The organism is Mycobacterium sp. DL99 (assembly GCF_004762045.1).
In the GTDB taxonomy this organism is placed as follows: domain Bacteria; phylum Actinomycetota; class Actinomycetes; order Mycobacteriales; family Mycobacteriaceae; genus Mycobacterium.
This window is the reverse complement of record NZ_SJOM01000007.1, coordinates 1196342-1251367: the sequence shown is the minus strand read 5'-3', so window position 1 is coordinate 1251367 and position 55026 is coordinate 1196342. Positions and strand designations below refer to the sequence as shown.

Annotated in this window: 63 protein-coding genes, 2 pseudogenes and 1 riboswitch (1 of these 66 running past the window's edge); of the genes and pseudogenes, 38 read left to right on the top strand and 27 right to left on the bottom strand. The window is 67.4% G+C overall.

The features are described 5' to 3' along the window. Positions 1-1134, top strand: partial view of a phytoene desaturase family protein gene (locus EYZ64_RS06325; RefSeq protein WP_210115628.1) — the 3' portion only. It extends 408 nt beyond the left edge of the window; 1134 of the gene's 1542 nt are visible here — the last part of the coding sequence; the start codon falls outside the window, past its left edge; the stop codon is at positions 1132-1134. Between the two features lie 10 nt (positions 1135-1144). On the opposite strand, the gene EYZ64_RS06320 is transcribed toward EYZ64_RS06325, so the two are convergent. Next, a complete protein-coding gene (locus EYZ64_RS06320) occupies positions 1145-1930 on the bottom strand; it encodes a TetR/AcrR family transcriptional regulator (protein ID WP_135452706.1) in 786 nt (261 codons plus the stop codon). 62 nt (positions 1931-1992) lie between these two features. Here EYZ64_RS06320 and EYZ64_RS06315 point away from each other — a divergent pair, with 62 nt between their 5' ends. After that, on the top strand, positions 1993-2400 hold the full coding sequence (locus EYZ64_RS06315) for a nuclear transport factor 2 family protein (RefSeq protein WP_135452705.1): 408 nt from the start codon (positions 1993-1995) through the stop codon (positions 2398-2400). Positions 2401-2415: 15 nt separating this feature from the next. Here EYZ64_RS06315 and EYZ64_RS06310 read toward each other — a convergent pair whose 3' ends face one another. Then, complete coding sequence (locus tag EYZ64_RS06310; RefSeq protein WP_135452704.1) at positions 2416-2844, bottom strand: MarR family winged helix-turn-helix transcriptional regulator; 429 nt, start codon at positions 2842-2844, stop codon at positions 2416-2418. Beyond that, a complete protein-coding gene (locus EYZ64_RS06305) occupies positions 2834-4288 on the bottom strand; it encodes an MFS transporter (protein ID WP_135452703.1) in 1455 nt (484 codons plus the stop codon). The genes EYZ64_RS06310 and EYZ64_RS06305 overlap by 11 nt, the downstream gene beginning before the upstream one ends. Positions 4289-4373: 85 nt before the next feature. On the opposite strand from EYZ64_RS06305, the gene EYZ64_RS06300 reads away from it, so the two are divergent. Together EYZ64_RS06300 and EYZ64_RS06295 are read left to right on the top strand one after the other, a co-directional pair. Beyond that, complete coding sequence (locus EYZ64_RS06300; protein WP_167857728.1) at positions 4374-5777, top strand: amidohydrolase; 1404 nt, start codon at positions 4374-4376, stop codon at positions 5775-5777. A gap of 39 nt (positions 5778-5816) precedes the next feature. Next, the gene (locus tag EYZ64_RS06295; protein WP_210115477.1) at positions 5817-6281 is read left to right on the top strand and encodes a YbaK/EbsC family protein; all 465 of its coding nucleotides are present in this window, start codon (positions 5817-5819) and stop codon (positions 6279-6281) included. Between the two features lie 80 nt (positions 6282-6361). On the opposite strand, the gene EYZ64_RS06290 is transcribed toward EYZ64_RS06295, so the two are convergent. From EYZ64_RS06290 to pdxH, 4 genes are all read right to left on the bottom strand, one after another. Continuing rightward, entirely contained in the window at positions 6362-7666 is a 1305-nt protein-coding gene (locus tag EYZ64_RS06290; protein WP_135452700.1) for a citrate synthase, read from the bottom strand. Positions 7667-7771: 105 nt separating this feature from the next. Continuing rightward, on the bottom strand, positions 7772-8428 hold the full coding sequence (locus EYZ64_RS06285; RefSeq protein ID WP_135452699.1) for a TetR family transcriptional regulator: 657 nt from the start codon (positions 8426-8428) through the stop codon (positions 7772-7774). An 81-nt stretch (positions 8429-8509) separates the two neighbouring features. Beyond that, positions 8510-9874, bottom strand: a complete 1365-nt coding sequence (locus tag EYZ64_RS06280; RefSeq protein ID WP_286174652.1) for an MFS transporter — start codon at positions 9872-9874, stop codon at positions 8510-8512. Next, on the bottom strand, positions 9874-10509 hold the full coding sequence (pdxH, locus tag EYZ64_RS06275) for a pyridoxamine 5'-phosphate oxidase (protein ID WP_135459844.1): 636 nt from the start codon (positions 10507-10509) through the stop codon (positions 9874-9876). The genes EYZ64_RS06280 and pdxH overlap by 1 nt, the downstream gene beginning before the upstream one ends. Positions 10510-10604: 95 nt before the next feature. On the opposite strand from pdxH, the gene EYZ64_RS06270 reads away from it, so the two are divergent. The 8 genes from EYZ64_RS06270 to EYZ64_RS06235 all read left to right on the top strand — a co-directional run bounded on the left by EYZ64_RS06270 (position 10605) and on the right by EYZ64_RS06235 (position 16985). Continuing rightward, positions 10605-11723 carry a citrate synthase 2 gene (locus EYZ64_RS06270; RefSeq protein ID WP_135452698.1) on the top strand — a complete coding sequence of 373 codons (1119 nt, stop codon included), beginning with the start codon at positions 10605-10607 and terminating at the stop codon, positions 11721-11723. After that, entirely contained in the window at positions 11699-12334 is a 636-nt protein-coding gene (locus tag EYZ64_RS06265) for a maleylpyruvate isomerase N-terminal domain-containing protein (RefSeq protein WP_502702938.1), read from the top strand. Before EYZ64_RS06270 ends, EYZ64_RS06265 begins: the two co-directional genes overlap by 25 nt. 175 nt (positions 12335-12509) lie before the next feature. After that, a complete protein-coding gene (locus tag EYZ64_RS06260; protein ID WP_135452697.1) occupies positions 12510-12962 on the top strand; it encodes a VOC family protein in 453 nt (150 codons plus the stop codon). Positions 12963-12986: 24 nt separating this feature from the next. Beyond that, on the top strand, positions 12987-13529 hold the full coding sequence (locus EYZ64_RS06255; protein ID WP_135452696.1) for a GNAT family N-acetyltransferase: 543 nt from the start codon (positions 12987-12989) through the stop codon (positions 13527-13529). 79 nt (positions 13530-13608) lie between these two features. Further along, a complete protein-coding gene (locus EYZ64_RS06250; protein ID WP_135452695.1) occupies positions 13609-14226 on the top strand; it encodes an ECF transporter S component in 618 nt (205 codons plus the stop codon). Continuing rightward, entirely contained in the window at positions 14223-15707 is a 1485-nt protein-coding gene (locus tag EYZ64_RS06245) for an ABC transporter ATP-binding protein (RefSeq protein ID WP_135452694.1), read from the top strand. The genes EYZ64_RS06250 and EYZ64_RS06245 overlap by 4 nt, the downstream gene beginning before the upstream one ends. Then, complete coding sequence (locus tag EYZ64_RS06240; protein WP_286174651.1) at positions 15704-16447, top strand: energy-coupling factor transporter transmembrane component T family protein; 744 nt, start codon at positions 15704-15706, stop codon at positions 16445-16447. Before EYZ64_RS06245 ends, EYZ64_RS06240 begins: the two co-directional genes overlap by 4 nt. Continuing rightward, positions 16434-16985 (top strand): nucleoside/nucleotide kinase family protein, encoded by a 552-nt coding sequence (locus tag EYZ64_RS06235; RefSeq protein WP_135452692.1) that lies wholly within the window; start codon positions 16434-16436, stop codon positions 16983-16985. Before EYZ64_RS06240 ends, EYZ64_RS06235 begins: the two co-directional genes overlap by 14 nt. Here the strand turns inward: EYZ64_RS06235 and EYZ64_RS06230 are convergent. Beyond that, the gene (locus EYZ64_RS06230) at positions 16982-18640 is read right to left on the bottom strand and encodes a 4Fe-4S binding protein (protein ID WP_135452691.1); all 1659 of its coding nucleotides are present in this window, start codon (positions 18638-18640) and stop codon (positions 16982-16984) included. The genes EYZ64_RS06235 and EYZ64_RS06230 overlap by 4 nt on opposite strands. 30 nt (positions 18641-18670) lie before the next feature. Next, complete coding sequence (locus EYZ64_RS06225; RefSeq protein WP_167857727.1) at positions 18671-19687, bottom strand: AurF N-oxygenase family protein; 1017 nt, start codon at positions 19685-19687, stop codon at positions 18671-18673. Positions 19688-19884: 197 nt separating this feature from the next. Between EYZ64_RS06225 and EYZ64_RS06220 the strand changes: the two genes are divergently transcribed. The 5 genes from EYZ64_RS06220 (at position 19885) to EYZ64_RS06200 (ending at position 23960) form a co-directional block, all read left to right on the top strand. Next, entirely contained in the window at positions 19885-20106 is a 222-nt protein-coding gene (locus EYZ64_RS06220) for a hypothetical protein (RefSeq protein ID WP_286174650.1), read from the top strand. A 22-nt stretch (positions 20107-20128) separates the two neighbouring features. Continuing rightward, the gene (gene serC, locus EYZ64_RS06215; protein ID WP_135452689.1) at positions 20129-21235 is read left to right on the top strand and encodes a phosphoserine transaminase; all 1107 of its coding nucleotides are present in this window, start codon (positions 20129-20131) and stop codon (positions 21233-21235) included. Between the two features lie 103 nt (positions 21236-21338). Beyond that, positions 21339-22154 (top strand): septation protein SepH, encoded by an 816-nt coding sequence (gene sepH, locus EYZ64_RS06210; RefSeq protein ID WP_135452688.1) that lies wholly within the window; start codon positions 21339-21341, stop codon positions 22152-22154. A 43-nt stretch (positions 22155-22197) separates the two neighbouring features. Further along, a complete protein-coding gene (locus EYZ64_RS06205) occupies positions 22198-23004 on the top strand; it encodes a TIGR03620 family F420-dependent LLM class oxidoreductase (RefSeq protein WP_135452687.1) in 807 nt (268 codons plus the stop codon). Between the two features lie 44 nt (positions 23005-23048). Further along, positions 23049-23960 (top strand): SAM-dependent methyltransferase, encoded by a 912-nt coding sequence (locus EYZ64_RS06200; protein WP_135452686.1) that lies wholly within the window; start codon positions 23049-23051, stop codon positions 23958-23960. 10 nt (positions 23961-23970) lie between these two features. Here the strand turns inward: EYZ64_RS06200 and EYZ64_RS06195 are convergent, their stop codons facing one another. Genes EYZ64_RS06195 through EYZ64_RS06185 form a run of 3 tightly spaced genes read right to left on the bottom strand, consistent with a single transcriptional unit; the run spans position 23971 to position 25516 of the window. Beyond that, complete coding sequence (locus EYZ64_RS06195) at positions 23971-24246, bottom strand: DUF2537 domain-containing protein (RefSeq protein ID WP_135452685.1); 276 nt, start codon at positions 24244-24246, stop codon at positions 23971-23973. Positions 24247-24266: 20 nt separating this feature from the next. Further along, positions 24267-25088 carry a TrmH family RNA methyltransferase gene (locus EYZ64_RS06190; protein WP_135452684.1) on the bottom strand — a complete coding sequence of 274 codons (822 nt, stop codon included), beginning with the start codon at positions 25086-25088 and terminating at the stop codon, positions 24267-24269. After that, positions 25085-25516: an Rv0880 family HTH-type transcriptional regulator gene (locus EYZ64_RS06185; RefSeq protein ID WP_135452683.1), complete on the bottom strand. Its 432-nt coding sequence runs from the start codon at positions 25514-25516 to the stop codon at positions 25085-25087. The genes EYZ64_RS06190 and EYZ64_RS06185 overlap by 4 nt, the downstream gene beginning before the upstream one ends. Positions 25517-25601: 85 nt before the next feature. Here EYZ64_RS06185 and EYZ64_RS06180 point away from each other — a divergent pair, with 85 nt between their 5' ends. Together EYZ64_RS06180 and EYZ64_RS06175 are read left to right on the top strand one after the other, a co-directional pair. Continuing rightward, positions 25602-25865, top strand: a complete 264-nt coding sequence (locus EYZ64_RS06180; protein WP_135452682.1) for a DUF2530 domain-containing protein — start codon at positions 25602-25604, stop codon at positions 25863-25865. Positions 25866-25874: 9 nt separating this feature from the next. After that, positions 25875-26327, top strand: coding sequence for an SRPBCC family protein (locus EYZ64_RS06175; protein WP_135452681.1), 453 nt, complete (start codon positions 25875-25877; stop codon positions 26325-26327). Between the two features lie 31 nt (positions 26328-26358). Here the strand turns inward: EYZ64_RS06175 and EYZ64_RS06170 are convergent, their stop codons facing one another. Next, positions 26359-27159, bottom strand: a complete 801-nt coding sequence (locus EYZ64_RS06170) for a DUF3027 domain-containing protein (protein WP_210115476.1) — start codon at positions 27157-27159, stop codon at positions 26359-26361. A 141-nt stretch (positions 27160-27300) separates the two neighbouring features. On the opposite strand from EYZ64_RS06170, the gene EYZ64_RS06165 reads away from it, so the two are divergent. Together EYZ64_RS06165 and EYZ64_RS06160 are read left to right on the top strand one after the other, a co-directional pair. After that, positions 27301-28914, top strand: coding sequence for an MFS transporter (locus EYZ64_RS06165; protein ID WP_286175260.1), 1614 nt, complete (start codon positions 27301-27303; stop codon positions 28912-28914). After that, positions 28911-29423: a DUF2771 domain-containing protein gene (locus tag EYZ64_RS06160; RefSeq protein ID WP_135452679.1), complete on the top strand. Its 513-nt coding sequence runs from the start codon at positions 28911-28913 to the stop codon at positions 29421-29423. Before EYZ64_RS06165 ends, EYZ64_RS06160 begins: the two co-directional genes overlap by 4 nt. On the opposite strand, the gene EYZ64_RS06155 is transcribed toward EYZ64_RS06160, so the two are convergent. Next, a complete protein-coding gene (locus tag EYZ64_RS06155) occupies positions 29420-30436 on the bottom strand; it encodes a glutathione S-transferase family protein (protein WP_135452678.1) in 1017 nt (338 codons plus the stop codon). The genes EYZ64_RS06160 and EYZ64_RS06155 overlap by 4 nt on opposite strands. 85 nt (positions 30437-30521) lie before the next feature. Then, positions 30522-30932 (bottom strand): cold-shock protein, encoded by a 411-nt coding sequence (locus EYZ64_RS06150; RefSeq protein WP_135452677.1) that lies wholly within the window; start codon positions 30930-30932, stop codon positions 30522-30524. 163 nt (positions 30933-31095) lie between these two features. On the opposite strand from EYZ64_RS06150, the gene EYZ64_RS06145 reads away from it, so the two are divergent. The 4 genes and pseudogenes from EYZ64_RS06145 to EYZ64_RS06130 all read left to right on the top strand — a co-directional run bounded on the left by EYZ64_RS06145 (position 31096) and on the right by EYZ64_RS06130 (position 34086). Continuing rightward, the gene (locus tag EYZ64_RS06145) at positions 31096-31488 is read left to right on the top strand and encodes a YccF domain-containing protein (protein ID WP_135452676.1); all 393 of its coding nucleotides are present in this window, start codon (positions 31096-31098) and stop codon (positions 31486-31488) included. Next, entirely contained in the window at positions 31485-32573 is a 1089-nt protein-coding gene (gene moaA, locus EYZ64_RS06140; protein ID WP_135452675.1) for a GTP 3',8-cyclase MoaA, read from the top strand. Before EYZ64_RS06145 ends, moaA begins: the two co-directional genes overlap by 4 nt. After that, entirely contained in the window at positions 32574-32837 is a 264-nt protein-coding gene (locus tag EYZ64_RS06135) for a MoaD/ThiS family protein (RefSeq protein WP_135452674.1), read from the top strand. A gap of 247 nt (positions 32838-33084) precedes the next feature. Continuing rightward, a riboswitch (cyclic di-AMP (ydaO/yuaA leader) is annotated at positions 33085-33269 on the top strand. A gap of 8 nt (positions 33270-33277) precedes the next feature. Next, a pseudogene (locus tag EYZ64_RS06130) lies at positions 33278-34086 on the top strand (transglycosylase family protein). Between the two features lie 477 nt (positions 34087-34563). Here EYZ64_RS06130 and EYZ64_RS06125 read toward each other — a convergent pair. Genes EYZ64_RS06125 through EYZ64_RS06110 form a run of 4 tightly spaced genes read right to left on the bottom strand, consistent with a single transcriptional unit; the run spans position 34564 to position 36170 of the window. After that, positions 34564-34992, bottom strand: coding sequence for a molybdenum cofactor biosynthesis protein MoaE (locus EYZ64_RS06125; protein WP_135452673.1), 429 nt, complete (start codon positions 34990-34992; stop codon positions 34564-34566). A 31-nt stretch (positions 34993-35023) separates the two neighbouring features. Further along, positions 35024-35500, bottom strand: a complete 477-nt coding sequence (locus tag EYZ64_RS06120) for a MogA/MoaB family molybdenum cofactor biosynthesis protein (RefSeq protein WP_167857725.1) — start codon at positions 35498-35500, stop codon at positions 35024-35026. After that, a complete protein-coding gene (moaC, locus tag EYZ64_RS06115; RefSeq protein ID WP_135452671.1) occupies positions 35497-35970 on the bottom strand; it encodes a cyclic pyranopterin monophosphate synthase MoaC in 474 nt (157 codons plus the stop codon). The genes EYZ64_RS06120 and moaC overlap by 4 nt, the downstream gene beginning before the upstream one ends. Positions 35971-35972: 2 nt before the next feature. Further along, positions 35973-36170 (bottom strand): hypothetical protein, encoded by a 198-nt coding sequence (locus tag EYZ64_RS06110; RefSeq protein WP_135452670.1) that lies wholly within the window; start codon positions 36168-36170, stop codon positions 35973-35975. 58 nt (positions 36171-36228) lie between these two features. Here EYZ64_RS06110 and EYZ64_RS06105 point away from each other — a divergent pair, with 58 nt between their 5' ends. The 3 genes from EYZ64_RS06105 to EYZ64_RS06095 all read left to right on the top strand — a co-directional run bounded on the left by EYZ64_RS06105 (position 36229) and on the right by EYZ64_RS06095 (position 40595). After that, a complete protein-coding gene (locus EYZ64_RS06105) occupies positions 36229-38487 on the top strand; it encodes a helicase-associated domain-containing protein (protein ID WP_135452669.1) in 2259 nt (752 codons plus the stop codon). Between the two features lie 114 nt (positions 38488-38601). Then, on the top strand, positions 38602-40251 hold the full coding sequence (locus EYZ64_RS06100) for a DNA repair helicase XPB (protein ID WP_135452668.1): 1650 nt from the start codon (positions 38602-38604) through the stop codon (positions 40249-40251). Next, positions 40248-40595: a VOC family protein gene (locus tag EYZ64_RS06095; protein ID WP_135452667.1), complete on the top strand. Its 348-nt coding sequence runs from the start codon at positions 40248-40250 to the stop codon at positions 40593-40595. The genes EYZ64_RS06100 and EYZ64_RS06095 overlap by 4 nt, the downstream gene beginning before the upstream one ends. A 15-nt stretch (positions 40596-40610) precedes the next feature. On the opposite strand, the gene EYZ64_RS06090 is transcribed toward EYZ64_RS06095, so the two are convergent. The 3 genes from EYZ64_RS06090 to EYZ64_RS06080 all read right to left on the bottom strand — a co-directional run bounded on the left by EYZ64_RS06090 (position 40611) and on the right by EYZ64_RS06080 (position 42830). Beyond that, positions 40611-40955 carry a cupin domain-containing protein gene (locus EYZ64_RS06090; RefSeq protein WP_135452666.1) on the bottom strand — a complete coding sequence of 115 codons (345 nt, stop codon included), beginning with the start codon at positions 40953-40955 and terminating at the stop codon, positions 40611-40613. A gap of 89 nt (positions 40956-41044) precedes the next feature. Further along, on the bottom strand, positions 41045-41767 hold the full coding sequence (locus tag EYZ64_RS06085; RefSeq protein ID WP_135452665.1) for a hypothetical protein: 723 nt from the start codon (positions 41765-41767) through the stop codon (positions 41045-41047). 256 nt (positions 41768-42023) lie between these two features. Further along, positions 42024-42830, bottom strand: a complete 807-nt coding sequence (locus tag EYZ64_RS06080; RefSeq protein WP_135452664.1) for a helix-turn-helix domain-containing protein — start codon at positions 42828-42830, stop codon at positions 42024-42026. 83 nt (positions 42831-42913) lie between these two features. On the opposite strand from EYZ64_RS06080, the gene EYZ64_RS06075 reads away from it, so the two are divergent. From EYZ64_RS06075 to EYZ64_RS06050, 6 genes are read left to right on the top strand one after another with little or no spacing between them, the layout of a single operon-like run. After that, positions 42914-43822 carry an alpha/beta hydrolase gene (locus EYZ64_RS06075; RefSeq protein ID WP_135452663.1) on the top strand — a complete coding sequence of 303 codons (909 nt, stop codon included), beginning with the start codon at positions 42914-42916 and terminating at the stop codon, positions 43820-43822. An 11-nt stretch (positions 43823-43833) separates the two neighbouring features. Then, positions 43834-44673 (top strand): MBL fold metallo-hydrolase, encoded by an 840-nt coding sequence (locus tag EYZ64_RS06070; RefSeq protein ID WP_210115475.1) that lies wholly within the window; start codon positions 43834-43836, stop codon positions 44671-44673. A 13-nt stretch (positions 44674-44686) separates the two neighbouring features. Continuing rightward, entirely contained in the window at positions 44687-45409 is a 723-nt protein-coding gene (locus tag EYZ64_RS06065; protein WP_135452662.1) for a flavin reductase family protein, read from the top strand. After that, complete coding sequence (locus EYZ64_RS32330) at positions 45406-46527, top strand: alpha/beta fold hydrolase (RefSeq protein WP_286174648.1); 1122 nt, start codon at positions 45406-45408, stop codon at positions 46525-46527. Before EYZ64_RS06065 ends, EYZ64_RS32330 begins: the two co-directional genes overlap by 4 nt. Continuing rightward, positions 46527-47378 carry an MBL fold metallo-hydrolase gene (locus tag EYZ64_RS06055; RefSeq protein WP_286174646.1) on the top strand — a complete coding sequence of 284 codons (852 nt, stop codon included), beginning with the start codon at positions 46527-46529 and terminating at the stop codon, positions 47376-47378. Before EYZ64_RS32330 ends, EYZ64_RS06055 begins: the two co-directional genes overlap by 1 nt. A gap of 11 nt (positions 47379-47389) precedes the next feature. Then, positions 47390-48109 (top strand): hypothetical protein, encoded by a 720-nt coding sequence (locus tag EYZ64_RS06050; protein WP_135452660.1) that lies wholly within the window; start codon positions 47390-47392, stop codon positions 48107-48109. Between the two features lie 3 nt (positions 48110-48112). Here EYZ64_RS06050 and EYZ64_RS06045 read toward each other — a convergent pair whose 3' ends face one another. The 3 genes from EYZ64_RS06045 to EYZ64_RS06035 all read right to left on the bottom strand — a co-directional run bounded on the left by EYZ64_RS06045 (position 48113) and on the right by EYZ64_RS06035 (position 50799). Beyond that, positions 48113-49024: an NAD(P)H-binding protein gene (locus EYZ64_RS06045; protein WP_135452659.1), complete on the bottom strand. Its 912-nt coding sequence runs from the start codon at positions 49022-49024 to the stop codon at positions 48113-48115. Positions 49025-49027: 3 nt separating this feature from the next. After that, complete coding sequence (locus tag EYZ64_RS06040) at positions 49028-49414, bottom strand: hypothetical protein (protein WP_135452658.1); 387 nt, start codon at positions 49412-49414, stop codon at positions 49028-49030. A gap of 146 nt (positions 49415-49560) precedes the next feature. Further along, on the bottom strand, positions 49561-50799 hold the full coding sequence (locus tag EYZ64_RS06035) for a thiolase family protein (protein WP_135452657.1): 1239 nt from the start codon (positions 50797-50799) through the stop codon (positions 49561-49563). Positions 50800-50933: 134 nt separating this feature from the next. Here EYZ64_RS06035 and EYZ64_RS06030 point away from each other — a divergent pair. Then, positions 50934-51968, top strand: a pseudogene (locus EYZ64_RS06030) (YbfB/YjiJ family MFS transporter); the annotation flags it as partial. Positions 51969-52010: 42 nt separating this feature from the next. Here the strand turns inward: EYZ64_RS06030 and EYZ64_RS32325 are convergent. After that, positions 52011-52943 (bottom strand): LysR family transcriptional regulator, encoded by a 933-nt coding sequence (locus EYZ64_RS32325; protein ID WP_135452656.1) that lies wholly within the window; start codon positions 52941-52943, stop codon positions 52011-52013. Between the two features lie 126 nt (positions 52944-53069). Here EYZ64_RS32325 and EYZ64_RS06020 point away from each other — a divergent pair, with 126 nt between their 5' ends. The 3 genes from EYZ64_RS06020 to EYZ64_RS06010 all read left to right on the top strand — a co-directional run bounded on the left by EYZ64_RS06020 (position 53070) and on the right by EYZ64_RS06010 (position 54541). Beyond that, positions 53070-53783, top strand: a complete 714-nt coding sequence (locus EYZ64_RS06020; protein WP_135452655.1) for an SDR family NAD(P)-dependent oxidoreductase — start codon at positions 53070-53072, stop codon at positions 53781-53783. After that, on the top strand, positions 53770-54144 hold the full coding sequence (locus EYZ64_RS06015) for a YybH family protein (RefSeq protein ID WP_135452654.1): 375 nt from the start codon (positions 53770-53772) through the stop codon (positions 54142-54144). The genes EYZ64_RS06020 and EYZ64_RS06015 overlap by 14 nt, the downstream gene beginning before the upstream one ends. 112 nt (positions 54145-54256) lie before the next feature. Continuing rightward, positions 54257-54541: a three-helix bundle dimerization domain-containing protein gene (locus EYZ64_RS06010; protein ID WP_210115474.1), complete on the top strand. Its 285-nt coding sequence runs from the start codon at positions 54257-54259 to the stop codon at positions 54539-54541. On the opposite strand, the gene EYZ64_RS06005 is transcribed toward EYZ64_RS06010, so the two are convergent. After that, on the bottom strand, positions 54538-54924 hold the full coding sequence (locus tag EYZ64_RS06005) for a hypothetical protein (protein WP_135452653.1): 387 nt from the start codon (positions 54922-54924) through the stop codon (positions 54538-54540). The two genes, EYZ64_RS06010 and EYZ64_RS06005, sit on opposite strands and share 4 nt — an antisense overlap. Positions 54925-55026: the final 102 nt, after the last annotated feature.

Below are 55026 nucleotides of genomic sequence, written 5' to 3'. Positions count from 1 at the left end.
CCGCTGCGCAGCCGGGCCGAGATGCGCCGGGGCCTGCTCACCGGACACGACACCGAAACCGCCGCGGCCTGGGAAGCGCTGATCGAACGGCCGATCGGCGAGGCGATCACCAACGCGGTGTCGAACGATCTGGTGCGCGGCGTGATGGCCACCGACGCCCTGATCGGCACGTTCGCCGACATCGATGATCCGTCGCTGATCCAGAACGCGTGCTTTCTCTACCACCTGATCGGCGGCGGCACCGGCGACTGGGACGTGCCGGTCGGCGGGATGGGTGCGGTGAGCGGGGCCCTGGCTGCCGCCGCAGCCGGCTTCGGTGCCGAAATCATCACCGGCGCAGATGTTTACGCGGTCAACCCAGAGGGTGAGGTGCGCTACCGGCAGGGCGGAACGGCGCGGCAAGTTTCTGCCGAGCGCGTGCTGGCCAATGTCACCCCGGCGGTGCTCGCCGGTCTACTCGGCGAACCGGCCCCCGAGACCGCCCCCGGCGCGCAGGTGAAGGTCAACCTGATGCTGCGTCGACTCCCCCGGCTTCGGGACGAACACGTCACGCCCCAGCAGGCATTCGGCGGTACCTTCCACATCAATGAGACCTTCAGCCAGCTGGCCGGAGCCTATGACGCCGCCGCCTCCGGGCGCGTCCCCGATCCGCTCCCGTGCGAAATCTACTGCCACTCCCTGACCGATCCCAGCATCCTGTCTGAGGACCTGCGCGGCTCGGGGGCCCAGACGCTCACCGTATTCGGTCTGCACACCCCGCACTCACTGGCCGCCGGCGATCCCGACCGGACGCGCGACCGGCTGACCTCGGCGGTGCTGAACTCGCTCAATTCGGTTCTGGCCGAACCGATCCAGGATGTCCTCATGGAGGACGGCGCCGGCCGGCTGTGTATCGAGTCCAAGACCACCGCCGACCTGGAACAGGCCCTCGGGATGACCGCGGGCAACATCTTCCACGGCGCGCTGCGGTGGCCGTTCGCTGAGGACGACGCTCCGTTGGAAACGCCGGCGCAGCGCTGGGGTGTGGCCACCGCGCATGACCGGATCCTGTTGTGCGGCTCGGGTTCGGTGCGCGGTGGCGCCGTCTCCGGCATCGGCGGGCACAACGCCGCGATGGCGGTACTCGAAGGCTGAGACGACAGGCTCAGGCGGCGTCGATGAGGTCGGCCAGCCCGTCCAACACACGCGCCAACCCGAACTCGTAGGCGTGCACGGCACTGTAGGCCGCGTCGAATGCCTGACCGGCCGCCGTCCCCACCCGTGAGGCCAACGGGTACCTGTCACCGTCGAGGACACGCTCCAGCAGCGGGCCGACGCGTTCCCACCACTGCCCGTCACTCTGGCCGCTGTCGGCTGCGGCCCGGCGCGAATCGATGGCAATCCGGGCCACCGAGTTGACGAAGCCCAACACATACGTCAGTGCCGAATCAATTTCGAGGTCAGTGAGTCCGAGTGAATCGAACGCGCTCAGCTCGTGGTCGTACTTCGCCATCATGCCCGGGCCCAGCGGCGGGCGGGTCGTGGGCAGGTAGGTGATCCAGGGGTGCCTCTCGAACATCGCGAGGTTGTCCTCGGCGATCATGGAAACCTTTTCCCGCCACGGCTTTCCGGCGAAGTCGCGGCGCGGCATCTGCCGGTACACGGTATCGACCATCAGGTCCAGCAGTTCGGCCTTGCCCGGCACATAGGTGTAGGTGGCCATCGGCGTCACGCCCAGTTGCACGGCGACCGCCCGCATCGTGAGCGCATCAAGGCCGTCCGCATCGGCGATCCGGATGGCGGCGTCAACCACCGCGTCCACCGTCGTGCGTTGCTTCGGGCCGCGTGTGCGAGCGCCCTGACCGGGCTCACGCCAGAGCAGTTCGAGCGTGCGCACCGGATCGCCGGCACTGCTGCGATTCCCACCTGCGCGTTCTGCCACGCCATCCATCCTCTCTGTACTATGTACAGTATATGCCGTACAGAGTAATTCTACCGCCGAGGAGCCCCTTGATGACCACGCCACAGGCCTGCGAATTCACCCCCACCACCGCCGATGTCGACTCGGTGCTGGCCTGGTTCGCCCGCTACGACGCACTGGCGCTGAACAAGGACGTCGAGGGCATGGCGGATCAGGCGATGTTTCCGCTCAACGAGGTGACCGACGGCAGCGCCGAGTCCGTCGACCGCGCCGGGTTCATCGCCCAGATGGCCGAACAGTTGGGCCAGAACACCGATTTCGCGATGGAGTCGACGCGCACGCCGCACTTCATCAACGAGAACCTGGTGTTCGTCATCACCGACGCGACGTTCACCGCCGACGGGTTCAGCCAGCAGGTGCGCTACGGCGATCTGCTGGTCAAGTGCGACGGCGACTGGAAGTTCCAGACCATGGTGCAGGGCGGGTGGGGCGAGAGCTGATCCCGATCGACACGGCTACGGCCCGGTGACCTTGCGCAGGATCACCCGCAGGGCTTCGAGGTCCCCGGCGTCGAGCGCTGCGAGCACTTCCGGCGCCGGGTCCTCGACCCGGTCGATGCGCGCCAGCAATGCGCGCCCGGCGTCGGTGAGCGAGACCAGCTTGCAGCGCCGGTTGGCCGGGTCGACCTCACGCACCACCAGCCCGCGCTCCTCAAGGTCGTTGACCGCGACCGTGGCCGCCGGGGCATCGACCGTCGCCGCGTAGGCCAGCTGCTTGACCGTCAGCGGTTCGCGCGCCAGCCGTTTCAGGATGCGGATACGGCTGAACGGCAGTCCGGTTCGCTCGATCACCGCACGCCGCCACCGGTCACGGTGGTCGAACACCAACGCGGTCAGGGCGCGCCACACCTCGTCGGCCAACTCGGCCTGCCCGTCACCGGACATGGGTCACCTCCGGGACATGGTGCTGACCGATCAGCGGCGCCAACTTCTGCGCGGAACGCAAAGCCCGCGGTGTAGTGGAGATGAGGCCCAGGACCAAGATCACCAAACCCAGTGCGGCACAGACGAACCACAGTGGCCGGGCGGCCGCGGCGAATTCCGCACCGGTTCCGGCCAATGCCGCCCCCGCCACCGAACCACACAGCGCCACACCGACACTCACGCCGACCTGACGGCTGGTGGAGGCCACCGCGGAGGCCGCACCGGCGCGATCGAGCGGCATACCGCTGACCGCCGTGGTGGTGATCGGCGCGTTGACCATCGAGAACCCGATGCCGAACACCGCGAACATGACCACCAGCTGCCACACCGGGGTGTCGCCGGTCAGCCGGGTCAGCAGAATGGCGGCCACGGTGATCGTCGCTCCCGACACCAGCAGCGAGGGCCGGCTGCCGTACCGGCCGACAAGACGGCCCGAAAGCGGCGAGAAAATCAGCGCGCCCACCGCGACCGGCAGGTAGATCAAGCCGGTGTGCATCGCGGAGTAGCCGCGCTCGGTCTGCAGGTACAGCGACATCATGAACAGGAAGGCCCCGTACGCGGCGAACGCACAGACGGCGATCAGGGTGGCCGAGGCGAACGGCACGCTGCGGAAGAACCGTAGGTCGATGAACGGGTCCCTGCGGCGCGATTCGTAGCGCAGGAACGCCACCAGGGCCACGAGCGCGACGACTGCGACGGCGAGGGTGCGCGGGTCCGTCCAACCGAACCCCGGGCCCTCGATGAGCACGAAGACGACGCCGAACAGGAATGCCACGCCCAGGACCTGGCCGATGGGGTCGAGATCGCGCATGGTCGCCGACTTCGATTCGGGGACGAAGATCGCGGTGAGCACGACGGCCAGGGCGCAGATGGGCAGGTTGATCCAGAACACCGCGCGCCAGTCCACGTACTGGATCAGCGCCCCGCCCACGATCGGGCCGAGTGCCATCGAGATGCCGACCACCCCGCCCCACACACCGATCGCGCGGGCGCGCTCCACCCGGCCGGTGAACACCTGGGTGATGATCGACATGGCCACCGGGTTGAGCATCGAACCGCCGATGGCCTGCAGGAAGCGGGCCGCGATGAGGGTTTCGATGTTGGGGGCCAGGCTGCACAGCAGCGAGGCCACCGCGAAGATCGTCAGCCCCAATTGGAATGTCCGCCTGCGACCGAACCGGTCGCCCGTCGCGCCGGCCAGCAACAACAGCGAAGCCAGCACCAGCGTGTAGACATCGATGATCCACTGCAGCTGCGACGGTGACGCACCCAGATCCTCACGGATGCTCGGAAGTGCGACGTTCACGATGGTGGCGTCCATCGACACGATCAGCAGGCTCAGACAGCACGAGACGAGGATGATCGCCTTGCGCCGTGCGCTGAGCGAGCCGACAGTTGTATTCACACAACTATTGTGAAACTACAACTATCGTGGAGGCAAGTCGAAACCCGCCGCCGCGGTTCGCCGGCCCAGCGCCATCACCCGCGGAGTGGACCTCCAGTTCGACACACGCGACGCCATCCTCGCGGCATTGCGCAACTATGCACCCACCGTCGCCGGAGGCGGCCCGGTACGCGGTTTCGGCTGGCGCTACGACGCATTCCCCGCGACCGGACCCAGACGCGAGGACCTCGACGCGATCTGGCCGGACCGGCCGGTGCTGCTGATCGCAATCGACGCCCACTCGGCATGGGTCAACACCAAGACCCTCGAGCTCGCCGGGATCACCAAGGACTCCGCCGATCCGGTTCCGGGCTTCAGTGTGTTCCAGCGCGATCCCGACGGCACGCCGACCGGGTATCTCGTCGAGGTGCCCGCCTACATGCAGGTGCTGAATTCAGTGGTGCCGATGGACGAGGCGTTCGTCGCCGAATCGCTGGCCCAATGGGCGCCCAGGGCATCGGAGGCCGGCATCACCTCGATGTTCGACGCCGGCGTCGAGATCATGCCGGAGGACAAGGCTTTCGGGCACTACCGCGACCTTGAGACCGCGGGCAAGTTGCCGTTCCGGGTCACCGGCAGCTACTACTACAACCAGCCGAACGTCGACCCGCTGCCCAAGATCCTGGCGCTGCGCGAAGGGCCACAAACTGAGCTGGTGCACGTCAACGTGCTGAAGATCGTGATGGACGGCGTGGACGCCGGACGCACCGCGGCGATGCTCGCGCCGTATGCGGACCAGCCCGGCACCAGCGGCCAGCCCATGTTCTCCGCCGAACAGGTCAACGACGTCGTCAAGCGCGCCGACGCGCAGGGAATCGACGTCCACGTGCACTGCATCGGCGACAGAGCGACCCGCATGACGCTCGACGCGATCGAGGCCGCCGCCAAGGCCAATCCGCAACGCGACCGGCGAAACGCCATCGCACATCTGCAATGTGTTGACCCACAGGATATTCCGCGGTTGGGCGAGCTTGGTGTCATCGCGCAGGTCTCGGCCCAGTGGGCCACACCGGACCCCTACTGGCGCAACGTGACAACCGTGCGCCTAGGGCCGGAGCGGGCCGATCGCATGTACCCGTTCAAGTCGCTGTCCGACGGCGGCGCCCGCTTGTCCTTCGGCTCCGACTGGCCGGCCGCGAGCTACTACAGCACCTTCCGTCCACTCGAAGCGATCGAGATCGCCGTCACCAGGCAGGAATTGGGCAAGCCTGACCAGACGCCGCTTCCTCGGCCCGAGGAACGGCTGACCCTGGACCGGGCGATCACCGCCCAAACCATGGGCCCGGCCTACCAACTGCGCCGTGAGAACGACCTCGGCTCCATCACAGTGGGCAAGCTGGCCGATCTGGTCGTGCTCGACAAGGACCTCACCGCGATCCCGCCGCACGAGATCCACCAGGCCGAGGTCAAGCTGACGATGATGAACGGTGTTGTCCGCCACGAGAAATAGTCTGAGCGCGATGCGCGCCGATCCGACAGAATCGTCACCGTGAACGAACGGAACTCCCTCGTCGCCGCGGCAGTGGCCGCCGCCGGCATCGAACCGGCCATCAAGATCCTCGACGCCGACGCCAAGACTGCAACGGCAGCCGCCGAACAGCTGGGCTGCGAGGTCGGAGCCATCGCCAACAGCCTGGTGTTCGAATGCGACGGCGAACCGCTGCTCGTGATGGCAAGCGGTGCCGGCCGGGTGGACACCGGCGTCGTCGCCGACCATCTCGGGGCCACTGCCATCCGCAAGGCCGACCCAAAACTCGTGCGCAGCGCGACCGGACAGGTCATCGGCGGCGTCGCGCCCACGGGCCATCCGGCACCGCTACGCACCGTCGTCGATCAGACCCTGGCGTCCTACCCGGTGATCTGGACGGCCGCGGGCACCGCCGATTCGGTCATGCCCCTGACCTACGCGCAGCTACTGGCGCTCACCGGCGGCGCCGCGATCGCGGTGCGCTGACAGATACTGCGCGAGCAGACACAAAACTGCCCCTTTTCGCGTGAAAAGGGGCAGTTTTGTGTCTGCTCGCGGAGAGAAACTCAGCGCTTGTTGATGTCTACGTAGCCGCGCTCGGTGTAGCCGGTGTAGATCTGGCGCGGGCGGCCGATCTTGTTGGGCTCCGAGTGCATCTCACGCCAGTGCGCGATCCAGCCCGGGAGCCGGCCCAGGGCGAACAGCACGGTGAACATGCGGGTCGGGAAGCCCATCGCCCGGTAGATCACGCCGGTGTAGTAATCGACGTTCGGGTAGAGCTTGCGCTCGATGAAGAAGTCGTCGGTCAACGCGATCTCTTCGAGCTGCTTGGCGATGTCGAGCAACTCATCGTCGCCACCCAGCTTGCCCAGGATCTTGTCGGCCTGCTCCTTGACGATGCGCGCCCGCGGGTCGTAGTTCTTGTACACCCGGTGACCGAAGCCCATCAGCTTCACACCGTCTTCGCGGTTCTTGACCTTCTTGACGAAGGTCTGCACGTCGTCGTCGCCGGTACGGATCTTCTCCAGCATCTCCAGCACGGCCTGGTTGGCGCCGCCGTGCAGCGGGCCCCACAGCGCGTTGATGCCACCGGAGATCGAGGTGAACAGGTTGGCCTGCGACGAGCCCACCAGACGCACCGTCGAGGTCGAACAGTTCTGCTCGTGATCGGCGTGCAAGATCAACAGCATGTCCAGCGCGCGGACGATCTCGGGATCCACCTCATACGGCTCGGCCGGGAAACCGAACGTCATCCGCAGGAAGTTCTCCACCAGCGTCAGCGAGTTGTCCGGGTACAGGAACGGCTGCCCCTCGGACTTCTTGTAGGCATACGCCGCGATCGTCGGCAGCTTCGCCAGCAACCGGATCGTCGACAGCTCGACCTGCTTCTTGTCCAGCGGATCCAGCGAATCCTGGTAGTACGCGCTCAGCGCGTTGACCGCACTGGACAGCACCGGCATCGGATGCGCATTGCGCGGGAAGCCGTCGAAGAACCGCTTGAGATCCTCGTGCAGCAGGGTGTGCCGCTGGATCTGGGTGGTGAACGACTCCAACTGCTCGGCCGTCGGCAGCTCACCGTAGATCAGCAGGTAGCTGACCTCGATGAACGTGGAATTCTCGGCCAGCTGCTCGATCGGGATACCGCGGTAACGCAGGATGCCGGCATCACCGTCGATGTAGGTGATCGCAGACTTGGTGGAAGCGGTGTTGACGAAGCCACCATCAAACGTGGTGTAGCCGGTCTTGGCCAGCAACGGACCAAGCGCGATGCCGTCACTGCCCTCGGTGGCATGGACGATATCGAGATCAATCTCGCCACCGGGGTACTTGAGAGTGGCAATCTCCTGCCCACTCGACGGGTTTTCGGCCACGGGAATCCCTTCATCGTCCTGGGAACCGACAACTGCTCTACAAAAGGTAGTCGCAATCGATCTGCGCTGCCCGCGGGGGGTTACTAACGGGTCACTGCAAACGGCTCAGCCTCGGTCGGGACGCTGCTCCACGCCCGCGACAACCTCCAGGAAATCGGCGTACGTCGATTCGATCCGCTCGACGATGTCATCCACGGTCACGGTGTCCCAATCCGCCCGAGATCCCAGCTCAGCGATGCCGGTCATGATGATCGACCCCCACACCACGGCCGTCAGTTTGAGCCGGCGATCGTCGCCGGGCACCCCCATCCGCCGTGCCAGCACCGCGTTTACCGCATCCGCCCGGAACTCCGAAGCCGACTGGATCAGCACCGGCGACGAGGTGATGATGCGCGCCGAGGCCAGCAGCCGATCCGATGTGAGTTGGGTGGGCGGCGCGGTCTTGGTCTTGAGGAACGCCTGCAGGTGGGCCCGGTACAGCGCCTCGATATCGCCGATTCCGGCCGGTTGCGCCTCGAGTTCGATCGCGACAATCTCGATCACCTCGTCGACGAACGCCAGCACGACGGCGTCCTTGGTAGCGAAGTAGCGGCTGAACGTGCGCGGGGACACATCCGCGACCGCGGCGATCTGCTCCACAGTGGTCTGCTCGAACCCCTGACGGTCACACAGATCGATGGCAGCCTCGATCAACATCGCCCGGGTGCGCTGTTTTTTACGCTCCCGCAAACCCGTCTCAGCCTGCCGCACAACGTCAACCACGAGATCGGATGTTATCGCTCAAAGGCCTGCTTTCCGGTCCATTTCGGCAACTATGTGGCGCTGAGTGCCATTCGCCGGTGGTCATACTTTGTCAGCCTCGGACTGAACCTGCGGCTCGCCGGCCCTGCTCACAGTGGCCATACCGCCCGCAGTGGCTGCATCACCCGCTCCGCTCGCAGTCACCCGGTAGCGCACGAACGCCGGCACCTCGAGCGCCGCGATCACCACGCCGACGACCACCAGTGCACCGCCACCGGCCGCGGCGACCGTCGTGCCCACCGCTGCTGCCGCCGCCCCGTGCAGGGTGTCGGCCAGCCGCGGGCCACCGGCGACCACGACCGTGAACACGCCCTGCAGCCGGCCGCGCAGTTCATCGGACGCGGCCTGTTGCAGGATCGTCGACCGGAACGCAGCAGACACCATGTCGGCGGCCCCGCCAATCGCCAAGAACGCCAACGCAATCCACAACACCAACCCGGCCTGTCCGTGCGCCATTCCGCCCGCGATACCGAACCCGACCATCGCCACGCCCCACACCACGATGGCCAGCACCACGGCCAGCCCCTGCCTGCGAATCCTCGGCAGCCAACCGGAGAACACTCCGCCGGCCACCGCGCCGGCCGACATCGCCGCCGCCAGCAAGGCCATCGCCGTGCCGCCCGAGACCGGGCCCCCGAAACTCTCGTGCGCCATCTGGGGGAACAGCGCGCGCGGCATCCCGAAGATCATCGCCACCAGGTCGACGACGAACGACATCAACACCACCCGGTTGCCGGCCAGGTACCGGAAGCCCTCCAAGACCGAGCGCACCGCGCCCAATCCCCACAGGGAGGCGCCTTCCTCGGTGCTCGCCGGCGGCATCGGCGCCAGCCGGAAAGTCGCCCAGATCGGCGCCAGGCAGGTCACGGCGTCGATCAGATACAGCGTCGACAGGTCCACCCAGTTCAGCAGGAACCCGGCCATCAGCGGGCCGACGATCGCGCCGAACTGCATGACCGTCATATTCAGCGAATTCGCCGCCGGCAACTGCTCGCCCGGCAGCATCCGCGGAATGGCCGCCGAGCGCGTCGGGCTGTTGACGGCGTAGAACGCCTGCTGCACACCCAGCAGGCACAGCACCACCCACACGTTGTTCAGTGCCAGCGCAGCCTGCAGCCACAGCAGCACCGAGGCCCCGGCCAATCCGATCGAGGCGATGATCAGCAGCAGCCTGCGGTCCATCGCGTCAGCCCAGGCGCCGCCCCACAGCCCGAAAACCACCAGCGGTACCAGCGCGAACAGACCGGCCAACCCCACGTAGGCCGAGTTCTCGGTGAGCACGTACAGCTGCACCGGCACCGCGAAGATGGTCAGGTTTGCGCCGATGACGGTCGGGATTCCGGTCAACCACAGCCGCCGGAAATCCCGTGTGCGCAGCGGCGTGGTGTCGGCGAAGAACCTACGCACTAGGGCTGGAGGCGTTCGGCGCGATCGCCGATCACACGAATTCGGTTGTGTACCCGGTTCTCCCGGCCCTGCCAGAACTCCACGCTCTCCGGAGCGATCAAATATCCACCCCAGTTCGGCGGCACCGGAACGGTTTCGAGGTCGGCGAACCGCTCGGTCACCTCGGCGAGCTGGGCCAGCAGTGCCTCACGCGATGCGATCGGACCGGACTGCTGCGACGCCCAGGCACCCAGCTGAGAACCGCGGGGGCGCTTGGACCAGTACGCCTCGGTGTCCGCACGGCTCACCTTGGTGACCGAACCGCGTACATGGACCTGACGGCCCAGCCGATACCAGGGGAACGTCGCCGACGCATAGGGATTCGCCGCCAGCTGTACACCCTTGTCAGAGTCATAGTTGGTGTAGAACGTGATGCCCGTCTCGTCCATGCTCTTGCACAACACCGTTCGGGTGACCGGTCTTCCCGCATCGTCGGTAGTGGCCACCACCATGGCATTTGCCTCGGCCACGCCGGCGCGGTACGCGTCGGCCAGCCAGGTCCGCAGCAGCCTCAGCCACCCGGTTACCGGGTCGTCGCCGAGCCAGTCGAGGTCCAGGTCGCCACAGCCGTCCTTCTCGACGTAGTCCACGCGCATGGCAGCCAGGTCATGGTCGTCGTGTCCAGGGGTTTGTCCAGGGGGTATGGGCACCGCGGTAACGCTACGCCTGGGGTTGGTGCAAGAATCTGGCCATGCCAGCTGTACCGGAAGACTTCGTTGCCGGCCTCGAAGGCGTCGTCGCCTTCACCACCGAAATCGCCGAACCGGACAAGGACGGCGGCGCGCTGCGCTACCGGGGCGTGAACATCGAGGAACTGGTGACCCGCCGGGTCACCTTCGGGGATGTCTGGGGACTTCTGGTCGACGGCAGCTTCGGCACGGGCCTGCCCCCGGCCGAGCCGTTCCCGCTGCCCATCCACAGTGGCGACGTGCGGGTCGACGTCCAGGCCGGGCTGGCCATGCTGGCACCGATCTGGGGCTACGCGCCGCTGCTGGACATCGACGACACCACCGCGCGTGACCAGTTGGCCCGGGCCTCGGTGATGGCACTGTCCTACGTCGCCCAATCCGCCCGCGGCATCTACCGGCCCGCCGTGTCCCAGCGCACGATCGACGAATGCGACACGGTCACAGCGCGTTTCATGACGCGCTGGCAGGGCGACCCCGACCCGAAGCACGTCGAGGCGATCGACGCCTACTGGGTGACCGCCGCCGAGCACGGGATGAACGCGTCGACGTTCACCGCCCGGGTGATCGCCTCCACCGGCGCCGACGTCGCGGCCTCTCTGTCGGGTGCGGTGGGCGCGATGAGCGGACCGCTGCACGGCGGTGCCCCGGCCCGGGTTCTCCCGATGATCGAAGAAGTCGAGAAGACCGGTGACGCCCGCGCGGTGGTCAAGGGCATCCTGGATCGCGGCGACAAGCTCATGGGCTTCGGGCACCGTGTGTACCGCGCCGAGGATCCGCGGGCGCGGGTGCTGCGGGCCACCGCCAAACGCCTTGAGGCACCCCGCTACGAGGTGGCCGCCGCATTGGAGCAGGCCGCACTGGCCGAGCTTCGTGAGCGCCGCCCGGACCGGGCCATCGAGACGAACGTCGAGTTCTGGGCCGCGGTGATCCTGGACTTCGCCCAGGTGCCCGCCTCGATGATGCCCGCGATGTTCACCTGCGGGCGGACCGCCGGATGGTGCGCGCACATCCTGGAACAGAAACGGCTCGGCAAACTCGTGCGTCCGGCCGCCATCTACATCGGCCCCGAACCGCGCAGCGTGGAGACGGTCGCCGGATGGGACAAGATCGCCACGACATGACCGGCGCCCGCGACGTATTCGCCTCGGCAGCACATGCTTTCGCCCGATTGGTGCAGGTGCTGCCAACGGACTCGTTCGCTCGCCCCGGCCTGGGCGAGTGGGATCTGCGCGCCCTGGTGGGCCACACCTCGCGCTCACTGATCACCGTCAGCACGTATCTGCAGACCCCTGCGTCGACGGCCGATCTGGCCGGTCCGGTGGAGTACTACGCGGCCATGCGCGGATTCATGTCCGACGCCGGCGCCGAAGCCATCATCGAGCGCGGCCGTCAGGCCGGGCACGACCTGGGCTCCGATCCCGCCGCGGCGGTGGACGCGCTGGCGAGCCGCGCCCTCGACGACATCGACGAGGCGGGCGATCCGTTGATCACCGTCATCGGCGGGTTCGGCATCCGGTTGAGCGGCTACCTGCCGACCCGCATCTTCGAGCTCGCTGTGCACAGCCTCGACATCGCCCGGGCCACAGGCCTTTCGGCGGACCTGCCGGCGGAGGTACTGGAGGCGGCCAGTGTGCTCGCCACGCAGATCGCGGTGGCGGCAGGCGAGGGCGAGACCGTGCTGATGGCGCTGACCGGACGCGCTGAGCTGCCGCGGACGTTCTCCGTCACCTGACTCGGCCCGCCGAAATCACGGTTTCTGACGAGATCAGGGCCATTTCCGTCACCGAGCGTAGGTTCGCGGTTCGTGCGCATGTCAGACCCCGGTGGTTGCATGGGACTTGTCCGGCGATGAGATCCGCCCGCCGCGCGGGTCTGCATTGAATCCGCTCACTATTCAGGAGAAGAACATGGCGATCGAAGTAACTCCCGCAGTCATTCCGCACCTGGTTGTCGACGACGCCGCAGCAGCAATCGATTTCTACGTCAAGGCGTTCGGCGCCACCGAGCTGGGCCGGGTGCCGGGGCCCGACGGCAAGCTGGTTCACGCCGCACTCACCATCAACGGGTCCACGGTCATGCTCAATGACGACTTTCCCGAGTACAACGACGGCAAGCCGTCGACACCCAAGGCCCTGGGCGGCAGCCCCGTGACGATTCACCTCACCGTGACCGACGTCGAGGCAATGTTCGCCAAGGCGGTCGACGCCGGCGCGGAGGTCGTCATGCCGCTGGAAGACCAGTTCTGGGGTGACCGCTACGGCGTCGTGCGCGATCCGTTCGGCCAGCTGTGGTCACTCGGTCAGCCGGTCCGCGAGGTCAGCCCCGAGGAGATCGCACAGGCCATGCAGTCGGGGCAGTAGCCCGCGGGGTGGCATCCTGAGCCAGTGATCGACGTTCTGATCGCGGAGCCCGGAGAACTGGGCCGCGACGTCCTGAGTTCGGCCGAGATGTTGGTCCGCTCGGCATTCGGTGACGGCTTCCGCCCGCATGACTGGCTGCATGGTGTCGACGGCGTGCATGTGTTGATCACCGAGGATCGCGAATTGCTGGCCCACTCGGCGGTGGTGACCCGCACGCTGCGCCACGCGGACGACACCTTCGACACCGGTTACGTCGAAGGTGTCGCCGTGCGCGGCGACCAGCAGGGGCGCGGTTTGGGCCGCCTGCTGATGGATCAGACAGAGGCCATCATCCGCACGCGACACGACCTCGGTGTACTCAACGCCATGGAGGACGCCGCCGGGTTCTATGCCGGCCGCGGCTGGCAACTGTGGGACGGCCCGACCCAGGCGGACACCCCCGATGGGGTGATCGACACCTCCGATCCAACCGACCTGATCTTCCTGTTCGCGACGGACAGCACGGCTCTCGGTTTCACGACGTCAGTGCCCCTGATCTGCGATTGGCGCGTCGGCGACCTCTGGTGACCGACGACACTGTGGCGTCATCCGGTCGGGTTCGCGCAGTCCATACTGGTCTCCTCGCGATACGCCACGAAGGAGCCCGATGAACACCCAGCCCACCGACGTCACGCCGGCCGCCCAGGCGCTGCGCTGGCGGGTCGTGGACATCGTCGTCGCCAGCGTCCTCGCGACGGCGGCCGGACTGGTGTTCGTCGTGTGGAACATCGCCTCCAACCCGATCAGCGCGCCGCTGACGGCGCTGCTTCCCGGCCTACAGGCATTGCTCGCCGGGGGCTGGCTGTTCGCCGGGGTGCTCACCGCCCTGGTGATCCGTAAACCGGGCGCTGCCCTGTACGGCGAGCTCGTCGCCGCCACGGTGTCGGCGTTGGTCGGCAACCAGTGGGGTGTACTCACCCTCGAATCCGGCCTGGTACAGGGCCTCGGCGCGGAACTGGTCTTCGCGGTGTTCCTGTACCGCCGTTGGGGATTGCCCGTCGCGCTGCTCGCCGGTGCCGTCGCCGGATTGGCCCTGGCCGTCAACGACCTCATCCTGTGGTACCCCGGTTCGGCGAACACCTTCGCGGCGATCTACACCGTCTCGGCGGTCGTCTCCGGTGCCCTCGTCGCCGGCCTGCTGTCCTGGTACGCGGTCAGGGGTCTGGCGAAGACCGGGGCGTTGAGCCGATTCGCCGCGGGCCGGATCGGCCCCCACGCTCGATGAGCCCACCGCACGGCGCCGGAACCACCGTCACGGCGCACAGCTGGGGTTGGTGCCATGCCGGACGCGCCAGCTGGGCCGTGCGGGACCTCGATCTGCGGATCGAACCCGGCGAGCGGGTACTGCTGCTCGGGCCGTCCGGGGCCGGGAAATCGACTCTGCTGCACGGCATTGCCGGCCTGCTCGGCGGAGCCGAGGAAGGTCACCAGACCGGCGAACTACTGGTCGACGGTGGCCCGCCAGGTGAGCAGCGCCACCGGATCGGGATGGTGCTGCAGGATCCCGACTCCCAGGTGATCCTGTCCCGGGTCGGCGACGACGTCGCCTTCGGCATGGAGAACTTCGGCGTGGAACGGGAACAGATCTGGCCCCGCGTCCGAGCCGCGCTCGATGCTGTCGGGCTGAATCTCGGCCTGTCCCAATCCACTTCGGAGCTGTCCGGCGGGCAGAAGCAGCGTCTGGCGCTGGCCGGGGTGATCGCCATGGATCCCGGTCTCATCCTGCTCGACGAACCCACGGCCAACCTCGACCCCGCCGGTGTCATCGAAGTGCGCGACGCCGTTGCCGAATCGGTTGCGCGCACCGGTGCGACGCTCATCGTCATCGAGCACCGCACCGAGGTGTGGCTGCCGGTCATCGACCGGGTCATCGTGCTCGGCGCCGACGGTGGGGTGATCGCCGACGGAACACCGGATCAGACCATCCGGCGCCACCACGACTATCTGGTGGGATCCGGGGTCTGGGTACCTGACACACCACTGCCCGAGATCACCCGCCACCGGTCTCCCGCGGCCGAATCATTGCTGCACGCAGTAGATCTCGCGCTGGCGCATCCTGGTGATCCCCCGATGCACGTCGGGTTGAATTTCGAGATCACACCCGGCCAGACCACGGTGATCACCGGCCCGAACGGGGCAGGCAAGTCGACGCTGGCGCTCACCATCGGCGGGTTGTTGCCCGTGCCCGGCGGCCACCTCGAGGCGCACGCCGACTTCGCCCCCTCCCCGTCGCGCCGCAAGCCGGTCAAGTGGCGGTCGAAAGAACTGCTCACCCGGATCGGCAGCGTGTTCCAGGATCCCGAGCACCAGTTCCTCACCGGCACGGTGCGCGACGAACTCGCGTTGGGCCCCAAGGCGATCAAGCTCGGCACCGCCGAGATCACCACCCGCACCGACGAGCTACTCGAACGGCTGCACCTGACCCACCTCGCCGCGGTGAACCCCTACACCCTCTCCGGAGGAGAGAAGCGCCGACTGTCGGTGGCCACGATGCTGGCCACCGCGCCCAGGGTGATCATCCTCGATGAGCCGACCTTCGGGCAGGACCGCCGCACCTGGGAGGAATTGACCCGGCTACTGGCCGAGATCGCCGATGCCGGAACGGCCGTCGTCGCGGCCACCCACGATCTCGACTTCGCCGCCCTGCTCGCCGATGCCCGCATCGAACTGCCGGACTGGGAGCCCACCGGGGAGGCGACGTCGTGATCAATCCGGTCGCGCGACTGCTCACTGCCCTGATCATCGCGGCCGCCCTGGTGCTTTCGGTGGACTGGGTTTCGGCCCTGACCGCACTCGTCGGTGAGATCGTGCTGTTCGCCGCGGTCGGGGTGCGGCTCCGCGCGGCGCTGACCCGCGGCGCCGTGGTCCTCGTCGCGGCCACCCTCACCGCCATCACCATCCTGCTCTACGGGCAGACCGGCGGAACCGTCTACTGGCATTTCTTCCTGGTCACGATCAGTGACGGGTCCATCGCCCTCGCGGTGGCAACGTTTCTTCGCGTGCTGGCGATCGCACTGCCGTCGGTCATCCTGTTCATCGACGTCGAATCGACCGAGCTGGCCGACGGTTTGGGGCAGGTGCTGCGGCTCCCGGCCCGGTTCGTGCTCGGTGCGCTGGCCGGCCTGCGCATGGTCGGGTTACTCGGGCAGGACTGGCAGTACCTCGGTTACGCCCGGCGCGCCCGCGGCGTGGCCGACCACGCCCGGGTACGGCGGATAGCGGGGCAGGCTTTCGCCCTGCTGGTGTTCGCCGTGCGGCGCGGATCGAAGCTTGCCACCGCGATGGAGGCGCGCGGGTTCGGTGCCTACCCGCAGCGGACCTGGGCGCGCCCGTCACCCTTCGCGGCACGCGAATTCGCCCTGATCGCAGCGGGATTCGTGATCGCGGGGGTCGCGATCACGGTGTCGGTGGCGTGCGGGACGTGGAACTTCATTGGCACTCGATGACATCCTGCGCCGCCTCGGTGCGGCCGCGACGACGGTCCTGATCGACGGGCGTTCCGGGTCGGGCAAGTCGACGCTGGCCGTCGAGCTGCACGACGACTGGGCCGGCAGCATCGTCGTCCGGCTCGACGATATCTACCCGGGCTGGGACGGACTGCTGTGGGCCGCAGAGCATTTACGACGATCGCTGCTCGAGCCGCGGGCCGCCGGGCACACCGGGCGCTGGAGGCATTGGGATTGGGTGACGGGCGCGCCCAGCGACTGGCACTCCGTCGAGCCGGGGCAACGCCTCATCGTCGAGGGCATCGGTGCGCTCACCCCGGAGACCCGGGCGTGCGCCGACCTGGGCATCTGGGTCGACGCCGACGATGCCGAGCGCAAGCGCCGGGCACTGGAGCGCGACGGCGATACCTACCGTCCGCACTGGGACCGGTGGGCCGCCCAGGAGGACGAGTTCATCACCCGGTTTCAGCCGAGAGCGTGCGCCGACCTGATCGCGGTGCCCACCGCACGTGGATTCGAATTCACCGCGCCGGACTAGCGCAGGCCCGACAGAACCTTCTGCCGCACCGTCGGTTTCGGCGCAGTCGCGGCGACCGCGACCATCTCGTCGACCGAGGTGAACTTGTCCCGCGGCCGGTCCTCGCCGCCCCGGGCGATCTCCGCGGCGTCGATCGCCTGCCACCCGGCGGCATCCACCATGGCGGGCTGACGCGTCCGCACCAGCTTCTCCAAGGCGGCCGACTTGTGCACCGGATCGGTCAGCGCACCGGCGTTGTAATCGTCGACGAGCCGGTGCACGGTCTGCGCCGCACACGACTTATTGGTGCCGATGAAGCCGGTGGGCCCGCGCTTGATCCAGCCGGCGACATAAGCGCCGGACGCGTCCCGGACGCGTCCGCCGTCGTTGGGCACGACGGCAGCGTCGTCGTCGAACGGGAGATCGGCAATAGCCTTGCCGCGGTAACCGATTGAGGTCAGCACCAGCCCGGTATCGAACGTGCGCACCTCTTCGGTGCCGGTGACACCGAATTCGATACCGCTCACCCGGTCCTCGCCGAGCACCCGCTGCGGGGTGAGGCGGTAGGCCAGCCGGATCCGCGGCCGGGTCTGCGGTGCGGAGGCATTGCCCAGCTTGGCCAGGATCTCCAGCTTGTTGCGCGTCAACGGATCGGTCTCACGAGCCAGGTCCGCCACCACCAGCTGGTGATCGGCCTCATCGAGAACGACGTCGCAGCTGGCGGTCAGACCGATCAGCTCGGGAAGCGTGAAGGCCGACTCCGCGGGGCCACGGCGGGCCGCGATCACCACCTCGGAAACCTTCGAGGTGCGCAGGGCCGCCAGCGCGTGATCGGAGATATCGGTACGGGCCAACAAATCCGGATCCGTGGTGAGGATCCGGGCCACGTCGAATGCGACGTTGCCGTTGCCCACGATGACCACCCGCTCATGGCTGAGGTCCACGGGCAGGCCGGTGAACTCGGGGTGCCCGTTGATCCAGGCCACCATCTCGGTGGCGGTCCCGGTGCCGGGCAGGCCCATGCCGTCGATCTCGAGGCGACGATCGTTGGGCGCACCCACCGCGTACAGCACGGCGTGGTGATGCTCCAACAAGTCGGCATGCGACAGGTGCTTGCCCACCTCGACGTTGAGGAAGAACTTGAATCCCGGCTGCCTGCCGATGACGTCGAACAGCCGCGTCACCTGCTTGGTGCTCTGATGGTCCGGCGCGACGCCGGCCCGTACCAGCCCGTAGGGCGTCGGCAGCTTCTCGAAGACATTGACCCGCACGCCCCGCTGCGTCAGCAGCTCGTCGGCCGCGTACATGGCCGCCGGACCGGAGCCCACAATCGCCACCGTCAACGGCCCACCGGAATGAGCGGTCACTCTCGGCGCCGCGATCACCGGCGCCAGCTTGGATGTCGGCGGCAACTTGCCTTGGCGCTTCGGGTAGAAGGCCGCGTTGAGCTCGATGAACGGCAGCTGCTTCTCGGTCAGCCGGGTATCGGCCGCGATCGCGCCGACCGGGCACGCACTCACGCACGCGCCGCAGTCCACACAGGCCTCGGGATCGATGTAGAGCATCTCGGCCGTGGCGAAGCCCGGCTCATCCGGTGACGGATGGATGCAGTTCACCGGACACGCGTAGACACAGGACCCGTCGCTACAACACGACTGGGTGATCACATGGGGCATAAAAAACCTTAGAACCCTCCGGGGCGAGCTTTAGGCGACCGAGACCAGGTGCTCGCGCTGTGGCTCGCTACGGTAGCGGCTCGGTGGCCCGTCGATCTTGCAGATCCGCCACATCAGCTTGGCGATCGGGTTCATCAGGCCGGTGTCGTGGCACAGCATGCGGACATCGCCGAACATATCCCGCAGCATCTTGCGCGACTCGGGGGCCCGGAAGAACAACTCCTTGCGCACCGAGCGCGGGATGTCGAATTCCTTCCAGAACGCGCGCGGCGGCACGATGATCGCCGAGCACAGGATGCGCATGGTCAGCGGCACGAACAGCGACAGGATCCAACGCTGCCGGCGGCGCAGGTTCGGCACCCGCTTGTGCAGGTACTGGTGCGCGAACGAGATGTGCCGAGCCTCCTCGGCGACGTGGATGGCCATGACCCGTTCCATGATCGGGTGCAGGGCCTTGCCCTCGCGCAGCACGTTCTTCTGCGTGTGGTCGATGGGCTCCTCACCGGCGAGGACGCCGAAGAAGAACGGGATCGGCAGCGGGCCTGCGGCCAGCGGGATGAGCGGCTGCACCCACTTGAGCAGCCGCGGCATGCCCGGTACATCCATGCCGATCCGGTTCACCATCTCCTGGAACATCAGGGTGTGGTTGCACTCCTCAACGGATTCGTGCAGGCAGTACCGGTACTCCGGCGAACCGTTGGGCACCCAGAACGAGTACTCCATCAGGCCACGGATGAGGATGTTCTCGAAGTGCAGGCCGACCTTGGCGACGTTGGCCTGGCGCCACATGCCGATCTGGATCTGCCGATCGACCGGCTGAGCCTGGTACCACGCGTGACCACCCATCGGGTCGGTGTCCGGCAGGATCCAGCGCGGATCGTTCGGGATCACCGCAAACTCCGGCGAATCCCACTCGATGTCCTTGTACGGATTGAAGTTGCGCCGCACCGAGCCCTCGGACAGCGTGGCGAGCATGTCGACGTACTGGGTGTCGTCGCTGACGTCCATGTTCTTGCGCCAACGCCTGACCATCTTGGTCCGTGCCATGTTGCAGACCTCTCTATACTCGTCTGAGGTTTACATCTACCCACTTGTTGTCCAAACGGTACCGCAGGTATCGAGTAAAAGTCCATGCCTGATTAGATGAGTTTGCCGACAAGTAGCCACCCGTGGCCGATGTGAAATCGAAACAGCAGGTAGAAGCGATGCCGGCGGCGGGCGCAGTAGTCGCCGAAACATTGCGAATGATCACCGAACCGGCCGTTGCCGGGCACACCACGGCCGATTTGGACCGGATCGCCGCCGAAATCCTGGCCGCATACGGCGCCGCGTCGCCGACCGCACCACCGGCTACGTCCACGACCCCGAACGGCTGGACGCTGCGAAGCGCCACCGGCGCCCGCGCCGCGCACAGTGAACACACCGTGGCCGTCACCGCCGACGGTGCCCGAATTTTGACGCTGTAACGGCCGACTTTAGGCTGGTCTCATGGCTGAACTGATCATCCCCGCCGACATCAAGCCCCGCGACGGCCGTTTCGGATGTGGCCCCTCCAAGGTCCGTCCCGAGCAACTGACCGCGCTGGCCGCTTCCGGGGATCTGTTCGGCACGTCCCATCGACAGGCGCCGATCAAGAATCTGGTGGGCCGGGTCCGCGACGGATTGCGGGAACTCTTCTCGGTTCCCGACGGCTACGAGGTGATCCTCGGCAACGGCGGTTCGACCGCATTCTGGGACGCCGCGGCCTTCGGCCTGATCGACAAGCGCTCGCTGCACCTGACCTATGGCGAGTTCAGTGCCAAGTTCGCCTCGTGCGTGGCCAAGAACCCCTTCATCGGCGACCCGATCATCGTCAAGACCGATCCCGGCACCGCGCCGCAGCCGCAATCCGACCCGTCGGTGGACGCCGTGGCCTGGGCCCACAACGAGACCTCGACCGGCGTCTCGATGCCGGTGCAGCGTCCGGCCGGTGATGCGCTGGTGCTGATCGACGCCACCTCGGCCGCCGGCGGCCTGCCCGTCGACATCGCCGACACCGACGCGTATTACTTTGCGCCGCAGAAGAACTTCGCCGGTGACGGTGGCCTGTGGCTGGCCATCGTCAGCCCCGCGGCACTGGCCCGCATCGAAGCGATCGGCGCATCAGGCCGCTGGGTGCCCGACTTCCTGTCGCTGCCCATCGCCGTGGAGAACAGCCTCAAGAACCAGACCTACAACACCCCGGCCATCGCCACGCTGATCCTGCTCGCCGAGCAGATCGACTGGCTCAACGGCAACGGCGGGCTGGACTGGGCCGTCAAGCGCACCGCGGATTCCTCGCAGCGCCTGTACTCGTGGGCCGAGGCAGCAAGCTTCGCCACGCCGTTCGTCACCGATCCGGCTCTGCGCTCGCAGGTGGTCGGCACGATCGACTTCATCGATTCGGTGGACGCCGCGGCGGTCGCCAAGGTGCTGCGGGCCAACGGGATCGTGGACACCGAGCCGTACCGCAAGCTGGGCCGTAATCAGTTGCGGATCGGCATGTTCCCGGCCGTGGAGCCCGATGACGTGAGCGCCCTGACCAGCTGCGTCGATTGGGTCGTCGAGAACCTCTGAGCGAACCTCTCCGTACGAACGCAGTCACTCCCTTTCCCGCCAGCGTGTCAGCCGGGTAACGGGCCGATAACGCAGTAGGGTTCGCGAAGGAGGTCAGGTCGGTATGCGAGAACTCAGAGTCGTTGGATTGAACGTAGACGGCAGACGCATCATCTGTGAATCCGACGACTCCGCCAAGGACATGTTCAGCTTGCGTGTCGACGACCGGCTCCGCGCTGCGATGCGCGGTGACAAGGTCACCTCGAATCAGCCCGAGATCGATGTAGAGGTGCAGAACGTGCTGCGACCCAAGGAGATTCAGGCGAGGATACGCGCCGGGGCGTCGGTCGAGCAGTTGGCCGAGGCAGCCGGGGTGCCTGTCGAGCGGGTCGAGCGGTTCGCTCATCCGGTGTTGCTGGAGCGTGCCCGCGCGGCCGAACTGGCCACCGCGGCACATCCGGTCCTGGCCGACGGACCCGCAGTGCTGACACTGCTGGAGATCGTCACGACGGCCCTGGTGGGCCGCGGACTCAACCCCGAATCCATCTCCTGGGACGCCTGGCGCAACGAGGACAGCCGCTGGACCGTGCAGCTGGCCTGGAAGGCCGGCCGGTCGGACAACGTCGCGCATTTCCGGTACACACCCGGAGCCCACGGCGGCACCGTCTCCGCATCGGACGATGCGGCCCGCCAGCTGATCAACCCCGATTTCGGCCGTCCGCTGCGCCCGGTCGCCGCGGTGCCCCACCTTTTCGATCACCACGAGACCCACGAGGTTGCCGAGACGCCGGCCGCGGCGCCCGAGCAGTTCAGCCGACCGGCCGAGCCCATTCCCGCACCTGCTCCCCCGGCGCCCAAGCGCAGCCGCAAGGCGCGTGCCACGGTTCCGGCCTGGGAGGACGTGCTGCTGGGCGTGCGGTCGTCGGGGACCCAGCCCTGATCGCTTGACCTGAAGCGTTCTTGAGGTCATAGCGTCGGCACGCATGACCTCCCTTGGCCCGATCGGGCTCGCCTGCAGCAATCCGTTCACGGACGATGCGGCGGTGGTGGCCGACGAGGCGCGCCATGCCGAGGATCTCGGGTTCTCCACGTTGTGGCGCTCAGGCAACCTTCCGATGCTCGCCGCAGCGGTTCGCGCGACGACCTCGATCCCCGTCGCCACCGGGATCATTCCGGTGGTGCGGGTGCCGGCCGCCGAGGTCATCGCCACCTACACCGAACTTCGGCGCGAGCACCCCGACCGGTTCCTCGTCGGCCTCGGCGGTGCGCACGGCCCTCGGCCGATGGCCACCCTCAACGCCTACTTGGACGAGCTCGACGCCGCGGACATCACCGCGGACCGGCGGGTGCTGGCCGCACTCGGCCCGAACATGCTGGCCCTGGCACGGGAACGGGCCGGCGGCGCATATCCCTATCTGGTGACGCCGTCGTATGTGACGGCCGCGCGGTCGGCACTGGGACCGGACAGGATGCTGACGGTCCTCCTGATGGTCATGCCCGTCACCGACCGCGAAACAGCGCGCCGCGCCGCCGCCGAGCCGCTGCGTTTCCTGACGTCGCAGGGCGGCTACCGCCGCAACCTGATCCGGCAGGGCTTCACCGCGACCGATATCGACACGGTCAGCGACCGCCTGCTCGACGGAATCGCCGCCTGGGGTTCTCCCGAAGTCGTCGCCGGCCGCATCGCCGAGTACCGGGAAGCCGGCGCCGATCAGGTGGTCCTGCGCATTCTGGGCGTCGACGACATCGCGGTGTGGCGCACGCGACTCGCCCACACCCTCCTAAGTTAGTTATAGTGTCTAATAACTAGCTTTGCTATACATCTGGAGGGGTCATGCCGCGCACCGAGAACGACACCTGGGATCTGGCCACCGGCGTCGGCGCCACCGCCACCGGCGTGGCCGCATCCCGAGCACTGGCCTCCAGCGTCCCCGACCCGCTGATCTCCGACCCGTACGCCCGGCCTCTGGTCGACGCCGTCGGAGTGGACTACTACGTGCGTCTGGCCCAGGGCGACCTGGTTGTCGACGGCGCCGCCGAGCCGCTCGATCCGCACGTGATCGCCGACGGCATGGCCATCCGGACCCGCTACTTCGACGACTTCTTCCTGAGCGCCGTCGGGGCGGGTATCCGTCAGGCGGTCATCCTGGCCTCCGGACTGGACGCCCGCGCCTACCGGTTGCCCTGGCCGGCCGGGATGACGGTGTTCGAACTGGACCAGCCGGCCGTCATCGAGTTCAAGGGCCGTGCACTTGCCGGCCTGGGCGCCGCCCCGGCCGCCGAACTGCACGCCATCGGTATCGACCTACGCCAGGACTGGCCCGCCGCTCTGCGCGCCCGCGGCTTCGACCCACAGGCTCCGACCGCGTGGATCGCCGAGGGACTGCTCGGGTACCTGCCGCCCGACGCCCAGGACCGGCTGTTCGACAACATCACCGCGCTCAGCGCACCGGGCAGCCGCATCGCCACCGACTGGATAAGCAAGCACTCCGAGCTGTCCGAGAGCCGGATACGGACACTGACCGACCACCAACGCGAGCAGGGCCTGGAGCTGGACGACCTGTCGGAGCTGATCTTCGCGGGCGACCGCAACGCCGTCTCGGACTACCTGATCGCAACCGGCTGGCAACCCGAAACCACCACGGCGGAACGGATGTTCGCGGTCCACGGCAGGAAATTTCGCCGCGACGAGGCCGTCGCCGGGCTGCTCGACGCCAACTTCACCGCGGCAGAACTGGTGGCCTGAGCGGTCCGGATCAGCTCTGGGTCAACGCGATCGCCAGGAGCGCGAGCCAGCCGCACGCCACACCGATGCCCGAACCCAGCACGAACCAGCGCCACACCGGCCGGTGCCGCCAGCCCCACACGGTGGGGGCCAGCCCGCCGACGGCCACCATGTTCAACCCGATCGCCAGCAGGGGGTGCACGCGCAACAGCCCCACCCCGAGCACCACAATCGCCGCGCCCAGCACCGCGGCCACGAATCCGGCCACCGTCAGGCCGGTACCCCACGGCGTGGAATCGTCGGTCACGGAGTCAATCTAACGCGATCTCAGCTCCCGAGCCGGGCGCGTTCGTAGAACGCGAGCGCTGCGGCGGTGGCGACGTTGAGCGAATCGGTGCCGCGCGACATCGGAATGCGCACCCGCACGTCGCTGGCCCGCATCGTGTGCTCGGTCAGCCCCGGACCCTCCGCGCCGACCAGGACCGCCACCCGGTCCCCGTCGAGCTGCGCCATCGCCTCGGACAGTGTCGCGGCAGCCGGGTCGGGCGTCATGGCCATGAGTCGAAAGCCATTGTCCCGCAAGAGCTCCAGATCACCGGGCCAGGAAGCCGCCCGGGCGAACGGAACCAGCAGGGCATGCCCCATCGACACCCGCACGGCCCGCCGGTACAGCGGATCGGCACATCCCGCGCCGAACACCACCGCATCGACGGCGAGCCCGGCGGCATTACGGAAGATCGACCCGAGATTCTCGTGGTCGTTGACGCCTTCGAGCACCGCCACGGTGCGCGCCCCGGAAATCACCTCGGCCACAGACAACTCGGGCGCCCGCGACGCCGAGGCCAGCACGCCACGGTTGAGGTGGAAACCGACCACGGCCGCCATGACGTCCGCACTGGTCCGGTAGAACGGCACATCCACGCCGTCGAGCTCGGCGGCCAGTTCGGCCAGACGCCGGTCGGTACCCAGCAGCGCGCGGGGGACGAACCGAGAGGCAAGCAGGCGCTGCGCCACCAGCACACCCTCGGCGATCACCAGACCCTTGCCACTGGGCAGATCGGGCCGGCGGTCCACGCTGTTGAGATCGCGGAAATCGTCCAACCGGGTATCGGCCGGATCCTCGATATCGATTACCTGCAGCAGACTCACGCGCCTTCGAGAACTATCGCCGACATCAGATCGGTCGCGTCGACCAGAGTCTGGCGGTCATCCGGATCCAGCCGCGACAGCTGAGCCTTGAGCCACTCCTGGCTGGCCTTGCGCTCGGCCTCGACAAGGGTCATCCCGGCCGGCGAGGCGGACACCACGATCTGACGTCCGTCCACCGGATGGGCGGCACGGGCCACCAGACCCTGCTCGGCCAGTGACGCGATCACCCGGGTCATCGACGGAGGGCGCACGCGTTCACGCAACGCCAAGGCGCCCGGCGTCATCGCGCCTTCCTTGGCCAAGGTGGCCAGCGCCGAGAACTGGGTCAGCGAAACCGGGGATTCCGCACGCCGCGTACGTAATTGACGCGCGAGACGAACTACCGCCAGAGCGAGATCATTCGCGAGCCGTGCCTCCGGATCTTTCACATCGGAAATAGTACTGAGCTTGAGGGAGAAAAGGGCTAGAACCAAGACCAATGAATCCCCACCCCATCGGATACGTTGGTCACCGATGACCGAGGACGCCAACGACGCACCGGAGCCGCAGCCGCCGGCCCTGCCCGCCGCGCTACTGGAACCGTGGCCCGTGATCGTGGTGATCGCCACGGGATGGCTGATCGCCACCGTCGTGGCCTTCACGGTCAGCGGTCTGCAACACTGGCGGCCGTTCACGCTCGCCGGACTGGCGATCGGCGTTCTCGGCACGACCATCTTTCTGATCCAGCGCCGTGCCGTGCGCCGCGGATCCCGCGGTGCGCAAAGCGGATTGACCTGAGGAGACACCATGGCCGCACCACTTCTGCAAGCCAGCATCGACATCGACGCACCCGTCGACAAGGTGTGGGGGCTGATCTCGGACCTGACCCGGATGCCGCAGTGGAGCCCGCAATGCCGGTTGATGAAGCCCCTCGGCCCGCTGCGCCCCGGAACCCGCACGTTCAATCTCAACCGGCGCAAGTTCGTGTTCTGGCCCACCACGTCACGCATCACCGAAGTGGTCGACAACAAGCGGCTCGCGTTCCTGGTGGAGGGCAACAACACCATCTGGAGCTATGAACTGGAACCGACCGACGCCGGCACCCGGGTGACCGAATCCCGGCACGCCGAGAACGGCACCACGGCCGTGTCCAACGCTCTGGTCGGCGCGTTGTTCGGCGGAGTTCCGAGCTTCGAGGACGAACTGGTCGACGGGATGAAGGCCTCGCTGGCGCGGATCAAGGCCGCCGCCGAGAACTGAGCCCGCCTCAGTACCGGATTCTGAGCAGAGCTCACTCGACCACGTCGAGCACACCGTCGTCGTACGGCTCGAACATCGGCGACCCGGTGCCGGGCGGTTGCGGGGTGTCCGAATGGGCCCCGCAGCCGTACTCGGCCTCCACCACATGACCGTCGGCCGACAGGTCATTGGCGCACACACCGAACATCAGCCCCAGCGCGCCGCCGAGCGGCAGATAGAAACCACAGTCGCGACAGACCCGGCGCGTCGAGCGGGCCATCGCCGAACCCGGCCCGTAATCGCCGTCGTGCCACCGCTGCGCCGCCTGTCCCCGGCCCCACTCACTGAGCACCTGACGCCGGCCGAGGCCGAGCTCGAGGTCGAGAGGGACGTCGTCGATCAGCGGATCCCCGGTGGCCACGTATCCCGGAACCAGACGCGGATCATTCGGAGGCGGGGCCAGCAGGTCGCCCGGCCCGAGATCACCCGGACGGATCCGGTCCTGCCACGGCACCCAGTGCGGCGCCAGCAGCGCCGTCGGGCCCGGAATCAGCACCAACTCGCTGATCGTCGTGTGATCGGCGCCCGGGTAGGCCGCCACCACGACAGCCCACTGCCACCCGCGGTAACCGGGCAGGTCAGCCAGGAATCGGTGCGTGGCCGACGCGGCATCTTCGATGCTCACACCGAGGTATTCGCCCACGGCGCTCTCGTCGCTGAACTCGATCAGCGCCGCGCGAGCTTGCTCGGCGGCACCCGAAAGCAAGGCCTCCTGTTCCGGCGACGGTGCCGCCGAGCCGGTTTCCCGGTCGGATTCATAGGCCTGCTCAGCTGGTTCGGTCACGCTTTCCATCGCCTCCATAGTGCCTGATCGGGGCAACCATGGGCCACACCGGTCGCCTGTCGGCCCCCTGCGCGCCGGATAAGAGAGAATCGGGGGGTGACCTACTACCCGCCGCGGCCACCGGCCGATCCCGGCGCGGAACATCCCGGAATGGCCAACTACCCCAGCGATGAGACGCCGCGCCGGCCACGCAGGCAATCGGTGCCCAGCTCCAACCGCTGGCTGCCGCCGCTCGATGAGCAGCACACCGCGGCGCACCCCAGGCAGGACGACCCGCAACCCTCCCGCGGGGTCGGGTCAGCCGCCGGTGAGAAGGTCACCGTCACCCGGGCCGCCGCGGCACGCAGCCGCGAAATGGGCACGCGGATGTACGGTTTCGTGCACCGCGCCGCCACCGCCGACGGCGCCGACAAGTCCGGGTTGACCGCACTGACCTGGCCGGTGGTGGCGAACTTCGCCGTCGACGCCGCGATGGCCGTCGCACTGGCCAACACGCTGTTCTTCGCCGCGGCCAGCGGTGAGTCCAAGAGCAAGGTCGCGCTCTACCTGCTGATCACCATCGCCCCGTTCGCGGTGATCGCCCCGCTGATCGGGCCCGCACTCGATCGCCTGCAGCACGGCCGCCGGATGGCGCTGGCCGCGTCGTTCGCATTGCGCACCGGATTGATCGTGGTGCTGATCGCCAACTACGACGGCGCCACCGGAAGCTATCCGTCCTGGGTGCTCTACCCGTGCGCGCTCGGAATGATGGTGCTGTCCAAATCCTTCTCGGTACTGCGCAGCGCGGTCACCCCGCGCGTGCTGCCCCCGTCGATCGACCTGGTCCGGGTGAACTCCCGATTGACCACCTTCGGCTTGCTCGGCGGCACCATCGTCGGCGGCGGCATCGCCGCAGGCGCCGAGTACCTGTTCAACGTCGCGCAGCTGCCCGGGGCGTTGTACGTGGTGGTCGCGGTCAGCGTCGCCGGCGCGGTGCTGTCCATGCGGATCCCGAAATGGGTCGAGGTCACCGAGGGCGAGGTGCCCACGACGCTGAGTTACCACGGTCAATCGGGCGGCGGAACCGGCGAGATGCGCCGCCACCCGGGCAAGCCGAAGGCCGAACGTCAGCCGTTGGGCCGCAACACCATCACCGCATTGTGGGGCAACTGCACCATCAAGGTGATGGTCGGATTCCTGTTCCTCTACCCCGCATTCGTCGCCAAATCCCACGACGCCAGCGGCTGGGAACAGCTGCTGATCCTCGGACTGATCGGAGCCGCGGCCGGGATCGGCAACTTCGGCGGCAACATCGCCGCCGCGCGGCTCAAACTCGGCCACCCCGCACAACTCGTGGTGCGGGCCGCCATCGCCGTCACCGTCGTCGCCCTGGTGACCGCATTGACCGGAAACCTCTTGGTGGCTGCCGGGGCGACACTCGTCACCTCGGCGGCCAGCGCCATCGCCAAGGCCTCACTGGACGCGTCCCTGCAGGACGACCTGCCCGAGGCCTCTCGGGCCTCGGCATTCGGCCGGTCGGAATCAGCGCTACAGCTAGCCTGGGTGGCCGGCGGCGCCACCGGGGTCCTGATCTATACAGACCTCACAGTCGGGTTCACTACGATCACGGCCGTGCTGATACTGGGCCTGGCGCAGACCATCGTGAGCTACCGCGGCGAATCACTGATTCCCGGCCTGGGCGGTAACCGCCCGGTCCACGCCGCACGAGAAGGCGGCAACCGTCCCGCCGAAGCCCCGACGACAGCACAGTGGGAGTCCCGATGAAACGCGCTCTGGCAGTCCTGGCGGCCGTGGTCGTGCTGGCGATCGCCGGCACCACGGTCGGGGTCTGGCGGCTGCACAGTTCACACGGCGACCGGCTGCCGGAGATCAGTGCGTACTCGCACGGACACTCGGTGCGGGTCGGGCCGTTCCAGTACTGCGAGGTGCTCAACCTCGACGACTGCGAGGAATCGCGCGAAACCGGCGAGCTGCGCGTCACCGAGGAGAATCCGGTCCAGCTCTCGGTACCCAGCTCGGTCGCCCGGGCCCCGTGGCGGCTGCTGCGCGTGTACGAGAACCCGGTCGACACGACGGTCACGTACTACGCACCCAAGACGACGCTGGCCGTCACCATCCCCACGGTCGATCCCAACCGGGGCCGGCTCACCGGCCTGGCGGTCCAGATGCTGATCCTGGTCCAGGATCAGGACGGCGCGGAGTTCGCGCTGCCGCACGCCGAGTGGTCGGTCAGCACGGTCTGGCCGGACCGCGACGGGGCGGACGCGCGCTAACCCGCTGAGTGCCCGGCCGGTACCCGCTCGCCCTCAGGCGTCGGCCCCGGCGGAGTGCCGTCGCCGAAAGGCCTGCCGCCCAAGGATTCCCGGCCATGAGGCGTGAGCCAGTTGGTCAGGTCCGGGCCCTTGGGGACGATCTGCGTCGGATTGATGTCCGAATGCACGATGTAGTAGTGCTGCTTGATCTGGACGAAGTCGATGGTGTCACCGAAGCCCGGTGTCTGGAAGAGATCCCGCGCGTACGCCCACAGCACGTCCATCTCGGCGAGCTTGGACCGGTTGCACTTGAAATGGCCGTGATAGACCGGGTCGAACCGGGCCAGCGTGGTGAACAGTCTGACGTCGGCCTCGGTGATGGTGTCCCCCACCAGATAACGCTGGGTACTCAGCCGGTCGGTCAGCCAGTCCAACGCCGTGAACAGCCGGTCGTAGGCGGCCTCGTAGGCCTGTTGTGAACCGGCGAACCCACACCGGTACACGCCGTTGTTGACCTCGGTGTAGATCCGCTTGGCCACCGTATCGATCTCCTCGCGCAACGGCTCGGGATACAGCTGTGGGGCTCCCTCGCGGTGATACGCAGTCCACTCGGTGGAGAAGTCCAGCGTCATCTGGGCGAAGTCGTTGGTCACCACCGCGCCCGTGGCGACCTCGACGATCGCGGGCACGGTGATGCCCTTCGGGTACTCGGGGTCACGCTTGAAGTACGCGTCCTGCAGCCGTGGGATCTTGAGCACCGGGTCGAGCCCGCCGGGGTCGAGGTCGAACGTCCAGCTGCGCGCATCGTGCGTGGGGCCGCAAAAGCCAATGGACAGAACACTTTCCAGGCCCAGCAGGCGTCGCACGATGATCGTGCGGTTGGCCCAGGGGCAGGCCCGCGCGACGATCAGCCGATAACGGCCCGGCTCGACCGGGTAACCGTCACGACCATCGCGCGTGATCCGGGTGGTGATGTAGTTCGTGTCGCGGTTGAACTCACCGCTGCCGGTCGCGACGTAAGAGCCCTGGGTCATAGCCCCAGTCTCCACGTCGAGAGCCGGCCTGCACGCGAGAAATCAGCGGATCCTCGAACACAAGCCGACGTTCGGCGCGCGAGTACTAGGCGTCGAGCTCCTGCGCGACGGCCTTGACCACCTCGGACACCCGGCGCGCGACCTTACGGTCGGGGTAGCGCCCCTTGCGCAGCTCGGGCTGCACGATGTCCTCGAGGAGCGTGATCATGTCCGAAACCATGCCGTGCAGCTCATCGGGAGTGTGCTTGTGCTCGGGACGCTCGGCCTCGCGGCGGGTCCGGCTCAGGCTCGGCGGCGGGTCGATGAGCTTGACGCTCAACGCCTGCGGGCCACGGCGGCCGGCGGCCACGCCGAACTCGACGCGTTGACCGGCCTTGAGGCCTTCGACACCCGCGGGCAACGCCGAGGACCGCACATAGACGTCCTCACCGTCCTCCTGGGACACAAAGCCGAAGCCCTTTTCGGCGTCGTACCACTTCACCTTGCCGGTCGGCACTGCTACTCACCCGCTCGTCTTGTCATAACTACGTACACACATAAAGTTCGCGTCCCGTCAGCGCCGGGACGCGATGGAGAGATCTTACTCGGCCCTGGCTGGGTGCTTCACCCCTATTACTCGGTAGGCTTGCAAGCACCTCTGGAAGAGAGATGCGCCGGTAATGCGAGTGATACTGAACATCATCTGGTTGATCTTCGGCGGCCTGTGGTTGGCGCTGGGATACCTGCTGGCAGCGCTCATCTGTTTCGTCCTGATCATCACGATCCCGTTCGGGTTCGCCTCGCTTCGTATCGCCTCCTACGCCCTGTGGCCGTTCGGCCGCACGATCGTGGACAAGCCCGGTACCAGGCCCGGCGCCCTGGTCGGCAACATCATCTGGATCGTCTTGTTCGGCTGGTGGCTGGCGTTGGGCCACCTGGTGAGCGCGGTGGCCATGGCGGTCACCATCATCGGAATCCCGTTGGCGCTGGCCGATCTCAAGATGATCCCGGTCTCGCTGGTTCCCTTGGGCAAGGAGATCGTCCCGGTCGACTCGCTGAAGGCCGCGGCATGACGCTGACTCCACTCGGGTTGCCCACGGTGCATCGATCCGGCGGACCGGCCATCGGCGCATCGCTCGATCCGGCCCCGACAAGTGGCCCGCTGATCGACACCTACGGCCGCGTCGCCACCGACCTTCGGGTGTCACTGACCGACAAGTGCAATCTGCGATGTACCTACTGCATGCCCGCCGAGGGTCTGGACTGGCTGCCCGGCGAGGCGCTGCTGAGCGCCGACGAACTGAGCCGTTTGTTGCGCATCGCCGTCACCCGGCTCGGCATCACCAGCGTGCGGTTCACCGGCGGCGAGCCGTTGGTCACGCGCCACCTAGAGGATGTGGTGGCCGCCGCAGCGGCACTGCACCCGCGCCCGGAGATCACCCTGACCACCAACGGCATCGGGCTGGCCCGGCGTGCCGCGGGACTCAAACAGGCCGGGCTGGACCGGATCAACGTGTCACTGGACAGCGTCGACGCCACCCACTTCGCCCGGATCACGCGCCGGGACCGGCTGGCCGACGTGCTCGACGGCCTGGCGGCCGCCAAGGCGGCCGGGCTGGAGCCGGTGAAGGTCAACGCGGTGCTCGACCCGGTTTCGGGTCTTGACGACGTGGTGGACCTGTTGGGCTACTGCCTGGATCACGGATACCAGCTGCGGATCATCGAGCAGATGCCGCTGGACGCCGGACACACCTGGCAGCGCGGCACGGTGATCGACGCCGAGGCCATCCTGGGCACCCTGGGCCGCCATTTCGACCTGCGGCCCGATCCGAGACCCCGCGGCTCGGCGCCGGCCGAGCTCTGGCAGGTCGGCGCGAGCGCTGATCATCCAGCGGGCACCGTCGGAGTGATCGCCTCGGTGTCCCACGCGTTCTGTTCAGACTGCGACCGCAGCAGGCTGACGGCCGACGGCCAGATCCGCAGCTGCCTGTTCTCCACCGAGGAGAGCGACCTGCGCACGCTGCTGCGCGGCGGCGCCGACGACGCCGCCATCGAAGCGGTCTGGCGGACGGCGATGTGGGCAAAGCCCGCGGGACACGGGATCAACGACCCGGATTTCGTGCAGCCCGTACGGCCGATGAGCGCGATCGGCGGCTAGATGACGGAGCACACCGTGGCCGTGACGGTCCGTTATTTCGCCGCTGCCGCCGCCGCGGCCGGAGTTGATACGGAAACGTTAGATTTGGCAAAAGATTCCACGATCGCGACGCTCGTCGAGCACCTCAGCGGTCGCGACGCGGAGCTTGCGCGCGTACTAAAGCGCTGCTCATACCTGTCGGACGGGATGGCCGTCCGCGACATGGACAAGCCGGTATCAACGCCTCAGACCATCGATGTGTTACCCCCCTTCGCCGGCGGCTAACGTGATTTGCATCACATAACGAAATGGTCACGAGCTGGCTACGGCACGGTGGAGCGCCACGCCCACCTGCGAAAACGCAAAAATAACCTGCGCCTTTAAACAACTTTTAGAGTTTGCCCAGAGCCAAAACGCCCGAGGCCGCTAAAGGTGACGGGATAGCGGGCAGCAGTTACCGTTCATTCCCAAGTCAACCGACCCTAATCAGTTGACCCACCCCCATACCGACGCGCCGAGCTCCATCCATCGGGCAGGGGTTACGACGAACAACAAGGATGGAGGCGGGGGACCCAACCGGTCCACCGATTTATTTCAGGACCAGGAGCCGCTTGCGGCCCCTTGGGGTGAAGCCGTCAGAGTTTCGACGACGACGGCCGGGTGACCTCTCATACCCGAACCCGACAGCTGACCTCGTGGGCGCATACGAGAGGACCTTCACGCTTATGAGTGGACGGCATCGCAAGCCCGCTTCCTCGTCTTCAGCAAAGAATGTCGCCAAGATCGCCTTCACCGGAGCTGTGCTCGGTGGTAGCGGCCTCGCACTGGCCGGACAGGCCATGGCCGCCACCGACGGCGAGTGGGACCAGGTAGCCCGCTGCGAGTCCGGCGGCAACTGGGCGATCAACACCGGCAACGGCTACCACGGTGGCCTCCAGTTCTCCCCCAGCACGTGGTCCTCCCACGGCGGCGGCGAGTACGCACCCAACGCCTTCCTGGCCACCAAGGAACAGCAGATCGCCGTCGCCGAGCGCGTTCTGGCCAGCCAGGGCAAGGGCGCCTGGCCCACCTGCGGCCGTGGCCTCTCGGGCGCCAGCCCGCGCAACGTGGTCGCCGAGCCCGCTCGGTCCTGCCCCCGGCTCCCGCTCCGGCACCTGCCGCGCCCGCGGTCGCCGCACCGGATCCGCTGGCCCCGCTCAACAACGTCGACGTGGCCAACCAGGTGGTCACCAACGGTGCGCCCGCCGAGGGTGTCCCGCACCTGGCCAGCCCGCAGAACCTACCGCCGGGCACCACCACCGACAGCCCGTCGCAGATCCCGGGCCAGGGCCCGAACGCGACCTACCTGCGGGAGATCTGGCACGCGATCCAGACCCAGGACATCAGCGGTAAGGATGCCCTGCTGGCGCTGACCCAGCGTCCGCTGTCCACCCCGGATTCCCCGGGTGGTCAGGCTCCGAACCTTCCGGTCGCACCGATGGACCCGGCCGCTCCGGCTCCCGCCGACGCCGCCGTTCCTGTCCCATCCGCCTGACTCTGACTCTGACTCAGCCGCGAACCGTGCCGTTAGTGCCGCGGTTCGCGGCTGCTGTCTGTCGCCGGTCGGCGGTCATGAGTCACATCCGCCTCAGCGGTACCGGCTGAAGAATGCCTAGCCGATCTGCCCGCCTGTTAGCGACTTTTCAGCGACAATCGCCACTTCCGCACCAGCGACCTCGGTAGTCACGCTGAGACTGATCACATGTGACACTTCCGGGCTCTGGGGTCTCAACAGCCGCATCAGTCCAGTGCCCGGCTGTCAGCGACTCTGTCGCTCATAGCCGGGCAACCGAAATTGTGTTGCAGATGAGGCTGAAACAGCCTGAAGTGATGCCAGTAGTGACTGGCTCTGCGACCAATGGTGCCCACGGTAAGTGTGTGGCGTTTGTCGCTGAAAAGTCGCTAACAGCCGGGCACAACGACACTCGCTCACCCAGCCGTGACTAGTGGGATTTGTGAGGTTCCAACCGGCTCAGGCCGAACCGACCCATTCGTCGGTGCCATCGGAGAAGTACTGGTGCTTCCACACCGGTAACCGCTCTTTGACGGTGTCGACGAGACGGGCACAGGTTTCGAACGCCGCCCTGCGATGGTCCGCCGCCACAGCGGCCACCAGGGCGGCGTCTCCTATGTGCAGGGTTCCGATGCGGTGGCTGACCGCGATCGCCCGCACCCCGGCCGCCTGCGCGGCCACCTCGGCGGCAACCTCTTGCAAGGTCAGCAGGGCATTGGGGTGTGCGGAGTAGTCGAGCCGGGTGACCGAACGGCCCCCGTCGTGATCACGCACGACCCCGGAGAACCCGACCACCGCTCCGGCCGCCTCATGGGCAACCAGCGCCTCGTACTCGGTCAGCGAGATCGGTGTGTCGGTCAGCTCGACGCGTATGACGGTTGCGCTCACCGGCGGGTCCTTCTCCTCTTCGCGCAGGCGCTCATCGGTGGTCCTTGCCGCTCAGTTGGTCCAGGGCATGTTCCAGCACGCCGGCCAGCACGCCCAGCCCATCTTTGACCCCGCCCGGCGAGCCGGGCAGGTTGATGATCAGGGTGCGTCCGGCGACGCCGCAGATGCCGCGCGACAGGACCGCGGTGGGCACCTTGTGCACACCGGCCCGCCGGATGGCATCGGCCAGCCCGGGGATCTGATAGTCGAGCACCGCCGCGGTGGATTCCGGCGTCGCGTCGGTCGGTGAGATACCGGTACCGCCAGAGGTGATGATCAGGTCGACGCGCTCGGCCAGGGCGGCCCGCAATGCGTCGCCGACGGCGTGACCGTCCGCGACCACCATCTGCTCGGTGACGTCATAGCCTCGATCGGAAAGCCAGCCGACGATGAGAGGGCCGGTCCGGTCGTCGTACACACCTGCCGCGGCACGGGTGGAGGCGATGATGACCCGGGCCGAACGCGTCACTGAGTACTTCTTTCCCACAATCCCGTTTTACCGCCTTCTTTGCGCATCACCTTGATGTCGTCGATGCGGGCGGCAGGGTCGACAGCTTTGATCATGTCGTACAGCGTCAGTGCGGCGACGCTCACCGCGGTCAGTGCTTCCATCTCGACCCCGGTGCGGTCGGTGGTGCGCACGGTGGCGGTGATGGCCACCGCGGCGTCGCGCACGTCGAAGTCCACGTCGACGCCGGTCAGCGCCAACTGATGGCACAGCGGTATCAGGTCGGGGGTCCGCTTGGCGGCCAGAATTCCGGCCACCCGCGCGGTCGCCAGGGCGTCACCCTTGGGCAGGCCGCCCGAGGCGATGAGCGCCACCACATCCGCTCGGGTGTGCACGATGCCCTCGGCTATCGCGGTGCGTTTGGTGACACCCTTCGCCGCGACGTCGACCATGTGTGCCGCGCCGGACTCGTCGAGGTGCGACAGTCCCACGATTATCTGTTGACGACAGTTGCTGACTGGATGAAGGGCAGCTCGTCGGCCGGCAATGGAAAGGTCACATCGCCGAACGGCGACAGTGCGCCGGTGCGGTCGGTGGCGAGCTCACTCACGGCGTGATCATCGCCGTCGGAGAGCACCGGCCAGCCGTTGTCGACGTATTGGTTCTTCTTGTTGTCAGCCACGCCCCACATTGTGGCAGGCTCCTCATCCGGTGGCGAGACCGGCGGGCTGCTTTACGCTGGTCAGGATATGACCGCCGCACAGACTCCCGGATTCCCGCTGGGTGCCTGGCTGTCCGACCTCGACGACAAGGGCCTCATCCGCCTGCTGGAATTGCGGCCCGACCTGAGCCAGCCGCCACCGGGAACGATTGCCGCGCTTGCCGCGCGCGCCACCTCACGTCAGTCGGTCAAGGCTGCCACCGATTCCCTGGACTTCCTGCGGCTGGCCGTCCTGGATGCACTACTGGTCCTGCACGCCGACACCCACCCGGTCCCGGTGTCCGAGGTGAGCGAACTGTTGGGTGAGCGCGTCGGCTCCGGCGACGTGGCCGCCGCGCTGGAAGACCTGCGCGAGCGGGCCCTGGTGTGGGGCGAGGCCGCCGTCCGGGTGGCGCCCGAGGTGGCGTCGGGCCTGCCCTGGTTCGTCGGCCAGGCCGCCGTGGAGACCTCCGAGCGCAGCGCCGACGAGATCGCCGAACTGCTCGGCGGGCTCGACGAGGCCCAGAGCGATCTGCTGGCCCGGCTGCTGGAGGGGTCGCCCATGGGCCGCACCCGCGACGCGGCACCCGACACCCCGCCCGACCGGCCGGTGCCGCGGCTCGTGGAGGCCGGACTGTTGCGCCGGATCGACGACGAGACGGTGATCCTGCCCCGGGTCGTCGGCCAGGTGATGCGCGGCGAGGCACCCGGCCCGGTGGAGTTGACCACGCCGGCACTCCAGACGACGTCGACGACGCCTGCCGATGTGGACGCGGTGGCCGCCGGTGCGGCCATCGACCTGCTGCGTGAGATCGACCTGATCATCGAAACCCTGGGCAGCACACCGGTTCCCGAGTTGCGCAACGGCGGGCTCGGGGTGCGTGACGTCAAGCGGTTGGCCAAGACCACCGGCGTCGAGGAACCGCGCCTCGGCCTTCTCCTGGAACTGGCGGCGGGCGGGGGGCTGATCGCGGCGGGGATGCCCGATCCGGATCCGGGTGACGGGACCGGGCCCTACTGGGCACCGACGGTGGCCGCGGACCGGTTCATCGAATCCCCCACTGCCGTGCGCTGGCACCTGCTGGCCGCGACATGGCTGGACCTGCCGGCCCGGCCCGCCCTGATCGGCAGCCGCGGCCCGGACAACAAACCCTTTGCCGCACTGTCGGATTCGCTGTACTCGACCGCGGCTCCGCTGGACCGCCGGCTGATGCTGAGCGTGCTGGCCGAACTGGCTCCGGGCACCGGAGTCGACGGCGCCGAGGCCGCCCGGGCGATGGGCTGGCGACGGCCCCGCTGGGCCGCGCGTCTGCAGCCGGCCACCGTCAGCGGGCTGCTCGCCGAGGCTCATTCGCTGGGCATGGTGGGCCGCGGCGCGATCAGCACGCCCGCCCGCGGTCTGCTGGCCGGCGACCCCGACGAGGACGTGCTGGCCGCGATGGCCAAGGTGCTGCCCAAACCGCTCGACCATTTCCTGCTGCAGGCCGATCTCACGGTGATCGTGCCCGGCCCGCTGGAGCGGGATCTGGCCGAGCACCTGGCCGAGGTCGCCACCGTCGAATCGGCGGGCGCGGCGATGGTCTACCGGATCAGCGAACCGTCCATCCGGCGCGCACTCGATGCCGGCCGGACCGCCAGCGAGTTGCACGCCCTGTTCGAGAAACACTCGAAAACCCCGGTGCCGCAAGGGTTGACGTATCTCATCGACGACGTAGCGCGCCGCCACGGCCAGCTGCGCGTCGGGATGGCCACGTCGTTCCTGCGGTGCGAAGATCCCGCGCTGCTGACCCAGGCGATCGCCTCGCCGGGCACCGACCGCCTCGAGCTGCGACTGCTGGCCCCGACGGTGGCGGTGTCGCAGGCACCGATCGCCGACGTGCTCACCGTGCTGCGTGAGGCCGGGTTCGCACCCGCTGCCGAGGACTCCACGGGCACCGTCGTCGACATCAGGGCCCGTGGCGCGCGCGTCGTCGCACCGACCCGGCGCCGCATCTACCGCCCGCCCACCCCGCCGACCGCCCAGACCCTCGGCGCGATCGTCGCGGTGCTGCGCAAGGTGGCCTCTGGACCGTTCGCCAGCGTGCGCCTGGACCCGGCGATGGCCATCACCCAATTGCAGGACGCCGCGATCAACCAGACCTCTGTGCTGATCGGCTACGTCGACCCCGCCGGGGTGGCAACCCAGCGGGTGGTCTCCCCCATCAACGTGCGCGGCGGCCAGCTGACCGCGTTCGATCCGGCCGCCGGACGCGTCCGCGAGTTCGCCATTCATCGCGTCACGTCCGTGGTCTCGGCGGACTCCGATTAGCAGGTATCGAGACTGCTCTCAGGGACATGATCACCACCGATCTTGTCCCTCACTTCAGTCTCGGCGGGCTGCGCGGCGCGCGGCCGGGCCGAGCCATTCGGAATAATGGACGAAATGACTGACGGCCCGCTGATTGTGCAGTCCGACAAAACGGTGCTGCTCGAGGTCGACCACGAGCAGGCCGGGGCGGCCCGCGCCGCCATCGCGCCGTTCGCCGAACTCGAACGCGCCCCCGAGCACGTGCACACCTACCGCATCACCCCACTGGCGCTGTGGAACGCCCGCGCGGCCGGACACGACGCCGAGCAGGTGGTCGATGCCCTGGTCAGCTTCTCGCGTTACCCGGTGCCGCAGCCGCTGCTGGTCGACATCGTCGACACCATGGGCCGCTACGGACGCCTGCAGCTGGTGAAGAGTCCTGTGCACGGCCTGATCCTGGTGAGCCTGGATCGCGCGGTGCTCACGGAGGTGCTGCGACACAAGAAGATCGCCCCCATGCTGGGCGCGCGCATCGACGACGACACCGTGATCGTGCACAACAGCGAGCGCGGCCACATCAAGCAGATGCTGCTCAAGATCGGCTGGCCGGCCGAGGACCTCGCCGGCTACGTCGACGGTGAGGCCCATCCGATCGAACTGGCCCAGGACGGCTGGGAACTGCGCGACTACCAGCAGATGGCAACCGACTCGTTCTGGGCCGGGGGCTCCGGCGTGGTGGTGCTGCCCTGCGGCGCCGGTAAAACCCTGGTCGGCGCGGCCGCGATGGCCAAGGCCGGCGCGACGACGCTGATCCTGGTCACCAACACCGTGGCCGGACGGCAGTGGAAGCGCGAACTGGTGGCCCGTACCTCCCTGACCGAGGACGAGATCGGCGAGTACTCGGGCGAGAAGAAGGAGATCCGGCCGGTCACCATCGCGACGTACCAGGTGATCACCCGCCGGACCAAGGGCGAGTACAAGCATCTGGAGCTGTTCGACAGCCGCGACTGGGGGCTGATCATCTACGACGAGGTTCATCTGCTGCCGGCCCCGGTGTTCCGGATGACCGCCGATCTGCAGTCCCGGCGGCGGCTGGGGCTGACGGCGACGCTGATCCGCGAGGACGGCCGCGAGGGTGACGTGTTCTCACTGATCGGGCCCAAGCGCTACGACGCGCCCTGGAAGGACATCGAGGCCCAGGGCTGGATCGCCCCCGCGGAATGCGTCGAGGTGCGGGTGACGATGACCGACAACGAGCGAATGCTCTACGCCACCGCCGAGCCCGAGGAACGCTACAAGCTGTGCTCGACAGTGCACACCAAGATCGCGGTGGTGCGCTCGATCCTGGAACGCCACCCCGGCGAGCCGACGCTGGTGATCGGCGCCTACCTGGATCAGCTGGAGGAGCTGGGCCAGGAACTGGACGCCCCGGTGATCCAGGGGTCGACGAAGAACGCCGAACGCGAGGCCCTGTTCGACGCGTTCCGCCGCGGCGAGATCTCCACGCTGGTGGTCAGCAAGGTGGCGAACTTCTCCATCGACCTGCCGGAAGCGTCTGTCGCCGTTCAGGTTTCAGGCACCTTCGGCTCCCGCCAGGAAGAGGCGCAGCGTTTGGGCCGGCTGTTGCGACCCAAGGCCAGCGGCGGCGGTGCGGTGTTCTACTCCGTGGTCTCGCGCGATTCGTTGGACGCCGAGTACGCCGCCCACCGGCAACGCTTCCTGGCCGAGCAGGGCTACGGCTACGTCATCAAGGACGCCGACGACCTGTTGGGCCCCGCGATATGACAGTGCGGCGGGTGATGCCCGTGCTCACGGTGTCCGACGCCGAGGCGACCGCCGCCGTGTACACCCGGACGCTCGGGTTGGCCGAGGTGATGAACCACGGCTGGATCATCACCCTGGCCGATGCGGAGCACCGCCATCAGCTGAGTCTGATGACGAAGGACGCCACCGCACCGGTGAATCCGTCGGTTTCGATCGAAGTCGACGATGTCGACGCCACGTATGCGGCCGTGGTCGAGGCGGGGCTGGAGATCGTGCATCCCCTGAGCGACGAGGAGTGGGGTGTCCGGCGGTTCTTCTTCGCCGACGGGGCGGGCAACGTGGTCAATGTGCTGAGCCATCGCTGACACGCAGCACCAGTCTCAGGTGTGCGGCCCCATGGCCTTGACGACGGTCAGCAGCACCACCGAATCCTCGAGTGCATGCAGGCTGTGCCGGGTCCGCGGGATAACGATGTGATCGCCGGGCGAACCTTCCCAGCTGGCCTCGGAGTTGGCCAGCTTCACCCTGCCCTCGATCACCTGCAGCGTGGCTTCGCCCGGGCTCTCATGCTCGTCGAGTCCGTTTCCCTCGGTCAGCGCGATCAGGGTCTGGCGCAGCTGGTGTTCATGGCCGCCGTAGACCGTGTGCGCACTCCGTCCGCTGCTGGCCGTGCGGGCTGAGGCCAACTGCTGACGTGCAATCGCGGTGAGCGAGATCTTCTCCATACCCTCAGATCGTGCCACCTCCGGCGGCCGCTCACGGCGAATCCACGGCGGCCCCGGAGGAAGCCCGAGTGAATCAGGCGCAGTGAATCTCAGGTGACCGTGACGTCATTGATGTCGATTGTCACGGTGACCATGTCGCGCAGCGGTTGCCCGGCATCGTCGCGGACATAGACGATGCGGTTCATCGGCAACACGATGCCGTCGACCATCAGATGGTTACGGGAGTAGTGCGCGGCCGGTGAATCGCCGGCGATATCCACGTCGTAGTCGCGGCGGCGGATCAGTCCGTCCGAATCGACATAGAGGGTTTGATCGGAGCTGTGCGTGGCGATGCTGTCGGGATAACGCACACCCAGTCGGCGCCAGGTCTCCCCGTCCTCGCGCCATTCGCCGAGTTCCTCGGTGTGGACACCTGGGAACGTCAGAGAGTACGGCTCGGACAGGTAGGTCCACATCGCATAGCCGGCGAAATAGGCCAGTTGAAGGTGCGTCCACGGTGTCTCGAGTGTGTGCCCGGCGAAAGATTCGCGAGGCGACGTCAGGGTCTCTACGACCCTCGGCGACTCCTCCTCGGTTTCGATCAGCACCTGCTGTGGGCTGTACGACGAGCGGAAACCCGGGCGTGGCAGCGGGCTGTGCCAGGCATGTTGCTCTTTGGGGCGGATCTCGACGATCGAGTCGTCGAGGATGCCGTCGACACCCTTGAGCTTCCACAGGCCGCCTCCGATGATCTGGTGAATGCGGATGGAGTCGATCTCCTTCCAGCGATCCAATCCCCCGTGGGCGGCGATGACTTCGTCGAGCAGTTTCATTTCTGGTCAGCTCCTTTGATGGTCGGGCGGGGTGAGTTTCGGTTACGCCGCATCGAGGAAGGCGGCGGTGCCGGCAGCGAACTCCTCGTGGTGCTGGAACAGGAAATCCGTGTGCCGAATCCGGGTAGATCCCAAAGTGGTTCCCATGTCGGTTCCTCCGTTGCGCCGGTTCGATGGACTTCTCCACCGTGGCGCGACCGTGAACCGGCTGGGGACACCCCGCCAATCCTGGGAGCGGCAGGGGCAGGTTGAGCGACTATCCCGAGCGGAGCTCGTCGAGTGCCCGCGCCGAGTCGCTCCCGGGGTCCGCCCGGAAGATGATCAGGTGCTGCCCACCTGAGTGCGGCACATGCAGGCGATTGCGGTGCAGGTATAGCTCACCCACCCGCGGATGACGCACATGGGTGATCCCCGGCCGGTACCCGACATCGGCGCGCGCCCACAGCTCACGGAATCGCTCACTGACAGATGACAGTTCGTCGATCATCTGACGCAGCCGCGGGTCGTCGGGATAGCTGCCCGCGACCTCGCGTAACCCACTGACCGCGATGTCGGTTGCCTCATCCCAATCCACGAAGAAGTCGCGCGCAGCCGGCTCGAGCAGCCGCCATCTCAAGAAATTCTCTCCGGGCCGGAACGCCGGCGCGAGGGCTCTGGCAACCGGATTTGCCGCCAGTACATCCTGATACCTGTTCGCGACGATCGCCGGCATCGGGAACTGATCGATCAGCTCGTCTAGCCCGTCGACGGCTTTCTCCAGATCACCTTGCTCCCAATGAGTTCCGGTCTGCCCGGCGAGCTGGTGGAGATACTCGGTGCCCTTGATGTCCAATTGCAGCGCCCGCGCGAGCGCTTCGAGCACCTGCGCGGACGGATTCTTGTCACGGCCCTGCTCGAGCCGCAGGTAGTAGTCGGAACTGATACCGGCCACCAAGGCCAACTCCTCACGGCGCAGCCCGGCGACCCGCCGGCGCGCACCGCCGAGCAGGCCGACGTCCTCTGGACGGATCTGCTCGCGCCGCGACCGAAGGTAATCGCCGAGGGCATTGTTCTTCGCCGCCACCTGTCGAGCGTAAGCCTGTCCCCGCCGATACCAGGATCAACGTGGCGTTCCCACCCGGTCTCCGTCGGTCGCAGGGTGGACCCATGGCTGAACGACACGACATCGAGTTCGCCGGCGAAGGCGCTGTAACGCTGCGCGGATGGCTGTTCCAGCCGGATGGACCGGGCCCGTATCCGGGCATCACCATGGCGCACGGATTCGCCGGGGTGAAGGAGCACGGCCTGGAGCGGTTCGCCCGCTTCTTCGCCGAGGCGGGGTTCGTGGTGCTGGTGCATGACCACCGAGGTTTCGGCGCCAGCGACGGTGCGCCCCGCTTCGACGTCGACCCTTGGGCGCAGATCGCGGACTGGCGGCGAGCCATCTCCTTCCTGGAGAGCCGGCCGGACGTCGACCCGGAACGGATCGGACTGTGGGGCACGAGCTACGCGGGCGGGCACGCCATCGTGCTCGGTGCAACCGATCGCAGATTGCGGGCAGTCGTCGCGCAGGTGCCCACCATCAGCGGCTACCAGCAGAGCCTGCGCCGCGTGCCGCCCGATCAGGTCGCAAATCTGCAAGCCGGGTTCATCGAGGACGACCGGGCCCAATTCCGCGGCGAGCCGCCGGCGCTGCAGGCGGTGGTGGGTAGCGATCCCGCGATCCCGGCCGCCTACCGATCCGCCGATGCCATTGCGTTCTACACCCAGCCGACGACGCCGGAGAACGCATGGCACAACAGCATGACGGTCCGCTCGTCACGCGCAGCGCGGATGTATGAGCCGGGCACCTGGATCGACCGGGTATCCCCCACGCCACTGCTGATGATCGTCGGCCTGCAGGACACCATCACCGTCACCGACCTGGCGCTGGCCGCCTGCGAGCGGGCACTGGAGCCGAAGAAACTCGTGACCATTCCCGGCGGGCACTTCGACCCCTACCTCGGCAAGTTCGACCAGGCCGCGGGTGCGGCCCGGGACTGGTTCACCAAATACCTCACCAAATCCGAATTGTGAAGGGAAACATCATGACCGCACTGCGCTATGAGGTAATGGTCCACGACGGCCTGCCTCGCCATCGCGAACAGCGACTGCCCGACGGCAGCCCCATCGTGTCCTCGCCGGTGGCCTCCACCCTCGTCATGGGTGAGCACGATGCCGTGCTCGTAGACCCGCCATTTACTCACGATCAGATACGTCGTACCGCCGAGTGGGTCGAGAAATCCGGCAGGACACTGAAATACGTCTACGCCACCCACGGTCATGGCGATCACTGGTTCGGCACCGACGTGCTCCTGCGGCAGTTCCCGGACGCGGTCGCCTACGCCACCGAGGGCACCATCGCGAAGATGCACGAGCAGGCCGTCGAAGGCCGTGCCCAGATGTGGGACGTCGACTTCCCTGGCCAGATCCCGCCAAGCCCGGTTGTCTACCAACCTGTTCCGAACGACGGGCTGTTGTTGGAGGGCGAGCACCTGGTGCCCATCGAGGTCGGACACACCGACACCGACGACACCACGGTGCTGTACGTGCCCTCGATCGGGCTGGTGGTGGCCGGCGACGTCGCCTACAACGGCGTGCACCAGTACCTGCTGGAAAGTGACCACGGCGGGATCAAGTCCTGGCTGCAGGCGCTCAACACGATCTCGGCATTACAGCCTCGCGCCGTGGTGGCCGGGCACAAGAACAAGGATCTCCCCGATGATCCGGCAATCCTCGCCGAGACCCGCGACTATCTGCTCGACGCTCAGCGGCTGATCGCCGGAAAGCCCGGTCCTCACGAATTTTTCGACTACATGACCCGGCTCTACCCGGACCGGCTCAATGTCGGCCCGGTCTGGTACAGCGCCGTAGCCCTGCTGTCCTGAAAGGAATCCTGAAATGATCATCGATGCGGACGACCTCGATCCCACATCCAGCTACAAGCTTCTCATCGGCAGCATCCTGCCCCGTGCGATCGCCTGGGTCAGCACCAGTTCGGCCGAGGGCGTGGGCAACATCGCGCCGGTCTCGTTCTTCACCGTCGTCGGCCGGATGCCCCCGATCCTGTCCATCTCGCTGCAGCCGCGCTCTGATGGCGTCACGCTCAAGGACACCTTCGTCAACATCCGTGACACCGGCGAGTTCGTGGTCAATGTCGCCACAATCGCTCAGGCCGACGCCGTACACCGATCCGCTTTCGAATTCGACTCCGGGGTAGACGAATTCGATGCGCTGGGGCTGACCAAGGCGCCATCGGAGACCATCTCGGCGCCTCGCATCGCGGACTCACCGATCTCGTTCGAGTGCGTCGTGGACCGCATCATCCCGATGCCGCCGCTGCCCGACCACGTGGTGTGGGGCCGGGTGACGCGCATCCACGTGCGCGACGACCTGTACCTGTCGCGCGGGCGCATCGACGTCGGCGCGCTCAACGCATTCGGCCGCCTGGCGGGCGAGTACACGATGGTCGACAACATCTTCACCACCCCGTTGCCAGAGGGCCTTGCCGAAACGTTGGCGGTCCAGCGCGCCGAGCGGTTGGACGGCAAGGCAACTGACTTCTCACCCATCGACACCGCCGCATGGTCACCGTCCGGCGCGACGAAGGCGGCCGCGAAATGAGCACCGTGCTTCTCGTCCACGGCTTTCTCGATGACGTCAAGGTCTGGGACGACCTCGTGTCTGCACTACCCGACGACGTGCACGTCATCCGTTATCAGCTGCCGGGCTTCGGCGCTCGTGCCGCCGACCCGGAGCTGACCTTGCGAGCGCTGGCTGCCGAGGCCGGCCAGCTCCTCGACGGCGTCGACTCAGATGTCATCGTTGTCGGGCAGAGCCTGGGCACCCAGGTTGCCGAACTGGTCGCCGCCGGTCACGCCGGGAAGGTCACCGGGCTGGTCTTGCTCACGCCGGTCCCGTTGGGCGGCACCCGGCTTCCCGCCGACGCCCTTGCGCCGTTCCGGGCGTTGGGCGGCGATCCCGCCGCACAGCGCGCGGCCCGGTCCAACCTGTCCCCGGCCCTTACGGACGACCAGCTCGACCGATTGACCCGCGCCGGAGAGTCGGCACGACCGGATGTGGTGAGCCGTTATGTGGACGTCTGGAATGACGGCGTGCCGGACGCATCGTCGATCAGTGATTACACCGGACCCGTACTGGTGATCCGGGGCAGCGAGGACACCTTCGTCACCGCCGACCTCGTCGCGACGATCACCCCGCGCTTCCCGCAGGCCCGTGAACGGGTGATCGACGGCGGCGGGCACTGGGTTCATGTCGAGTTCGCCGACCAGGTCGCAGCCGCCATCGTGGCGTTCGCCGACGAGATCGCCGGTGGTGCGACTGCCGCGGGCTGGCGTCAGGCGTTCGCCGAGCAGTCGCGGGCGAGCTTCGCCGACACCTTCGCCGATGACGTGGTGCTCGACGCCACGACCCTCGTCGAACCTGTCGCCGGTCGGGAAGCCGTCGCGACCGTGCTCGGCGTCGCGAGCTCGATCTACGAGACGCTGGAGTTCACGGCCGAGACCACAAATGGCCCCACCAGCTACGTCCAATGGCGGGCAACGGCTTTCGGTGGGATGGCGATCCGGGGTATCACGATCCTGGAACGTGATGCCGAGGGACGCATCGTCGCCGCCGCGATCCACCACCGGCCGCTGGGCGCCGTACTGCGGTTCTCCGCCGAGATCCGTGACCGCCTCGCCGGGGCGATCCCGTCAACACATTTCCTCAAGGAGGCATGATGAGCGCGCTGACGCACCGGGTTTTTGTCACCGGCCAGATTCCGCAGTCGGGCCGCGGCCCACTGCCCGACGGCAGCCGGCGGATGTGGTCGCCGATCTCGTCGACGCTGATCACAGGTTCCCGGGACGCTGTGCTCGTCGATCCGCCCCTGACCACCGCGCAGGCGGCCGAGGTCGGCGACTGGGTCGAGGCGTCCGGCCGACGACTGACCGGGATCTACATCACGCACGGGCACGGCGACCACTGGTTCGGCGCAATCCCGCTGCTGAGGCGGTGTCCGGGCCTAGCGGTCTATGCCACGGCGGGCACAGCAGCGCACATGGCCGCGCAGAACTCGCCGGAGTTCCGGACCGGCTTCTGGGACAAGGTGTTTCCCGGTGAGCTGCCGACCGGAGATGTCGAGGTCGGCATCGTCGACGAAGCCGGGTTCGAACTCGAAGGCGAGCAACTACGTCCCGTCGAGGTCGGGCACACCGACACCGACGCCACCACCATGCTGCACGTGCCGAGCGCCGGGCTCCTTGTCGCCGGCGACGTGGTCTACAACGGTGTGCATCTGTATCTCACGGAGTCGGGCGGCGTGAAGGGCGTTGACCAATGGCTCGCGGCACTGGACATTGCCGAGGCTCTGCGGCCGACGACGGTGATAGCCGGCCACAAGAATCCCGACGCGCCAGACGACCCGTCTCAGATCGACGCCACCCGTCGCTACCTCACCGATGCGCGCAATTTGGTCGAATCATCTACCGGCGCACACGATTTCTACGCCGGGATGCTGGCCCGGCACCCCGACCGGATCAATCCGGGTGCGCTGTGGGGTGCGGCGATCACCCTGTTCCCACCGAAGTGACGAGGTTTGAGATGACCGATCTGCTTGCCGAAGTTCTCGACGCCCATGGTGGCCTGACCCGCTGGAACGAGTTTTCCCGGGTGGAGGCGACGATCGTGACCGGAGGCAAACTCTGGACGCTCAAAGGCCAGCCCCAGGACGACACTCCGCGCCGAATGACCGTCGCCCTGGATCGCCAGTGGGCCTCGGTCCAGCCGTTCGGTGCACCCGACCAGAAGACCGACTTCACCGCCGATCGCGTCGCCATCGAGAAGCTGGACGGCCGCATAGTGGCCGAGTTGCCCAGTCCGCGAGACTCATTCGCCGGCCACGAACTCGAAACTCCGTGGAATCCACTGCAGCGCGCCTACTTCAACGGCTACGCACTGCGGACTTATCTGACCACACCGTTCCTGCTGAGCTTGCCCGGCATCACGGTCGACGAGATCGCACCCGTCGAGCACGACGGCGAGACGTGGCGTGGTCTGCGCGTCTCCTTTCCACCTCACATCGCCACCCACAGTCCGGTGCAGGAGTTCTACTTCGACGACCACCGGCTCATCAGGCGGCACGACTACCGGGTCGACGTGGCCGGCGGATTCTCGGCCGTCCAGTACGTCGACGACCTCGCCGACGTGGACGGCATCAAGGTTCCGACGAAACGTCGTGCGTACCGGTGCGATTCGGCCGGACAGCTCATGCCCGATGAGCTCATGGTCGCTATCGATCTGAGCGATATCCACTTCACTTGACACTCACGAGAACAGCTCGGGGCGCTGGGCGACAAACTGGCCAACGGTGGTCGCGGGTTGCCCGGTGATCCGTTCGACCTCGTCGGTGGCCCGGTCGTAGCGCCCGGCTCGGTGCAGTTGCGCCATTGTGGCCAAGTGCTGTTCGAGGTGTGCGGGCAAGCCCAACGGCTTGATGACGGTTTCCATCCATGTTTCGTACGCTATGTCGGAACCGTGTATCGGCCTTCCCAGCCCGAGCGTGTATTCGGCGGCCAGCCCGTCGATATTAAGGCTTACCGGGCCGGTCAACTCGTACACGTCGCCGATGCGGTGATCAGGATCGAGAAGCACGGCGGCAACCACTCGTGCCACATCGTTGCTGGCGATCGGTGAGGTTCGACCGGTTCCGAGCGGGAGGGCCAACAGGTTTCGGTCACGAAGCGAAGGCGCCGCGAACGAGGTGAAGAGCGGGTTGTCCAGAAAGGCTGTCGGTCTGATGTGCACCACCGGTACGCCCGACCAGTTCAAGACGTGCTCGGCGAGGTAGTGCAATCGATGTTGACGAGACTCCCCGACACTGGTCGCCGTCATCTGGGAAACGGTCATCTGCGACATGTTCACGACCACCTCCAGGCGGCCGTATTCCAGTGCGGCATCGCAGACGATGACCGTGGCCTGCAGGTAGTCCGGGGACACACCCATCGAGAAGAACATCCGGTCGGCACCGGCCATCGCTTCGGCGACGTTCTGCGGGTCGGTCAGGTCACCGACCACGACTTCAGCCCCCATATCGCGTAGCGGGTCGGCACGGGCGTCATCGTGATGGACCACCGCGCGGACCCGGTGCCCGCGTTGGCGTAGAAGCTCGATCACCTGCCGGCTCACGCCGCCGGTGCCGCCACCTGCGCCCGTGACCAGATACAAGCGTTCAGCCATGTTCTACGGGGTGCCTTCCCAATGTTTGGCCAGCGGGGTTCCTGCGAAATGTTCGAGCATCAGTCGGGAGAAGCCCAGCAGCGCGCTACGCGGCCGGTGATTCACCACGATGTGTTGTGTCTGCCCGGCCGCATTGAATGTGACCTGCACGATCACGTAGGTGGGCACGCCCCGGACACTGCTGGAGTAGTCCTCGATGAATCTGTCTTCCCCGCACGGACCGGCGTGGGCGAATTGCTGGTCGTCGTAGTGCCTTCGCGCGGCATCCACGATGGCCCGCACCGACTCGGCACCGTGAGCGGTGCCGTCCATCGCGGCGGCCTCCAGCGTGACGTCCTCGGCCAGGTTGTCCAGCCACTCCGGGTAGTAGGGCTTTCCCATGTAGGTCATATCCGCCTCCAGCGAGCCTCGGCAGGGAGACGACCTGAGTATCCGCCAACGTCGGCCCAACTCGCTGCCTTCCAACGAAAATCCGTTCGACACAGCATTTTCGAAGGTCTCTCACAGACAGAGCGGCCGAATCGGACGGTCAGATGTCAGCCGGCGGCGGGGTTCTCGAGGACAACGGCGACGCCCTGCCCCGACCCGACGCACACGCCGACGACGCCGTAGCGGGCGTTGCGCTCGCGCAGTTCGGTGGCGAGCGTGAGCACATACCGCGTGCCGGTGGCACCGAATGGATGCCCGATCGCGACGGCGCCCCCGTTCGGAGTGAGCTTGTCATCCGGGACGGTGAACCCGCCGAGCTGGTTGGGCAGTTCACGCAGCACGCCGAGTGCCTGGGCGCTGAACGCCTCGTGGACCTCCCACACGTCGATCTGCTCGGGCGTCAACCCGGCCCGCTTGATGGCCAGCGGTATCGCCCAGGCCGGGGCGAGGCCCATTACCAGCGGGTCGATGCCGTACACGGCTGACGACACCACCCGCGCCAGCGGCCGGACCCCCAGTTCGGCGGCCCGCTCGCCCGACGCCAGCAGCACGGCGCTGGCGCCGTCGGTCAGCGGAGTCGAGTTGGCCGCCGTCATCTGTTTGGTCCCGGGTTGCGGCGGCAGCTTGGCCAGTTGCTCGGCGGTGGTGTCGTCGCGGATGAACTCGTCGTGCTCGAACGTCCGGCCCGGCGCCTTCTTCGTCGCGGCGATCTCGACCGGCATGATCTCCTTGGCCAGCCGGCCGGAGTCCCGCGCTGCCTTGGCGTGCTGCTGGCTGCGCAGCGCGAAGGCGTCGATCTCCTCACGGGTGAGTCCGTAACGGTCGGCCACGTTCTGCGCGGTCTCGATCATGCCGATGTAGGCGTTGCGGGCCAGCAGCGCCGGGTTGGGCGGACCGCCGGCACCCGCCCACATGGTGTCGAGCAGGATCACCGGCCCGCGCGGCGAGAACGGTGCGTCGCCCTTCATGTAGGCCCAGCCCGAACGTGACATGGACTCGACACCGCATGCCATCCCGACGCCCAGGTCACCGGCTCGGATCGCGTGCGCCACGTTGATCGTGGCGCTCAGCGACGAGGCGCAGAACCTGTTGATGGTCGCCCCGGCGACTGTGTCGGGGAAGCCCGCTGCCAGCGCGGCCCACCGGCCGACATCGCCCATGCCCTCGTGGGCGGGGTTGACGCAGCCTGCGACGATGTCCTCGACCTGGTCCATCGGTACGCCGACGCGTTCGCACGCGCCTTTCATGGTCATTCCGAGCAGGTCATCGGCACGGATGTGTGACAACGAGCTGCCGTACCGGGCGAAAGGTGTGCGAACACCGCCGAGCACAAATGCATCAGTCATGAGTGGCTCCCAGGGTCACCCGGAGCGTAACGCGCACGGAGGGCATCGGGTCAGAAACGACTGGGAGGAAGCACCTCACAGCTACAAGCCATTCGGTCGTGGCAGGTCTGCCCTGCCCCGCACACCATGGATCGATGCGCAATCACCCCTGGATGCACGTCGTGCGCACCGCCGCGATCCTGGCTGCCGCGATGGGGATCGGACGTTTCGCATACACCCCGATCCTGCCGCTGATGACGGCGCATGCCGCGCTCAGCACCTCAGCGGCGGGCCATCTTGCCACCGCCAACTATGTCGGGTACCTCCTCGGCGCAGTCGCCGGCGCGGGCTCGCCACGGCTGTCCCGTTCGATCACCGCATGCCGAGTGTCGCTCGTGGTGCTGGTGGTCAGCCTGGCGGCAATGTCGTTGACCGGCAATGTCTTCGGTTGGATGGCTCTCCGCGTGGTGGCCGGGGTGGCCAGCGCCCTGGTGTTCGTCATCGCCATCAATACGGTGCTGGATCATCTGCACGGTCATCCGCCGCACCTACCCGGCTGGGCATTCGGTGGTGTCGGCGTCGGCATCGCCTTGTCGGCCGCGCTGGTGTTCGGTCTGCCGGCGCAGAACGGGTGGAAGGCGGCGTGGTGGCTGGCCGCCGGACTCACCGCGGTGTTGGGTGCCGCCGCGTGGGGCCTGCGCCCGGCCCCGCCGGCTGAGGCATCGAAAGATACTGTCGGCAAGCGGAATACCACGCGCCGCCCGTTCGCCCTACTGTTCGGCAGTTACACCCTCGAGGGCATCGGGTACATCATCGCGGGCACCTTTCTGGTGGCCGCCATCGCGCAGAACTCGCCGGGCCGGCTGGGCACCGGGGCGTGGCTCGTCGTCGGACTGGCGGCAATCCCCTCCGCCGCGGTGTGGGCACGGCTGAGCTCCCGCTACTCCCACCCCGTTCTACTCACCGGGGCACTGCTGTTGCAGGCAGGCGGAATCGGCCTGGCGTGCATCGGAAACGGCCTTGCGGCGCTCATCGGCGCGGTCCTGTTCGGCGGTACGTTCATCGGGATCAGCACGCTGGCACTGGCCGCCGGCCGGCTGCTGCAGTTCCCGGGAGCTGTCGCGCTGCTGACCGCCGGCTACTCCGTCGGCCAGATCATCGGACCGGTCGCGGTGTCACCGTTCGTGCACAACGGGTTTCGGACCGCCTTGGCGGCCGGGGCGGTCGTGGTGTTACTCGCCGCCTTCGCCGCGATCTCGATACGGGTCGTCAGCGGGCAACCACGCTCCGGTGTCACCGATACCGAGGTCCCCGACACCGCGGGTGAACGCGTCGATCACGGCGCGCACAGCCGGACTGTCCTCGTCGCGGCGCCAGACCAATGACCAGGTCCACAGCGGGACCGGCCCCAGCACCGGACGCCGGACCAGGTCCTTCGGCAACGGCGCGTCCTGCCCCTTGGGGTTGTTGAGCACCGGCCGCCGCAATTCCCGGACGTGCTCGAAGAAGGTCGGCCCGGTCACGCCGCCGTCGTCGGTGCGCATGACGCGCGCCCCGGTGTCGGCCGCGAACTGCTCGCCGTACCGGTTCCACGAGGACCAGCTGGCGGCGTCGGCATCCACCAGCACCAGGACGTCGGCGGCTTTCACCGGCGTATCGTCCGGCCCCGCGGACAAGGCGTACAACCGGTCGACGCCCATCAGGCGGGCGTCGAGTCCCAACGCATCGAGGTCGGGGGTCTGCACCCAGCAGATCGCGAGGTCCAGGCTGCCGTCGGCGACGCGGGCCGCCTGGGTGTGCGACGGCATCACCCAGGTGTCCACCCGCAGCTGCGCCAGTCCGGCCGCGCGCTCCGCCAGATCACCCGGACACCAGTTCACGTACCCGACCCGCACCGGTTCCTTCGTCGCCATCCCCGCTGCGCTCCTGCGCAATTCGTCGGCCTGCTGAATCAAGGCCCGAGCGCCGGGCAGCAGTGCGCTCCCGGCCGCAGTGAGTGCCACCGAGCGCCGGTCACGGTCGAACAGCTGCACCTTGAGGTCGCGTTCCAGCGCTTTGATCTGCTGGGACAGCGACGGGCCCGCGATCCGCAGGCGCTCTGCCGCGCGCCCGAAATTCAGCTCCTCGGCGACGGTCACGAAGTACCGCAACTGGCGCAGTTCCACTGAACGAGCCTATTAGGCGGAACCTCGCAGCAACGAGCTATCCCGTCACATCGGCCGGACATCACCGGCCCGGCGAATGCGTTGAGGTGTGCGTCCGACCAGTTCCAAGACAAGGAGACCACCGTCATGAGCACCACACCACACGTCGCAGTCATCACCGGCGCCTCCCAGGGCATCGGCGAAGCCCTGGTGGCGGGCTACCGCAAGCTGGGCTACGCCGTCGTCGCCAACTCCCGCAACATCGGTGAGAGCGACGACCCGATGGTGCTGACCGTGCCGGGCGACATCGGCCGACCGGGCGTAGGCAAGCAGGTGATCGACGCGGCCGTCGAGCGCTTCGGCCGGGTCGACACCGTCGTGAACAACGCCGGCATCTTCATCGCCAAGCCCTTCACCGACTACACCGACGAGGACTACGACGCCGTCACCGGAGTCAATCAGCGCGGCTTCTTCGAACTGACCCGCGCCGGAATCGCCGCGATCGAATCCCACGGCGAAGGCGGACACGTGGTCACCATCTCCACGAGCCTCGTCGACCACGCCAACTCCCAGGTGCCCTCGGTGCTGGCGTCCCTGACCAAGGGCGGGCTGAACGCCGCAACCAAGGCGCTGGCAGTCGAGTACGCGTCGCGGGGCATCCGGTCCAACGCCGTCGCACTGGGCATCATCCGCACCCCGATGCACTCGCCCGAGACCCACGAATTCCTCTCGGCGCTGCATCCGGTCGGCCACATGGGCGACATCGACGATGTGGTCGACGCGGTGCTGTACTTGGAGCGGGCCGGGTTCGTCACCGGTGAGATCCTGCACGTCGACGGAGGTCAAAGTGCCGGGCATTGAGAACACCGGGCGGATTCTCCGAGACGTCCTCGACGTGTGGCAGGCCGGCATCGCCGACCAGGAGCCCCAGCGGGTGGCCGAGGTGTTCACCGACGACGCGATCTTCCAGGGCCTGCACCCCTACACCGTCGGTCCGCAAGGGGTGTTCGATTACTACGACTCCCAGCCGGTGGGGCTGACCGTCGACTACCGGATCAATGAAACCCGTCGGCCCGCCGACAACGTGATACTCGGTTATCTACGTGCGGATTTCACCCGCCCTGACGGGACGGTCGTCCCCCTTAACCTCAGCGTCCTGGTCACCCAGGGCGACGTGGGCTGGCGAATCGTGCACTACCAGGTGTCGGCGGTGCCCGACTGAGGCGACGGCGCCGGTCAGCGCCGTGTGCTGATACCGCTCGTCGCGCGAGTTATCAGAGGTGGCACAGGCAATTGTTGACGCCGGGCTGATCGCTGACTCATCATCAATATCGATGATCGAAGTCAGCGAGCAGGCGGCATTAACCGAGATGGAGCGCCGACTGACCTCGGAATTTCCCGAGGTGACGGCGGCGACGATTCACGCGGCCATCATGCTGGCTTATGGGCGGTTCGCCACGAGCCGGATACGTGACTTCGTCCCGCTGTTCGTGGAGCGGCAGGCACGAAAGCAGGTCTCCAGGCTGTACCTGGCCGGCCAGCTCGTCGCGCCCGGTGTGGAGCGCGACGTCGTCGTGATCGGCGCCGACGTCAATCCCCCGAGCAGCCCGGGAGATTAAATCACCCGGAGTGAATCCCCGTCGTAGCCGAACCGGCTCCGCAGTTGGACCAGCAGACGCTCCGCCTCGGCGATGCGCGCGTGCATCCGGACCAGCGCTTCCGGCACGGGCGCGTCGGCCACCCGACTGCGTTCCCGAAGGCGTCGCCACCGGAGTTCGGCGGCCGCGAGATGGTCTCGCAGCTCGGCGATTTCGCCGACCAGAATGTCCTCGAACAGCCGCGATTGTGCAACGTCAGCGCTGTGCGCGGGCCTGGAACAGGCAACCGGGGCGGCCGCGCGGGAAACCACGCGCGGCAAGGGATTGCACACCGCGGCCGTATCGGCCCCGACTGTCGAGGCAGAGATGCTCCCGCTCCCGAACTCCCGTGATATCAACGTCACGAGGGGATCATGGAGCAGCTCGCGATTCAAAGCCACCGCACATGTTTCACCTGGAATACCGCCTCTGGTCACCTACCGGTTACCCGATGTACGTTTGACGGC

Coding starts and splice junctions, on each gene's coding strand:
- EYZ64_RS06320 (WP_135452706.1), bottom strand. CDS start 1,930: ATGGATGGCGTGGCAGAACGCGCAGGTGGGAATCGCAGCAGTGCCGGC.
- EYZ64_RS06315 (WP_135452705.1), top strand. CDS start 1,993: ATGACCACGCCACAGGCCTGCGAATTCACCCCCACCACCGCCGATGTC.
- EYZ64_RS06310 (WP_135452704.1), bottom strand. CDS start 2,844: ATGTCCGGTGACGGGCAGGCCGAGTTGGCCGACGAGGTGTGGCGCGCC.
- pdxH (WP_135459844.1), bottom strand. CDS start 10,509: ATGCGCGTGGACTACGTCGAGAAGGACGGCTGTGGCGACCTGGACCTC.
- EYZ64_RS06270 (WP_135452698.1), top strand. CDS start 10,605: ATGCCAGCTGTACCGGAAGACTTCGTTGCCGGCCTCGAAGGCGTCGTC.
- EYZ64_RS06265 (WP_502702938.1), top strand. CDS start 11,699: ATGGGACAAGATCGCCACGACATGACCGGCGCCCGCGACGTATTCGCC.
- EYZ64_RS06260 (WP_135452697.1), top strand. CDS start 12,510: ATGGCGATCGAAGTAACTCCCGCAGTCATTCCGCACCTGGTTGTCGAC.
- EYZ64_RS06250 (WP_135452695.1), top strand. CDS start 13,609: ATGAACACCCAGCCCACCGACGTCACGCCGGCCGCCCAGGCGCTGCGC.
- EYZ64_RS06245 (WP_135452694.1), top strand. CDS start 14,223: ATGAGCCCACCGCACGGCGCCGGAACCACCGTCACGGCGCACAGCTGG.
- EYZ64_RS06230 (WP_135452691.1), bottom strand. CDS start 18,640: ATGCCCCATGTGATCACCCAGTCGTGTTGTAGCGACGGGTCCTGTGTC.
- EYZ64_RS06225 (WP_167857727.1), bottom strand. CDS start 19,687: ATGGCACGGACCAAGATGGTCAGGCGTTGGCGCAAGAACATGGACGTC.
- EYZ64_RS06220 (WP_286174650.1), top strand. CDS start 19,885: ATGATCACCGAACCGGCCGTTGCCGGGCACACCACGGCCGATTTGGAC.
- serC (WP_135452689.1), top strand. CDS start 20,129: ATGGCTGAACTGATCATCCCCGCCGACATCAAGCCCCGCGACGGCCGT.
- sepH (WP_135452688.1), top strand. CDS start 21,339: ATGCGAGAACTCAGAGTCGTTGGATTGAACGTAGACGGCAGACGCATC.
- EYZ64_RS06205 (WP_135452687.1), top strand. CDS start 22,198: ATGACCTCCCTTGGCCCGATCGGGCTCGCCTGCAGCAATCCGTTCACG.
- EYZ64_RS06200 (WP_135452686.1), top strand. CDS start 23,049: ATGCCGCGCACCGAGAACGACACCTGGGATCTGGCCACCGGCGTCGGC.
- EYZ64_RS06180 (WP_135452682.1), top strand. CDS start 25,602: ATGACCGAGGACGCCAACGACGCACCGGAGCCGCAGCCGCCGGCCCTG.
- EYZ64_RS06175 (WP_135452681.1), top strand. CDS start 25,875: ATGGCCGCACCACTTCTGCAAGCCAGCATCGACATCGACGCACCCGTC.
- EYZ64_RS06170 (WP_210115476.1), bottom strand. CDS start 27,159: ATGGAAAGCGTGACCGAACCAGCTGAGCAGGCCTATGAATCCGACCGG.
- EYZ64_RS06165 (WP_286175260.1), top strand. CDS start 27,301: ATGGCCAACTACCCCAGCGATGAGACGCCGCGCCGGCCACGCAGGCAA.
- EYZ64_RS06160 (WP_135452679.1), top strand. CDS start 28,911: ATGAAACGCGCTCTGGCAGTCCTGGCGGCCGTGGTCGTGCTGGCGATC.
- EYZ64_RS06155 (WP_135452678.1), bottom strand. CDS start 30,436: ATGACCCAGGGCTCTTACGTCGCGACCGGCAGCGGTGAGTTCAACCGC.
- EYZ64_RS06145 (WP_135452676.1), top strand. CDS start 31,096: ATGCGAGTGATACTGAACATCATCTGGTTGATCTTCGGCGGCCTGTGG.
- moaA (WP_135452675.1), top strand. CDS start 31,485: ATGACGCTGACTCCACTCGGGTTGCCCACGGTGCATCGATCCGGCGGA.
- EYZ64_RS06135 (WP_135452674.1), top strand. CDS start 32,574: ATGACGGAGCACACCGTGGCCGTGACGGTCCGTTATTTCGCCGCTGCC.
- EYZ64_RS06110 (WP_135452670.1), bottom strand. CDS start 36,170: ATGTGGGGCGTGGCTGACAACAAGAAGAACCAATACGTCGACAACGGC.
- EYZ64_RS06105 (WP_135452669.1), top strand. CDS start 36,229: ATGACCGCCGCACAGACTCCCGGATTCCCGCTGGGTGCCTGGCTGTCC.
- EYZ64_RS06100 (WP_135452668.1), top strand. CDS start 38,602: ATGACTGACGGCCCGCTGATTGTGCAGTCCGACAAAACGGTGCTGCTC.
- EYZ64_RS06095 (WP_135452667.1), top strand. CDS start 40,248: ATGACAGTGCGGCGGGTGATGCCCGTGCTCACGGTGTCCGACGCCGAG.
- EYZ64_RS06090 (WP_135452666.1), bottom strand. CDS start 40,955: ATGGAGAAGATCTCGCTCACCGCGATTGCACGTCAGCAGTTGGCCTCA.
- EYZ64_RS06085 (WP_135452665.1), bottom strand. CDS start 41,767: ATGAAACTGCTCGACGAAGTCATCGCCGCCCACGGGGGATTGGATCGC.
- EYZ64_RS06075 (WP_135452663.1), top strand. CDS start 42,914: ATGGCTGAACGACACGACATCGAGTTCGCCGGCGAAGGCGCTGTAACG.
- EYZ64_RS06070 (WP_210115475.1), top strand. CDS start 43,834: ATGACCGCACTGCGCTATGAGGTAATGGTCCACGACGGCCTGCCTCGC.
- EYZ64_RS06065 (WP_135452662.1), top strand. CDS start 44,687: ATGATCATCGATGCGGACGACCTCGATCCCACATCCAGCTACAAGCTT.
- EYZ64_RS32330 (WP_286174648.1), top strand. CDS start 45,406: ATGAGCACCGTGCTTCTCGTCCACGGCTTTCTCGATGACGTCAAGGTC.
- EYZ64_RS06055 (WP_286174646.1), top strand. CDS start 46,527: ATGAGCGCGCTGACGCACCGGGTTTTTGTCACCGGCCAGATTCCGCAG.
- EYZ64_RS06050 (WP_135452660.1), top strand. CDS start 47,390: ATGACCGATCTGCTTGCCGAAGTTCTCGACGCCCATGGTGGCCTGACC.
- EYZ64_RS06045 (WP_135452659.1), bottom strand. CDS start 49,024: ATGGCTGAACGCTTGTATCTGGTCACGGGCGCAGGTGGCGGCACCGGC.
- EYZ64_RS06040 (WP_135452658.1), bottom strand. CDS start 49,414: ATGACCTACATGGGAAAGCCCTACTACCCGGAGTGGCTGGACAACCTG.
- EYZ64_RS06035 (WP_135452657.1), bottom strand. CDS start 50,799: ATGACTGATGCATTTGTGCTCGGCGGTGTTCGCACACCTTTCGCCCGG.
- EYZ64_RS06020 (WP_135452655.1), top strand. CDS start 53,070: ATGAGCACCACACCACACGTCGCAGTCATCACCGGCGCCTCCCAGGGC.
- EYZ64_RS06010 (WP_210115474.1), top strand. CDS start 54,257: ATGATCGAAGTCAGCGAGCAGGCGGCATTAACCGAGATGGAGCGCCGA.